At 65.4% G+C, this 55,672-nt stretch carries 54 protein-coding genes (2 of these 54 cut by a window edge); 27 read left to right on the forward strand and 27 right to left on the reverse strand.

What is annotated here, in order from left to right; translation table 11 throughout:
• Both CS1BSM3_RS21400 and moaA read right to left on the reverse strand, forming a co-directional pair.
• Positions 1–150 carry the 5' portion of a DMT family transporter gene (locus CS1BSM3_RS21400; protein WP_083528793.1) on the reverse strand. 789 nt of this gene lie to the left of the window's left edge, so only the first 150 of its 939 coding nucleotides appear in the window; its start codon is at positions 148–150; its stop codon lies beyond the left edge, outside the window.
• A gap of 144 nt (positions 151–294) precedes the next feature.
• Positions 295–1,323, reverse strand: coding sequence for a GTP 3',8-cyclase MoaA (moaA, locus tag CS1BSM3_RS21405; RefSeq protein ID WP_072390658.1), 1,029 nt, complete (start codon positions 1,321–1,323; stop codon positions 295–297).
• A gap of 249 nt (positions 1,324–1,572) precedes the next feature.
• On the opposite strand from moaA, the gene CS1BSM3_RS21410 reads away from it, so the two are divergent.
• The 4 genes from CS1BSM3_RS21410 to ilvC all read left to right on the forward strand — a co-directional run bounded on the left by CS1BSM3_RS21410 (position 1,573) and on the right by ilvC (position 6,595).
• The gene (locus tag CS1BSM3_RS21410; protein ID WP_072390661.1) at positions 1,573–2,379 is read left to right on the forward strand and encodes a sensor histidine kinase; all 807 of its coding nucleotides are present in this window, start codon (positions 1,573–1,575) and stop codon (positions 2,377–2,379) included.
• Positions 2,380–2,438: 59 nt separating this feature from the next.
• On the forward strand, positions 2,439–4,388 hold the full coding sequence (locus CS1BSM3_RS21415) for an ATP-binding protein (protein ID WP_244540583.1): 1,950 nt from the start codon (positions 2,439–2,441) through the stop codon (positions 4,386–4,388).
• 639 nt (positions 4,389–5,027) lie between these two features.
• Positions 5,028–5,390, forward strand: a complete 363-nt coding sequence (locus CS1BSM3_RS21420) for a hypothetical protein (protein ID WP_072390663.1) — start codon at positions 5,028–5,030, stop codon at positions 5,388–5,390.
• 185 nt (positions 5,391–5,575) lie between these two features.
• The gene (gene ilvC, locus CS1BSM3_RS21425; RefSeq protein ID WP_072390666.1) at positions 5,576–6,595 is read left to right on the forward strand and encodes a ketol-acid reductoisomerase; all 1,020 of its coding nucleotides are present in this window, start codon (positions 5,576–5,578) and stop codon (positions 6,593–6,595) included.
• Between the two features lie 231 nt (positions 6,596–6,826).
• Here the strand turns inward: ilvC and glcF are convergent, their stop codons facing one another.
• The 3 genes from glcF to CS1BSM3_RS21440 form a co-directional block, all read right to left on the reverse strand.
• Positions 6,827–8,170, reverse strand: a complete 1,344-nt coding sequence (glcF, locus tag CS1BSM3_RS21430; RefSeq protein ID WP_072390669.1) for a glycolate oxidase subunit GlcF — start codon at positions 8,168–8,170, stop codon at positions 6,827–6,829.
• A gap of 12 nt (positions 8,171–8,182) precedes the next feature.
• Positions 8,183–9,400 (reverse strand): FAD-binding protein, encoded by a 1,218-nt coding sequence (locus CS1BSM3_RS21435; RefSeq protein ID WP_072390672.1) that lies wholly within the window; start codon positions 9,398–9,400, stop codon positions 8,183–8,185.
• A gap of 165 nt (positions 9,401–9,565) precedes the next feature.
• Positions 9,566–11,020 (reverse strand): FAD-binding oxidoreductase, encoded by a 1,455-nt coding sequence (locus CS1BSM3_RS21440; protein WP_072390674.1) that lies wholly within the window; start codon positions 11,018–11,020, stop codon positions 9,566–9,568.
• 386 nt (positions 11,021–11,406) lie between these two features.
• On the opposite strand from CS1BSM3_RS21440, the gene CS1BSM3_RS21445 reads away from it, so the two are divergent.
• Positions 11,407–12,423 (forward strand): LysR family transcriptional regulator, encoded by a 1,017-nt coding sequence (locus CS1BSM3_RS21445; protein ID WP_072390677.1) that lies wholly within the window; start codon positions 11,407–11,409, stop codon positions 12,421–12,423.
• A 139-nt stretch (positions 12,424–12,562) separates the two neighbouring features.
• Positions 12,563–12,949, forward strand: a complete 387-nt coding sequence (locus CS1BSM3_RS21450; RefSeq protein WP_072390680.1) for a c-type cytochrome — start codon at positions 12,563–12,565, stop codon at positions 12,947–12,949.
• On the opposite strand, the gene CS1BSM3_RS21455 is transcribed toward CS1BSM3_RS21450, so the two are convergent.
• The 5 genes from CS1BSM3_RS21455 to CS1BSM3_RS21475 all read right to left on the reverse strand — a co-directional run bounded on the left by CS1BSM3_RS21455 (position 12,925) and on the right by CS1BSM3_RS21475 (position 19,968).
• A complete protein-coding gene (locus CS1BSM3_RS21455; protein ID WP_072390683.1) occupies positions 12,925–13,827 on the reverse strand; it encodes an HpcH/HpaI aldolase/citrate lyase family protein in 903 nt (300 codons plus the stop codon). The two genes, CS1BSM3_RS21450 and CS1BSM3_RS21455, sit on opposite strands and share 25 nt — an antisense overlap.
• 10 nt (positions 13,828–13,837) lie before the next feature.
• Positions 13,838–15,130: a nicotinate phosphoribosyltransferase gene (pncB, locus tag CS1BSM3_RS21460; protein WP_072390686.1), complete on the reverse strand. Its 1,293-nt coding sequence runs from the start codon at positions 15,128–15,130 to the stop codon at positions 13,838–13,840.
• Positions 15,131–15,512: 382 nt separating this feature from the next.
• On the reverse strand, positions 15,513–17,147 hold the full coding sequence (locus CS1BSM3_RS21465) for a LysM peptidoglycan-binding domain-containing M23 family metallopeptidase (protein ID WP_174263748.1): 1,635 nt from the start codon (positions 17,145–17,147) through the stop codon (positions 15,513–15,515).
• A 558-nt stretch (positions 17,148–17,705) separates the two neighbouring features.
• Complete coding sequence (locus CS1BSM3_RS21470; protein WP_072390692.1) at positions 17,706–18,977, reverse strand: CinA family nicotinamide mononucleotide deamidase-related protein; 1,272 nt, start codon at positions 18,975–18,977, stop codon at positions 17,706–17,708.
• A 37-nt stretch (positions 18,978–19,014) separates the two neighbouring features.
• On the reverse strand, positions 19,015–19,968 hold the full coding sequence (locus tag CS1BSM3_RS21475; RefSeq protein ID WP_072390695.1) for a D-2-hydroxyacid dehydrogenase family protein: 954 nt from the start codon (positions 19,966–19,968) through the stop codon (positions 19,015–19,017).
• A 163-nt stretch (positions 19,969–20,131) separates the two neighbouring features.
• Here CS1BSM3_RS21475 and CS1BSM3_RS21480 point away from each other — a divergent pair, with 163 nt between their 5' ends.
• Together CS1BSM3_RS21480 and CS1BSM3_RS21485 are read left to right on the forward strand one after the other, a co-directional pair.
• Positions 20,132–20,674 (forward strand): dihydrofolate reductase family protein, encoded by a 543-nt coding sequence (locus CS1BSM3_RS21480; protein WP_072390697.1) that lies wholly within the window; start codon positions 20,132–20,134, stop codon positions 20,672–20,674.
• A 58-nt stretch (positions 20,675–20,732) separates the two neighbouring features.
• Positions 20,733–21,419, forward strand: coding sequence for a zinc metallopeptidase (locus CS1BSM3_RS21485; RefSeq protein WP_072390700.1), 687 nt, complete (start codon positions 20,733–20,735; stop codon positions 21,417–21,419).
• Here CS1BSM3_RS21485 and CS1BSM3_RS21490 read toward each other — a convergent pair.
• On the reverse strand, positions 21,416–21,931 hold the full coding sequence (locus CS1BSM3_RS21490; protein ID WP_348532912.1) for a YcgN family cysteine cluster protein: 516 nt from the start codon (positions 21,929–21,931) through the stop codon (positions 21,416–21,418). The two genes, CS1BSM3_RS21485 and CS1BSM3_RS21490, sit on opposite strands and share 4 nt — an antisense overlap.
• Before the next feature lie 148 nt (positions 21,932–22,079).
• Between CS1BSM3_RS21490 and CS1BSM3_RS21495 the strand changes: the two genes are divergently transcribed.
• Genes CS1BSM3_RS21495 through CS1BSM3_RS21505 form a run of 3 tightly spaced genes read left to right on the forward strand, consistent with a single transcriptional unit; the run spans position 22,080 to position 25,559 of the window.
• Positions 22,080–24,374 (forward strand): transglycosylase domain-containing protein, encoded by a 2,295-nt coding sequence (locus CS1BSM3_RS21495; protein WP_083528972.1) that lies wholly within the window; start codon positions 22,080–22,082, stop codon positions 24,372–24,374.
• 10 nt (positions 24,375–24,384) lie between these two features.
• The gene (locus CS1BSM3_RS21500) at positions 24,385–24,966 is read left to right on the forward strand and encodes a DUF1214 domain-containing protein (protein ID WP_072390706.1); all 582 of its coding nucleotides are present in this window, start codon (positions 24,385–24,387) and stop codon (positions 24,964–24,966) included.
• Complete coding sequence (locus CS1BSM3_RS21505) at positions 24,960–25,559, forward strand: DUF1254 domain-containing protein (protein ID WP_072390708.1); 600 nt, start codon at positions 24,960–24,962, stop codon at positions 25,557–25,559. Before CS1BSM3_RS21500 ends, CS1BSM3_RS21505 begins: the two co-directional genes overlap by 7 nt.
• Positions 25,560–25,561: 2 nt before the next feature.
• Here CS1BSM3_RS21505 and CS1BSM3_RS21510 read toward each other — a convergent pair whose 3' ends face one another.
• The 5 genes from CS1BSM3_RS21510 to CS1BSM3_RS21530 all read right to left on the reverse strand — a co-directional run bounded on the left by CS1BSM3_RS21510 (position 25,562) and on the right by CS1BSM3_RS21530 (position 29,719).
• On the reverse strand, positions 25,562–26,503 hold the full coding sequence (locus CS1BSM3_RS21510) for an alpha/beta hydrolase (RefSeq protein ID WP_072390711.1): 942 nt from the start codon (positions 26,501–26,503) through the stop codon (positions 25,562–25,564).
• A 6-nt stretch (positions 26,504–26,509) separates the two neighbouring features.
• Positions 26,510–27,598, reverse strand: coding sequence for a class I SAM-dependent methyltransferase (locus CS1BSM3_RS21515; protein ID WP_072390714.1), 1,089 nt, complete (start codon positions 27,596–27,598; stop codon positions 26,510–26,512).
• A complete protein-coding gene (gene lgt / locus CS1BSM3_RS21520; protein ID WP_072390718.1) occupies positions 27,595–28,428 on the reverse strand; it encodes a prolipoprotein diacylglyceryl transferase in 834 nt (277 codons plus the stop codon). The genes CS1BSM3_RS21515 and lgt overlap by 4 nt, the downstream gene beginning before the upstream one ends.
• Positions 28,429–28,565: 137 nt before the next feature.
• Complete coding sequence (locus CS1BSM3_RS21525) at positions 28,566–29,246, reverse strand: glutathione S-transferase family protein (protein WP_083528796.1); 681 nt, start codon at positions 29,244–29,246, stop codon at positions 28,566–28,568.
• Positions 29,247–29,287: 41 nt separating this feature from the next.
• A complete protein-coding gene (locus CS1BSM3_RS21530) occupies positions 29,288–29,719 on the reverse strand; it encodes a YciI family protein (RefSeq protein WP_072390725.1) in 432 nt (143 codons plus the stop codon).
• A 211-nt stretch (positions 29,720–29,930) separates the two neighbouring features.
• Here CS1BSM3_RS21530 and CS1BSM3_RS21535 point away from each other — a divergent pair, with 211 nt between their 5' ends.
• The 4 genes from CS1BSM3_RS21535 (at position 29,931) to CS1BSM3_RS21550 (ending at position 31,994) form a co-directional block, all read left to right on the forward strand.
• Positions 29,931–30,185 (forward strand): accessory factor UbiK family protein, encoded by a 255-nt coding sequence (locus CS1BSM3_RS21535; RefSeq protein ID WP_072390728.1) that lies wholly within the window; start codon positions 29,931–29,933, stop codon positions 30,183–30,185.
• A 298-nt stretch (positions 30,186–30,483) separates the two neighbouring features.
• On the forward strand, positions 30,484–30,981 hold the full coding sequence (locus CS1BSM3_RS21540) for a type III secretion system chaperone family protein (protein ID WP_072390730.1): 498 nt from the start codon (positions 30,484–30,486) through the stop codon (positions 30,979–30,981).
• Positions 30,982–31,021: 40 nt separating this feature from the next.
• Positions 31,022–31,240, forward strand: a complete 219-nt coding sequence (locus CS1BSM3_RS21545; RefSeq protein WP_072390733.1) for a hypothetical protein — start codon at positions 31,022–31,024, stop codon at positions 31,238–31,240.
• Positions 31,241–31,451: 211 nt separating this feature from the next.
• On the forward strand, positions 31,452–31,994 hold the full coding sequence (locus CS1BSM3_RS21550; protein WP_072390735.1) for a hypothetical protein: 543 nt from the start codon (positions 31,452–31,454) through the stop codon (positions 31,992–31,994).
• A gap of 9 nt (positions 31,995–32,003) precedes the next feature.
• Here CS1BSM3_RS21550 and serB read toward each other — a convergent pair whose 3' ends face one another.
• The gene (serB, locus tag CS1BSM3_RS21555) at positions 32,004–32,906 is read right to left on the reverse strand and encodes a phosphoserine phosphatase SerB (RefSeq protein ID WP_083528797.1); all 903 of its coding nucleotides are present in this window, start codon (positions 32,904–32,906) and stop codon (positions 32,004–32,006) included.
• Positions 32,907–33,099: 193 nt separating this feature from the next.
• Between serB and CS1BSM3_RS21560 the strand changes: the two genes are divergently transcribed.
• Complete coding sequence (locus CS1BSM3_RS21560; RefSeq protein ID WP_072390738.1) at positions 33,100–34,428, forward strand: omega-aminotransferase AptA; 1,329 nt, start codon at positions 33,100–33,102, stop codon at positions 34,426–34,428.
• Positions 34,429–34,921: 493 nt separating this feature from the next.
• Here CS1BSM3_RS21560 and CS1BSM3_RS21565 read toward each other — a convergent pair whose 3' ends face one another.
• From CS1BSM3_RS21565 to CS1BSM3_RS21575, 3 genes are all read right to left on the reverse strand, one after another.
• A complete protein-coding gene (locus CS1BSM3_RS21565; protein WP_072390741.1) occupies positions 34,922–35,872 on the reverse strand; it encodes an ornithine cyclodeaminase family protein in 951 nt (316 codons plus the stop codon).
• A 108-nt stretch (positions 35,873–35,980) separates the two neighbouring features.
• The gene (locus tag CS1BSM3_RS21570) at positions 35,981–36,520 is read right to left on the reverse strand and encodes a DUF1465 family protein (RefSeq protein ID WP_072390743.1); all 540 of its coding nucleotides are present in this window, start codon (positions 36,518–36,520) and stop codon (positions 35,981–35,983) included.
• 174 nt (positions 36,521–36,694) lie between these two features.
• On the reverse strand, positions 36,695–37,123 hold the full coding sequence (locus CS1BSM3_RS21575) for a hypothetical protein (protein ID WP_072390745.1): 429 nt from the start codon (positions 37,121–37,123) through the stop codon (positions 36,695–36,697).
• A gap of 240 nt (positions 37,124–37,363) precedes the next feature.
• Between CS1BSM3_RS21575 and CS1BSM3_RS21580 the strand changes: the two genes are divergently transcribed.
• Positions 37,364–37,795, forward strand: coding sequence for a PaaI family thioesterase (locus CS1BSM3_RS21580; protein WP_072390748.1), 432 nt, complete (start codon positions 37,364–37,366; stop codon positions 37,793–37,795).
• Between the two features lie 122 nt (positions 37,796–37,917).
• Here CS1BSM3_RS21580 and CS1BSM3_RS21585 read toward each other — a convergent pair whose 3' ends face one another.
• The 4 genes from CS1BSM3_RS21585 to CS1BSM3_RS21600 all read right to left on the reverse strand — a co-directional run bounded on the left by CS1BSM3_RS21585 (position 37,918) and on the right by CS1BSM3_RS21600 (position 40,897).
• Positions 37,918–38,418: a GNAT family N-acetyltransferase gene (locus tag CS1BSM3_RS21585; protein WP_210188818.1), complete on the reverse strand. Its 501-nt coding sequence runs from the start codon at positions 38,416–38,418 to the stop codon at positions 37,918–37,920.
• Positions 38,419–38,435: 17 nt separating this feature from the next.
• The gene (locus CS1BSM3_RS21590) at positions 38,436–39,650 is read right to left on the reverse strand and encodes a saccharopine dehydrogenase family protein (RefSeq protein ID WP_072390754.1); all 1,215 of its coding nucleotides are present in this window, start codon (positions 39,648–39,650) and stop codon (positions 38,436–38,438) included.
• Between the two features lie 101 nt (positions 39,651–39,751).
• Entirely contained in the window at positions 39,752–40,183 is a 432-nt protein-coding gene (locus CS1BSM3_RS21595) for a hypothetical protein (protein WP_072390757.1), read from the reverse strand.
• A gap of 21 nt (positions 40,184–40,204) precedes the next feature.
• Complete coding sequence (locus CS1BSM3_RS21600; RefSeq protein WP_244540584.1) at positions 40,205–40,897, reverse strand: YggS family pyridoxal phosphate-dependent enzyme; 693 nt, start codon at positions 40,895–40,897, stop codon at positions 40,205–40,207.
• A 67-nt stretch (positions 40,898–40,964) separates the two neighbouring features.
• Here CS1BSM3_RS21600 and leuS point away from each other — a divergent pair, with 67 nt between their 5' ends.
• The 6 genes from leuS (at position 40,965) to CS1BSM3_RS21630 (ending at position 48,201) form a co-directional block, all read left to right on the forward strand.
• Complete coding sequence (gene leuS / locus CS1BSM3_RS21605; RefSeq protein WP_072390760.1) at positions 40,965–43,592, forward strand: leucine--tRNA ligase; 2,628 nt, start codon at positions 40,965–40,967, stop codon at positions 43,590–43,592.
• On the forward strand, positions 43,579–44,142 hold the full coding sequence (locus CS1BSM3_RS21610) for an LPS assembly lipoprotein LptE (protein ID WP_072390763.1): 564 nt from the start codon (positions 43,579–43,581) through the stop codon (positions 44,140–44,142). The genes leuS and CS1BSM3_RS21610 overlap by 14 nt, the downstream gene beginning before the upstream one ends.
• A 67-nt stretch (positions 44,143–44,209) precedes the next feature.
• Positions 44,210–45,187, forward strand: coding sequence for a glycosyltransferase family 2 protein (locus CS1BSM3_RS21615; RefSeq protein WP_083528798.1), 978 nt, complete (start codon positions 44,210–44,212; stop codon positions 45,185–45,187).
• A gap of 105 nt (positions 45,188–45,292) precedes the next feature.
• A complete protein-coding gene (holA, locus tag CS1BSM3_RS21620) occupies positions 45,293–46,339 on the forward strand; it encodes a DNA polymerase III subunit delta (RefSeq protein ID WP_072390769.1) in 1,047 nt (348 codons plus the stop codon).
• 109 nt (positions 46,340–46,448) lie between these two features.
• Positions 46,449–47,441: an adenosine kinase gene (locus CS1BSM3_RS21625; protein ID WP_072390772.1), complete on the forward strand. Its 993-nt coding sequence runs from the start codon at positions 46,449–46,451 to the stop codon at positions 47,439–47,441.
• A gap of 148 nt (positions 47,442–47,589) precedes the next feature.
• Complete coding sequence (locus CS1BSM3_RS21630; protein ID WP_143149310.1) at positions 47,590–48,201, forward strand: hypothetical protein; 612 nt, start codon at positions 47,590–47,592, stop codon at positions 48,199–48,201.
• Positions 48,202–48,215: 14 nt separating this feature from the next.
• Here the strand turns inward: CS1BSM3_RS21630 and coaA are convergent, their stop codons facing one another.
• Together coaA and CS1BSM3_RS21640 are read right to left on the reverse strand one after the other, a co-directional pair.
• The gene (gene coaA / locus CS1BSM3_RS21635) at positions 48,216–49,196 is read right to left on the reverse strand and encodes a type I pantothenate kinase (protein WP_072390778.1); all 981 of its coding nucleotides are present in this window, start codon (positions 49,194–49,196) and stop codon (positions 48,216–48,218) included.
• Positions 49,197–49,363: 167 nt separating this feature from the next.
• The gene (locus CS1BSM3_RS21640) at positions 49,364–49,726 is read right to left on the reverse strand and encodes a phosphoribosyl-ATP diphosphatase (protein WP_072390781.1); all 363 of its coding nucleotides are present in this window, start codon (positions 49,724–49,726) and stop codon (positions 49,364–49,366) included.
• A 274-nt stretch (positions 49,727–50,000) separates the two neighbouring features.
• Here CS1BSM3_RS21640 and CS1BSM3_RS21645 point away from each other — a divergent pair, with 274 nt between their 5' ends.
• The 4 genes from CS1BSM3_RS21645 to pstB all read left to right on the forward strand — a co-directional run bounded on the left by CS1BSM3_RS21645 (position 50,001) and on the right by pstB (position 55,156).
• Positions 50,001–51,056 carry a PstS family phosphate ABC transporter substrate-binding protein gene (locus tag CS1BSM3_RS21645; RefSeq protein ID WP_072394261.1) on the forward strand — a complete coding sequence of 352 codons (1,056 nt, stop codon included), beginning with the start codon at positions 50,001–50,003 and terminating at the stop codon, positions 51,054–51,056.
• A gap of 128 nt (positions 51,057–51,184) precedes the next feature.
• Positions 51,185–52,576, forward strand: coding sequence for a phosphate ABC transporter permease subunit PstC (gene pstC / locus CS1BSM3_RS21650; RefSeq protein ID WP_072390784.1), 1,392 nt, complete (start codon positions 51,185–51,187; stop codon positions 52,574–52,576).
• Positions 52,569–54,308, forward strand: coding sequence for a phosphate ABC transporter permease PstA (gene pstA / locus CS1BSM3_RS21655; protein WP_072390787.1), 1,740 nt, complete (start codon positions 52,569–52,571; stop codon positions 54,306–54,308). Before pstC ends, pstA begins: the two co-directional genes overlap by 8 nt.
• 35 nt (positions 54,309–54,343) lie before the next feature.
• Positions 54,344–55,156: a phosphate ABC transporter ATP-binding protein PstB gene (gene pstB, locus CS1BSM3_RS21660; RefSeq protein WP_143149404.1), complete on the forward strand. Its 813-nt coding sequence runs from the start codon at positions 54,344–54,346 to the stop codon at positions 55,154–55,156.
• Positions 55,157–55,223: 67 nt separating this feature from the next.
• Here the strand turns inward: pstB and CS1BSM3_RS21665 are convergent, their stop codons facing one another.
• Positions 55,224–55,672, reverse strand: the 3' portion of a protein-coding gene (locus CS1BSM3_RS21665; RefSeq protein ID WP_072390790.1) for a transcriptional regulator LdtR. Its footprint extends 61 nt past the window's final position; 449 of the gene's 510 nt are visible here — the last part of the coding sequence; its start codon lies off the right edge, out of view; the stop codon is at positions 55,224–55,226.

Genomic DNA, 55,672 nt, shown 5'->3' on the forward strand with positions numbered 1-55,672 from the left:
CGTCGACGCGAGCTTCATGAGCGTGTCGCCGCAGGCAAAAGAGCCCATGGCGAGCGACATCGCCACGATGGCCCTGAGGTTGGCTGCTGCAACCGTCGCCCCGCCGTCGTCCACAGCCGGACGCAGACTGCGCCCCTCGGGCTCGTTCACCCCCTCGGCCTCCCCAGCCGCATTCCTTGGCGCCGCCAGTCCCAGCTACCACCCAGTCTCAGAAAAACGGGGGTTCGGGGGTGTCCCCCGAGCGGGGTGAAGGGGCGGCAGCCCCTCTCGTGCCGGAGGCACGAACTGCTTGTCTTAGCCCCCAGTCACGCTCATGTGCCGCTGGACGGCCGGGCGCTTGCTGCGCCGATCGATCACGAAGTCGTGACCTTTAGGCTTGCGTGAGATGGCCTCGTCGATCGCGGTTTGCAGGAGCGCATCGTCGGATGAGGCCCGGAGCGGTGTCCTCAGGTCGGCCGCATCCTCCTGGCCGAGGCACATGTAGAGCGTACCCGTGCAGGTAAGGCGCACACGATTGCAGCTCTCGCAGAAGTTGTGGGTCATCGGCGTGATGAAGCCTAGCCGGCCACCCGTCTCCTGCACCTCAACATAGCGGGCCGGCCCGCCGGTCCGATAGGGAATGTCGCGCAGGGTGAAGGTATCCATCAGCCGGGCGCGAACGATCGAAAGCGGCAGGTACTGATCCGTGCGATCGCCGTCGATGTCACCGAGCGGCATGGTCTCGATCAAGGTCAGGTCGGCGCCGCGGCCATGGGCGAAGCGCACGAGATTTGCGATTTCGTGCTCGTTGACGTCCTTGAGCGCCACGGCATTGATCTTGACCTGGAGCCCCGCCTTCTCCGCCGCCTCGATGCCCTGCATGACATTGGCGAAATCGCCCCAGCGGGTGATCCGGCGGAATGTTTCGGGATCGAGCGTATCGAGCGAAACGTTAATGCGACGGACGCCGCAATCGGCCAGCGCCTGAGCATATTTCGGAAGCTGACTGCCGTTGGTGGTCAGTGTCAGCTCCTCGAGGGCCCCGCTCTTGAGATGGCGCGAGAGAGCTTCGAACAGCCAGAGGATATTCTTGCGTACAAGCGGCTCACCGCCCGTGATGCGGAGCTTGCGCACGCCACGGTCCACGAAGGCCGAGCACAGGCGATCGAGCTCCTCGAGCGTCAGAAGATCCCGCTTGGGCAGGAACGTCATGTGCTCGGACATACAGTACACGCATCTGAAGTCGCAGCGGTCTGTCACGGACACGCGAAGGTAGCTGACGTGGCGCCCGAAGGGGTCGATCAGTTCGCCCGCCGGCATGTGCAGCGCTTGGTCGGTAGCCATTGCAGTTCCTGAGCCCGCACTGGCGGGCCTTGTGTTGCAGACGCCGCCATACAGCCGGCGCCCGATCTGCCCGAATACTTAGCACATATAGTGTACGTGCACGAGCCGCCGAACCTTGCGTAGACGGAGCGTCGCGGATTAACCGATGCTTATGCTCTCGCCCCTATTCTCTACTCATTCATTCATGAGTGAGAGGGCGTGTCCGCGATGCTGAACGCGGTTATCGGAGCAGGTCAGGGCAGTTCCCTCATGGGATCCTACGCCATCAGCCTCAGCGAGGCTGTGCTGCGTCAGCGCACCCGGGAGGCAGAGCGGGCGGCCAAACTCGAAGCCCAGCTCGCGAACAAGATCAAGTCCGAGTTCATTGCGAACATGAGCCACGAGTTGCGCACCCCGCTCAACTCCGTGCTCGGCTTCTCGAAGCTGCTCACCGAGCACGAGCATCGCAAGCTCACCGATGAAGACATCGTCGAGTACGCGCGTCTCGTCCAGGACGCGGCAACGCACCTCCTCACGGTCATCAACAACATCCTCGACATTTCGAAGCTGCACAGCGGCAGCTTCATGCTCGATCCTGCCGAGGTCCAGGTTGCCGATGCGCTCGACGACTGTCTCATGAGCTTCGGGAAATCGATCAGCGACCACGGGCTGAACCTCGTCTGCAACATCGCCTCGAACCTGCCGATCATCCAGGGTGACGAGCAGAAGCTCCGCCAGACGTTCTCCAATCTCGTCGGCAACGCGATCAAGTTCACGCCGCCCGGCGGCAGCATCAACGTCGAAGCGGCAAACGCGCCCAACGGCGACATCGTGGTCACGATCCGCGACACGGGCGTCGGCATGAGCGAGGAAGAAATCCGCATCGCGCTTGCCCCATTCGGCCAGGCCGATGCCAGCCGTACGCGCTGGCGGGAAGGCTCCGGCCTCGGCCTGCCGATCGCAAAGGCCCTCGTAGACCTTCATGGCGGCACGATCGAAATCCGAAGCACCAAGGGCCAAGGAACAGAGGTGACCGTCAAGCTGCCGACTGTCCCACTCGAGCTTTCCACCTACTGACGCCGACACGACCACACCGCGACCGAACCGACACCACTGCACGAGCCGAGGCAAATCCGATGGCGCTGATGTCCCCCACCACCGAACAGACCGCACCTGCCGCGGACGTCTCCATCGGCCGCATCGTCTCGGTTACCGGTGCAAAGGCGATCGTCCTCCTGGACAACGACGGACGCGGACCGCGCGAGACGGCGAGCCGCCCCGACATGGGCACGCTGCTCGCGATCGAAACGAGCGAAACGATCGTGCTCGCGATCATCTCCGCCCTCAGCGTGCCGGTACCGGCACAGCGCGAGAGCGACAGCGAGATCTGGATTGCCGAGCTCGGCCTCGTCGGCGAGCTCCGGCTCGGCAGCGGCGGCTCTCCCGGATATTTCAATCGCGGCGTCACGATCTATCCCGGTCTCGGCGACCGCGTGCGCGTCGCCTCGAAGATGGAACTCAATCAGGCCTTCTGCGGCGATATCGAGCGCTCCGTCCGTGTCGGCTGCCTGCGCCAGGACAACACCATTCCGGCAATGGTCCGGGTCGACGACCTGCTCGGCAAGCACTTCGCCGTGCTCGGCACCACGGGCACCGGCAAGTCCTGCACGACCGCGCTGCTGCTGCGCTCCATTCTCGAAAAGAATCCGCAGGCGCACATCGTGCTGCTCGATCCGCACAACGAGTACGCGACGGCATTCCCCGAGTGGGGCGAGGTCATCTCGCCGCGCAATATGCAGCTCCCGTTCTGGCTCCTCACGTTCGACGAGCTCATCGAGGTGCTGATCGGCGACCCCGCCGAAAGGAAGCAGGAGATCGAAATTCTCCAGGAGCTGATCCCGGTCGCCAAGGGTCGCTATAGCGCCGGACGCAGCAAAGAGAGCCAGGGCGTGCGCACGCGCGACTCGGGCCGCTTCACCGTCGACACGCCCGTTCCCTATCGCCTCTCGGACCTCACCTCGCTCATCGACGAGCGCATGGGCAAGCTCGAGAACAAGCGCGATATTGCGCCCTACCGCAATCTCAAGACCCGCATCGAGACGCTGTCGCTCGATCCGCGCTACGCCTTCATGTTCGGCTCGCTCACCGTCTATGACGGCATGGCGCAGATCCTCGGTCGCATCTTCCGCGTCCCGGTCGAGGGCAAGCCGATCACCATCCTCGAGCTGACGGGCCTGCCGACGGAGATCGTCAACGTCGTCGTGTCGGTGCTCTGCCGCATGACCTTCGACTTCGCGCTCTGGGGCGAGGGCAAGGTGCCGGTCACCATCGTGTGCGAGGAGGCGCACCGCTACGTGCCCGCCAACCCCGCGCTCGGCTTCGAGCCCTGCAAGCGCGCGATCGCCAAGATCGCCAAGGAAGGCCGCAAGTACGGCGCATCGCTCGCCATCGTGACCCAGCGCCCGGCCGAGATCGATCCGACGATCCTCTCCCAGTGCAATACCGTCTTCGCGCTGCGCATGTCGAACGATCGCGACCAGGAGATCGTCAAGTCGGCCATCTCCGACACGGGCTCGGGCCTCCTCGAGTTCCTCTCCGCGCTCGGCCAGCGCGAGGCCATCGCTTTCGGCGACGGCGTGACGCTGCCGGTCCGCATCCGCTTCGACGACCTGCCGAAGCACGCCATGCCGAGAAGCTCCTCGGCCATGTTCACGACCATGTGGCAGCAGCCGAGCACCGATACGGGCTTCCTGGAGCAGATCGTCGAGAAGTGGCGCCTCTCGGTCAGCGGATCGGCGGCGACCGAGACCAGCCAGACGGCCCTCTTCGCCGATGCCATGGGTCTGACGAATTCCGCCGAGCCCGCGCAAGCGCCACGCCCGGCAGCGCCTGCGACCCCAGCAGACCCCGCAGCGCGACGCTATCCGACGCCGGCGGGAGCAGAGGGCGCGAGCCAGCGGCCGCGCGTTCCCGAGCCGGCGGGCTACAGCCAGGCGGCTCCGGCCGGCGCATCGCCGCAGCAGCCTGCGCAGGCGTCGAACGCGCTCAGGAACCTTCGCGATCGGCTGAACCGCAGCGGGCGGTGAGCTTTCCGGCACGCGCCGCACTGAGATCGTGACAAGCTGAACGCCCACGGATTATGAACAAGTAGTGCTGCGTGTGATTCTGCCGTCGCGCAATCCACCAGGGTGGCCACTGCAACGTGGCCTGCCCGAATTGTGCGTCGTGTAGCGGCGTGCGTGTCTTTGCCCTCTGCTCCGGACGGTCCAACCGACCGGCATTCCGGGGCGAGCTGCAGTGCACGCCGGACAACGCTGCAGGACGTGCGAGCGGCTCCGCTGCTCGGGTCCGTGGCTCGGGCTCGCGAGAGGAACTTCTCGAGAGCTTATGAGCCGTAGTGAACAGACTGTTCTGCGTTCCAGGATGCGTCGGTCATCGAGCCGGTCGAGCGATTGAGCACCGTTCCTCCGTTCTCATGTCTGTATCCACACACCCGACGGAAAGGCTGGAGCAGCCGCTTGCTCCAGCCTTTCTGCTTTTTGCAATCCGCTCGCCGCCCCCCGAAGCTCGAATCGCGCTTCCGCGGCCACACCTTCCTGCTGATCGTCCGAGCCTACTCGCGCCCTCGTCGCTGGGCTGCTAGACAGTCCACCTGAGCGACCGGCCGCCCGAGGCGCCGCGCGGCGGCGGCCGAGGCGGGAGGCCGAAATCAGGGGAATAGCGGCATGCTCGGATACATCATCCTCATCATTCTTCAGATGGGCGGCGCCTGGGTCATTGCGCCTCACATCAAACGCTACCTTCCCGCCATCCCGCAGTTCGGCGGCTACAACGTCGAGATCTTCGTCTGGGCGGTACTTTTCGCCATCATCGTCTTCGTGATCGGCTTCGTCGGATCGATCGTCCTCAAGGGTGTCCGCACGCCCGGCCCCGGGACGCTGACGGTATCGCTCATCGTGGCGCTCATATTCGCTGCGCTGACGTTCGTTCCGCCGATCACCCAGGCCGTGGCTCAGATCGTTCCGCGCCTCGAGATCCTCCTCTGGCCCTTGATCGGTGCCGCGATCGGCTATTTCATCAAGCGCTGAGCGGCGCTCAGAACGCGTACGGATCGACCCCTTTCTGGTAAATTGCGGAATGCGGGCCCGCCCCGCGTGCCGGGCGGTGCCTTTTCGCTTGCAACAGGGGCGCTTTAGCCGCTAGGCGTTCGGGCCATCGAATTCCATCATTCGAACCGAACCCGGAAAGCCCAGTCTCGACGAGGGGAACACCCATGCGCGTCTATTACGATCGTGATGCCGACATCAACCTGATCAAGAGCAAGAAGGTCGCCATCATCGGCTACGGCAGCCAGGGCCATGCCCACACGCTCAACCTCCGCGACTCCGGCGTCAAGAACGTGGCCGTAGGCCTTCGCAAGGGCTCGGCGAGCGCGAAGAAGGCCGAGGCCGAGAAGCTCAAGGTGATGGAAGTCGCCGAGGCCGCCAAGTGGGCCGACATCATCATGATGCTGACGCCCGACGAGCTCCAGGCCGACATCTACCGCGAGCACCTGCACAAGAACATGAAGGACGGCGCCGCGATCATGTTCGCGCACGGCCTCAACGTGCACTTCAACCTCATCGAGGCGCGCGATGACCTCGACGTCGGCATGGTGGCGCCGAAAGGCCCCGGCCACACCGTGCGCTCGGAGTACCTGCGCGGCGGCGGCGTGCCCTGCCTCATTGCCATCGACAAGGACCGCAGCGGTAACGCACACGACCTCTTCCTCTCGTACGCTTCGGCGATCGGCGGCGGCAAGGCCGGCATCATCGAGACGACCTTCAAGGAGGAATGCGAGACCGATCTCTTCGGCGAGCAGGCCGTGCTCTGCGGCGGCCTCGTCGAGCTGATCCGCGCCGGTTTCGAGACGCTGGTCGAGGCGGGTTACGCGCCGGAGATGGCCTACTTCGAGTGCCTCCACGAAGTGAAGCTGATCGTCGACCTCATCTACGAGGGCGGCATCGCGAACATGAACTATTCGATCTCCAACACTGCGGAGTGGGGCGAGTACATGAGCGGTCCGCGCGTGATCACGGCCGAAACGAAGGCCGAGATGAAGCGCATTCTCGCCGACATCCAGAAGGGCAAGTTCACGTCCGAATGGATGCAGGAATGCAAGGCCGGGCAGGCTCGCTTCAAAGGCACCCGTCGCTTGAACGACGCTCATCAGATCGAGGAAGTGGGCGCCAAGCTGCGTGCCATGATGCCCTGGATCAAGGCCGGCGCGCTCGTCGACAAGAGCAAGAACTAAAAGCTTGCCATCCCCTCTCCCCGCTTGCGGGGAGAGGGCTAGGGTGAGGGGCGGCGGCATACGCCGACGTTGCGCAAGCTCCCGCCCCTCATCCCGACCTTCTCCCCGTAAGCACGGGGAGAAGGGGAAGTGGGTGCCCCACGCTGACGCTGTCCGTATGGCGGACGCGGGCATGGCACTACCGCAGAAGGCGATAGCACCTCTTCCCAGCAGCCCGCGGCAACAAAAGAATCAGGCCGCCACGTGCCCGGGCACGTCCGACACGAAACCCTTGAAGTTCTCGAGACCGCGCGGGACGGGGCCGCCATAGGCCCAGTCGAGGAGCTCGACCGTGTGCACGATCGGCAGGTGCGTGCCGAGGCCGATCTGAGTGATGCAGCCGAGATTGCCTGCCGCAACAATATCCGGTCGCACGCTCTCGATATTGGCGACCTTGCGCGTGCGCAGCTCGCCGGCAAGCTCGGGCTGGAGAATGTTGTAGACGCCCGCCGAGCCGCAGCAGATGTGCCCCTCCGGCGGCTCGAGCACCGTGAAGCCCGCCTTCTTCAGCAGCGTCTTCGGCTCGCTCGTGATGCGCTGGCCGTGCTGCATGGAGCAGGCGGAATGATAGGCGACGCGCAGGCTCGACCAGCGATGCGGCGCGCCGAGATCGAAGCGGGTCAGGAACTCGGTGATGTCGAGGGCGAGCGCGGCAAGCTTGGCCGCTTTCTCGGCATACTCCGGCTCGTGGCGCAGGAGGTGGCCGTAGTCCTTGACGGTGGTCCCACAGCCCGAGGCATTGATGATGATCGCGTCGATGGGCTCGCGCTCCGTCACCTTCCACCAGGCATCGACGTTTTTCTTGGCCTGCGCGACGGCCTCGCTCTCGCGGCCCATATGATGGACGAGCGCGCCGCAGCAGCCGGCGCCCGCCGGCACGATGACATCGACGCCATTGCGCGCGAGCAGACGGATGGTCGCGTCGTTGATCTCGGGCCGGAGAACCTGCTGCGCGCATCCGGCCAGCAGCAGCACGCGCTTCATGCGCTTGTCGCTCGTCACGGCGGTGCCAGGGCCCCTGAAACGCCCCTCCGGTACGCGCTCGCGCGGCGCCAGCGCCAGCATGGCAGCAAGCTCCGGGAAGCCCGCACGCTTCATCAATCCAGCAAAGGGGCGGCCGAGCGGCGCCAGTGCGAGCACCTTGCGGAAGCGCTCGGGATAGGGGATCAGGCGCGCGAGCAGCCCGCGCACGAAGCGTTCTTTTGCCGTGCGCTTGCCGGTTTCCTCGATATGTGAGCGCGCCAGGTCGACGAGGTGCATGTAGTCGACGCCGCCGGGGCAGGTCGTCATGCAGGAGAGACAGGACAGGCAGCGGTCGACGTGGAACTGCACCTCGGGGCTCGCGTCGCGGTCGCGCTCGAACATGTCCTTCATGAGGTAGATGCGCCCGCGCGGGGAATCGCGCTCATCCCCGAGCAGGACATAGGTCGAGCAGGTCGCTGTGCAGAGACCGCAGTGCACGCAGCGCTTGAGGATGCTGTCCGCTTCCGCAAGGCGCGGGTCCTGGAGCTGCTCCGGTGTGAAATTGGTTTGCATCGGGATCTGCGTCTACAGGTTGGCGAGCAGGCGCCCGCGATTGAGAATGTCGGCTGGATCGAAGACCGCCTTGATGCCGCGCGTGATCGCATCGAGATCGGGCTCGAGCGGCTGAAAGACGTCGATGCCGGCTCGCACCGCCGGCGCCGCACGAACAAGCGTGGCATGACCGCCGTGGCTCGCGATCACACGGCGGACATCGCCGGCGCCGGCATCGGCCGTATCGAGCACCTCGGCCCAAATGAGCCCGCCCGACCAGTCATAGAAGGCGCGACATTCCATGTAGCGCGCAATGGCGGCGACGACAGTGGGACCCGAACGCGGCGCCGTCGAAATACGCCAGAGCGGCGCGGCATTGCCCTGCAAGACCGAGAGCTGGCGAAGCTCCTTCCAGAAGGCCAGCGAGCTGGCATCATCGAGCTCGTGGATCTCGCCGAATGCGCGGAGCGCTTCCTTGAGACGGTCGAGGCGGTAGCGCAGCGAGCTCTCGAAAGTCTCGATGCGCACAGCGGTGACGGCCTTCTGCGTGGCAGCGAGCCCCGCGTGCTTCAGCCGTGCGGCGAGCGGCGCCTGCAGATGGATCGCACCCGAAACCTCGAAGGGCGTGCCGAGTGCGGCACAAAGCGCCTCGATGGCCGAGGTATCATCGAGGCCGAGGAAGATGAGCGTGCCCGTGCGCTCGGGCCGCGGCAGCACTTTGAAGATAACGCTCGTCATAACTGCGAGCGTGCCCCAGCTCCCGCACACGGCGCGGCAGAGGTCATAGCCCGTGACGTTCTTCATGACGCGTCCGCCACCGCGGAAAGCCTGCCCCGCGCCGGTGATCGCTTCGATGCCGAGCAGGTGATCGCGTGCGCCACCCGACATGACGCGACGGCTGCCCGAGAGGTTCGTCGCAAAGACCGCGCCGATCGTGCCGCTGCCCGCCGCGCCGCCGAGCACGGGCCCGAGATCGATCGGCTCGAATGCGAGCATCTGGCCCTTGACGGCGAGGCGCTCCTCGATATCGGCGAGCGGCGTGCCGGCGCGGGCCCCCATGACGAGCTCGGTCGGCTCATAGAGCGTGACACCGCGCAGCGAGGCCGTCGTGATGGCGAGGCCCGCATTGACCGGACGCCCGATATTGCGCTTCGTGCCGGCACCGAGCACTTCGACGGGCATCTCGGCGCGCACCGCATCTATGATCAGACGCTGAAGCTCGCGCTCACTCCCAGGGCGGGCGCTCTTCACGGCTAGTGTCCCGCTTCCGAAGTTCGCCGGTATCCGATGCTAGTGTCCCAAGCGAACTTCGGAAGCAGAAGGGACACTAGAATCACAATCTCGCTAGTGTGATTCAGATCGAGAAATTCGCTCGATACCGTGCCGCGACATGTGGCGAATTTCTCGATCATCACACTAGTGCTCCCAGGCCTGATGCTCGATCTCGCGCCCTTCGAGCGGAAAGACCTTGTGCGGGTTGAGCAGCCACTGCGGGTCGAACACGGTCTTGATGCGCATCTGCAGAGCAAGCTCACCGGACGTGAACTGGCTCGGCATGAGGTCGCGCTTCTCGACGCCGACGCCATGCTCGCCGGTGAGACAGCCGCCGACCTCAACGCACAGCTTCAGGATGTCGGCACCAGCCTGCTCCGCGCGGCGAAGCTGATCGGCGTCATTGGCATTGAACAGGATCAGCGGATGCAGGTTGCCGTCGCCGGCATGGAAGATGTTCGCGACCTTGAGGCCATGTCCCGTGCAGATCTCGCCAATACGGACCAGCACCTCCGGCAGTCGTCCGAGCGGGATCGTGCCGTCCATGCAGAAATAATCGGAGATGCGGCCGAGCGCGCCGAAGGCCGACTTGCGCCCGCGCCAGATGGCGGCGCTTTCCTCCGCGCTTTGGCTGACGCGCACGCCCCTTGGCTTGAAGGGCTTGGCGATGTCGACGATGCGCGCGAGCAGCGTCGAGATCTCCTCCTCCGAGCCCTCGACCTCGACGATGAGCAGGGCCTCGACGTCAAGGGGATAGCCCGCCTTGGCAAAGGCCTCGCAGACGTGGATCGCCGGCTTGTCCATGAACTCGATGGCGACGGGAATGATGCCCGACGCAATGATCGCCGAGACGCAGCGCCCGGCGATCTCGCTCGAGTCGAAGCCGAGCAGCATGGGACGCGCCGCTTCGGCCGCGCGCAGGATGCGGACCGTCGCCTCGGTCACGATGCCGAATTGCCCCTCCGAGCCTATGATCAATCCGAGCAGGTCATAGCCGGAGGCGTCCAGATGCGCGCCGCCGATCTCGACGACGCGGCCGTCGACGAGCACCATCTTGATGCCGAGCACGTTGTTGGTCGTGACGCCGTATTTGAGGCAGTGGGCGCCGCCCGAGTTCATGGCGATGTTGCCGGCGAGCGTGCAGGCGAGCTGGCTCGAGGGATCGGGCGCATAGAAGAAGCCGTGCGGTTGCACAGCCCCGGAAATGCCGAGGTTGGTGATGCCGGTCTCGACGCGCGCCGTGCGGTTCTCGAGATCGACATCGAGGACGCGGTTCATGCGCGAGACGCCGATCACGATTGCATCCTCCGCCGGCAGAGCACCGCCGCAGAGCGACGTGCCGGCTCCTCGCGGGATGACCGTGATGCCGTTCTCATGGGCGTACTTGAGCACGCGCGAGACCTCCTCGGTCGAGCGCGGCAGCACGACGGCGAGGGGCATGCAACGATATGCCGACAGACCATCGGTCTCGAAAGCGCGCCGGCCGTCCTCGTCAGCGATGACGCCGCCGGGTGCGACGAGGCGCGCCAAATCCTTGGCGATCGCATCGCGGCGGGAGACGACCGCACGGTCGGGCGGGGGCAATACATTCACCAGCATCGGAACCTTTGCCTTTCGGCCGGAGGCAGGCGGCGCACCAGGAGCGAACTCCAATCGAAGCGGGACGCACGCCGAGGTAGCAGGATTCGAGCGGCCCCATCATAGCACTGGCAGCGGCTATCCCCGCAACGCGCCCGCGCAGGCAGCAGGTCCGCTCTGCAAACTACCGGCGGCAGTATGCCAGCAAAAGCTGCCAGCATCGGCGCCAGGCACGTAAACGTAAGACCGGGAACGTCTGTCTGCGCTGATTTTCAATGCTGGGGAACAATACTCATCCTGGCGGGTTACCTTCGACGACACACTTTGGTCATTGCCGGCCTCAATGAACTCTCTTCTGTGTGGAGAGCATTTTTCTGGCTCGGACGCGCGTTTGAGGGAACAACGCTGTGACAGCCATCACCGACCTCGAAATTTTTGCTCGGGTTGCGCGTACCGGCAACATGTCGGCGGCCGGGCGGGAGATGGGCCTGTCGCCGGCCGTCGTTTCGAAGCGCGTGAGCCTGCTCGAGGAGCGGCTCGGAACCCGCCTCTTCCAGCGCACGACCCGCCAGCTCACCTTGACCGAGACCGGCGAGGGCTACTTCAAGCGCGTCGTCGACATCCTGAGCCTCATCGCGGAGGCCGAGGATTTCGTCAGCCGGCGCAACACCAAGCCGCGCGGCGTGCTCAAGGTCACGGCGCCCACCGCCTTCAGCCGGCTTCACATCGCGCCGTACCTGCCGCAGTTCCTCGCCAAGTACCCCGAGATCGAGCTCGACTTCCATCTGACCGACAGCTTCGTCGACATCATTCGCGAAGGCTTCGATCTTGCCGTGCGGATCGGCGAGCTCCGCGACAGCTCTCTCGTCCAGCGCAAGCTCGCGAGCGATCATCGCGTCATCTGCGCCGCGCCGAAGTACATCGAGACCTACGGCGCACCGTCGAGCCTCGCCGATCTCGATTTTCACAACTGCCTCTCGGCCGGCGCTCAGGACCACTGGCGCCTGCAGGGACCGGACGGCGAGCATCATCTCAAGGTCAAAGGAAACATCCGCTCGAACTCGCTCGAGTTCGTGCGCGAGGCCTTGCTCGCGGGCCTTGGCATCGGGCTGCGCTCCACGTGGGATATCGGGCCGGAGCTCGAAAGCGGTGCCCTCAAGGTGCTGCTGCCGCAGTACTGCGGCTCGGACAGCGTGGCGATCCACGCGGTATACCCGTGCCGCGACTTCATGCCCGAGAAGGTGAATGTCTTCATCGAATTCCTGAGCGAGACGTATGGCCCCGAGCCCTACTGGAATCAGCGGCTGGATCTCCAGAAGTTGTTGAAGTCCGGCCGGACGATTGATGCCGCGGCGAAGAAGGACTCCGCATCTGAGTCGCCCCGCCCAAAGCGCAAGTCCACCCCCGCAGTTGCACCCACCTGACGGCCACGCCTGACGCCTTCAATTCATCAGTGCAACATTTGGTCGCGCGAACGGCACGGGCGATCCTCTTCTTTGGCGTATAAGATGCGGTCAGTCGCACGCATCAAGGCCGCGATGACGGCCGCCATGGGAGTGAAAGATGAATCGGGCCGTACTGTTCTCCGCCATCGCCGCGACCGTTTTTCTCGGCACGACTTTGGTCTCGGCTCAGGATGTTGAGAACGGTGCCGACATCTTCAAGCGCTGCCGCGCCTGCCATGACGTCGGCGACAATGCGAAGAACAAAGTCGGGCCGATCCTCAATGGGATCGTCGGGCGCAAGGCGGGCACCATCGAGGGCTTCAAGTACTCCGATGCCAACCTCAAGGCCGGCGCGGACGGCTGGGTGTGGACCGAGGAGAAGATGATGGAGTACCTCCTCAATCCGCGCGCCGCGATGCCCGGCAACAAGATGGCTTTCGCAGGCCTCAAGGACGAGCAGGATCGCAAGGATCTGATCGCCTACCTCAAGCAGTTCTCGAAGTAGCCGCGCGCCTTCAGCGCCGCCGCGCGCTGGAGCAAAGCCAGCGCATTGCGCCATGTCGGCACCTCGACGAGATGATCGTCGACATGCGCGCGATCGAGGCCCTGGCGGCGCGCTTCATCGAATGCCGCGACAATGCGCTCAGCCAACGCAATCTCCGCATCGCTCGGCGTGAAGGCGGCATTGACGAGCGCCGCGTGCGCTGGAGCCACAAGCGACTTCGCGGTCATGCCGAGCGCCTTGGCACCCGCACAGCTCGCGCGGAGCCCGTCCTCATCGGCGTAGGTGTAGGGATAATCGATCGAGAGCACGCCCGCGGCAACGCACGCTGCATGGAAGTAGGCGCGCGCGAACGCGATCTCGCCGCCTTCCTTGGTGCGCGGTGCGCCAAGATCGGCCGTCAGATCCTCGCTTGCCAGAAGGCAGGCCACCACGCGCTCGTCGGCCCGGGCAATGGCACGCGTCTCGAAGAGGGCTCCTGCGCTTTCGATATTGGGGACCAAACGCGTGCTGCCTTCAGCGAGGCCATAGTGCCGCTCGTGCGCCGTCACAGCAGCGGCGAGGTCCACGATATCAGCGGGTCCGCGCACCTTGGGCAGCATGATGATCTCGGGCGCGCCCGCCATCACCGCGGCCAGGTCCGCGGCCCCATCACCGGCAAGCGGATTGACGCGCACGGCTGACACCGAACCTGCTGCACGCCACGCCGCGAGCAGGCCCGGCGCAGCGGCACGCGCTGCGGGCCGCGCTTCCGGCGGGGTGAAATCCTCGAGCTCCAGGATGACGACATCGGCGACGCTCTCTCGCGCGGTGCCTTCGTGCGCATTTGGTCCGCCAACGAAGAGCCAGGACCGGAGCAGCGGGATCGTGCTCTCGATCATGGCGCTCCACCTATACGAGGACCGGCGTCGCGACCTGAGTGCCGACGTGGAACACGCGGCGATAGCGCTCGATCTCCTCGGGCGGCCCGACGGCCTTGGTGGGATTGTCGGAGATTTTCACGGCGGGGCGGCCATTGGCGGAAATGACCTTGCAGACGATGGAGAAAGGATCGAGGCCGCCATTGGGACCGAGGCCACGGAAATCATTCGTAAGCAGCGTGCCCCAGCCGTAGCTGATCCGGATCCGGCCGTGGAAGTGCCGATGGATCTTGTGCATGAGATCGACATCGAGACCGTCGGAGAAGATCGCGAGCTTCTTCGTCGGGTCCTGGCCGTGCTTCTTCCACCAGGCGATGGCGAGCTCGCCGCCTTCGATCGGATCACCGGAATCGACGCGCACACCTGTCCATTTCGCCACCCAGGCCGGCGCCCGCTCGAAGAAGTGTTCCGTTCCATAGGTGTCGGGCAGGACTACGCGCAGATTGCCGTCATAGGCATCCTGCCAGTCCGCGAGCACGGCATAGGGGGCTTCCGCGAGCGCGCGATCGTTCGGGGCAAGGGCGGCATAGACCATCGGCAGCTCGTGCGCGTTGGTGCCGATGGCCTCCACTTCGCGGCGCATGGCGATGAGGCAGTTCGACGTACCGAGAAAGGCCTTGCCCAAGCCTTCCATGATCGCCTGTACGCACCAGTCCTGCCAGAGAAAGCCGTGCCGCCGGCGCGTGCCGAAATCGGCAATGCTGAGATTGGGGAGCGTACTCAAGCGCTGCACGTTCTCCCAAAGGCGCGTCATGGCACGGGCATAGAGCACCTGGAGCTCGAATTTGCCGAGCCCCCTCGTCACCGCGCGGCTATGAAGCTCCATGATGACGGCGAGCGCCGGGATCTCCCACATGGTGGTCTCGATCCACGGACCCTCGAACGTCAGCTCGTACTGATCGCCGCGCCTTTCGAGGTGGTAGGCGGGAAAGCGGAAGTCCTCGAGCCACTCGATGAAATCGGGCGAGAACATCTGCCGCGTGCCGTAGAACATGTTGCCGCGCAGCCAGGTCGATTCTCCGCGGCTCAGCGAGAGCGAGCGGATGTGGTCGAGGTGCTCGCGCAGCTCCCCCTCGTCGATGAGCTTGGCAAGCGGCACGGACGCGGTGCGGTTGATGATCCCGAAGGTCACGCGCGTGTCGCGGTGACGCCGGAAGATCATTTGCGCCATCAGGAGCTTGTAGAAATCGGTGTCGAGCACCGAGCGGACGATCGGATCGATCTTCCAGGCGTGGTTGTAGACCCGGGTCGCGATGTCGGTCATGGACCCCAGCGTCCTTCAAGTTCGGGCCCGAAGCCCGCATTCCGTGTTCAGCCCTACAACCGTCGCAAATCGATGCCGCTGGCGCAACCCGCCGACCCTTGCACCAGCGGCGGCTCAGACCGCGCCTGGAGCATGATCGGGTTGCAGAAGCCCTCCCAAAATGCATTCGGGGCAGGACCGGCGATGGTCCTACCCCGAAGCTGGCACTCGAGAGCCCGTCCGCGCTGCGCCCCGAGTGCGAAATTCGCCAAACCCCGCGCGCCCGAGCGAATTTCGCACTCAATTGGGCGCTGCAAGTCTAGGTTTTCTAGCGTGATTCAGATCAAGAAATTCGCTCGTCTCGTGCAGCAGGCTTTGGCGAATTTCTCGAGCATCGCGCTAGTTAGCGCTCGAGGTGCTGAATAGGATCCACCGCCTTCACGCCCTGCCGGACCTCGAAGTGGAGCTGAGGCGTGTCGACGCTGCCGGTGGCACCGGCCTTGGCAATGACCTGCCCGCGCCGCACGGTCTCGCCGGCCTTCACCGCGAGCGTGTCGTTGTGAGCATAGGCCGTGACCCAGCCACCCTCATGACGGATGAGCAGCAGGTTGCCATAGCCCTGCACGCCATCGCCGGCATAGGTGACGATACCGGCCTCGGCGGCGTAGACGTCCGCCCCGCGCGGCAGCGCGATGTTGATGCCTTCGTTATGGCCGCCAGCCTGCGGGCCGAAGCCCGAGATGATCTTGCCGCGCGCCGGCCAGCGGAGCTTGCTCGCCGGTGCCGCTGCCGACGGCTTGGGCGCGGCAACGGCAGCGTCCCGCACGGGCGGCTCGGCCGCTGCAATCGGCGCCTGCGTCGGCGGCGCATCCACGGTAGCGCCCGCCGGCGGGTTGTTCGCATCGGGCCCCAGCGCGGCGACGGGCGTGCGTGCATTGATGATCGTCGGCTCGACGGACGGTGCGCCGGCCGTCTCGGACTTGGCGGGCGGTGCCGTGACCGGAGCAGACGGCGCAGCGGCGACGCCCGCGCCCGGCACCTTCAGTACTGTGCCTGGCTTCACGCGGCGCGGATCGCTGATCTTGTTGACGCGCTCGAGCTCGTTGAGACGGACATTGTGCTTGCGCGCGATCGCAAAGAGGCTGTCGCCGCGCTCGACGGTATAAGTACCCGTCCAGCCGGATTCGTCGGCCGGCGCAGGGGGACGAGGCGCCGGCGTAGACGTTGCCGTTGGAGCGGGTGCCGGCGTGGCAGCCGGTGTTGCAGGATCGGTCTCGACGAGCGGCGGCACGATCGGCCCCGCCTCGTGGTGCGGAAGCCTCGGCTCAGGCCGCTCGCGCGCAGGGGGCGTTGCCGCCGGTGCGGGAGCCGGCTCGGCCATCGGCGCGGTCGGCAGCGACGCAACCTGACGCGTACGCGGGCCGCTCGACGGCACGACGAGCTGCTGGCCGACGCGAAGCTGCGGTCCCTTGAGATTGTTGGCGCGCATCAGCTCGTTGACTGAGACGTTGTGCTTCTTGGAAAGCGCAAAGAGCGTATCGCCCGCGCGCACCTCAATCGTCTCGCCATCAGCGGCCGCCGCGGAGGACGCAGGCGTGGGCTCAAAGGCCGCGCGCGGCGGAGCCGGCGGCATGGGCAGGGCAGGCTCGGTGCTTCTGTAAGAAGCGGGTGCGGATGTCTGACGCGGCGCCGTCATGTCGGTGCGCGAGCCGCGATCGTACGGCTCCGGCAGGCCGGCCACGCGCACGCCGCGCTCGCCTTCCTGCGAAATGGGCACGCCGCGATTGCTCTCGCGCCATTCCTGGCGCGGCGCCTGGCGCTCATAGGGCGGCGTATAGGGACGCTCGTAGCCGCCATCGCTCGGCGGGCTGTACGGCTGACTGTAAGGCTGGCTGTAGGACGGGTTGGCGGGTGGGCTGTAAGATTCGCCGCCCTGCGAGCGTCCGTCGCCGAGCAACTGCGGGCCGCGGTTCTGGTAGACCGGCTCACGCGGGATGGGGACGGAATTCGTCGCGGACGGACCCCCGTTGTAGCTCAACGTGGGCATCTCGAAACCGGCGCTGCATCCGCCGGCGGCCATCGCCAATACGAGAACGGCCGCGCCCCGGGATGCGGCGGCGGGCCTCGGCAAACGCTCACACAAACGTACAAAACGCAACATGCGGTACACCCCTCTACGCGCTCTCAGTTAACCCTAAAGTGGTTAACTGGCCGTTAAGGAGCGCACGCCCTTGCCTGCCTCTTCTCTTTCTCGACTGACGAAGGAGATGGAGGGTTGGACACGGGTCGCACTCCTGGTGCTGCAGGGTGAACGACATCGTCCTCGGCCGAGGGCCAAGGCGTGATGCCTTCGAGAAGGCTCTCCGTGATGAAACGAGATACAGGACGCGGAGAACGAGCCCTCTCCGTGTAGCGCGCGATTGTGCGAGGCGGTGGGCCGGACGGCGGCTCTTCCGCGGCTTTTGGCTGAATGTAGGACAACGGCATATTGCTTGTATCAGCGCCGTTTCATGCACAAGCGCTGCATGGCTGCCGCGGGCATAGCACTAGTCGAGAGCCCGGCGGCGCCTCTTCCCAGCAGCCCGCGGCAACAAAATCATCTCCGCTCGAAGTCGATGCGCTCGTCGACCTGCAGTCCGAGCAAACGACGACGCAACGCATCGAGCGCGAGCTCGATCGCGCCAATGCGCACCCACTCACGCCCGCCGAGCATCCGCGCCGGACGCGCGAGCGCGCCGTTCGGATCGGCAAGCCCGATGCAGATGTTGCCGCCGAGCTCGAGACGGTCCTCGCCTTCGTCGAGCTCCATGAGCACCGCGAGCGCATGCGAGGCGCCGCTCACTTGACGCAATCCTTGCGCGACCGCGACGGCTGCATCTTCCGTGATGCCTGCTGCGGCCAATCCGGTATCGAGACCGACCGAGCTCATGACCTGCGCGACGTCGCGTCCGACAATGCCGCGGCGGAAAACGGCCCGCGCCGCAAGCTGCGGTGCAATGCGGGCCGCAACACCGCCGCCGGTCACCATCTCGGCTATGGCGAGCGTGTGCCCGCCTGCCGCGAGGCGATCGATGATCACGCCTTCGAGGCGCTGGTCGTCCTCGGCAATGACGAAGTTGCCGAGCCGGCGGCGCACCTCGGCCTCGACGGGATCGAGGAGACGTGCGAGCGCGGCCTCATCATCGGCACGGATCGCGAGCTTCGTTTCGAGTTGCGGATAGTGCGATTGAAAGCCGAGCTTGACGCTGCCGCCATCTTCGAGACCGGGAATGCCGGCCAGCATTTCATCGGCGCGCGACTCGCCAATGCCGAAGGAGTGAAAGCGCTTGAGACGCGTCACGCCCTTGAGGCCGCTCATGGCAAGGAGGCGCGGAATGAGTTGCTCGTCGAGCATCCGCCGCATCTCGCGCGGCACGCCCGGCGTGAAGAAGAAGCGCGCCTTGCCGATGGTCGCCGCAAAGCCGCACGCCGTGCCGATCGGATTGTCGATCAGCTCGGCGCCCGCCGGCAGGAGTGCCTGCTTCTTATTGTTCGGCGGCATGATGCGATTGCGCCGGGCATAGAAGCTCTCAATGCGCGCGAGCCATTCCTCGCTCATCACCAGCTCGACGCCCGCCGCCTTGGCCGCGATCTCCTGCGAGAGATCGTCGACAGTCGGCCCGAGACCGCCATTGACGATCACCGCATCGGCGCGCGAGGCGGCGAGGCGGAAGGCCTCCATGAGCGTCTCGCGGTCGTCGCCGACCGTTGTGCCCCAGCGCACGGAGAGCCCGAGCTCGGTGAGCCGTGCCGAGATGTGGCCGAAGTTGGTGTTGATGGTCTTGCCGGTGAGGATCTCGTCGCCCGTGCAGAGGATTTCGATGATCATCCGCGTTTGCCCCCCAACTCTACGATGTCGATCTGGCTCAGCCGGCGATGACGCGCACGGGCTTGCCGGCGAGCCAGGCCTCGATCACTTCGACCATGCCGGGATAGAAGAGCTGGTAGGTCTCTTCCGTCACATAGCCGATGTGCGGGGTGAGGACCGCGCGCGGCTCCTTCCGGAGCGCGTCGGCCGCCGGCACCGGCTCGACCTCGTAGACATCGAGTGCCGCGCCGGCAATGCGGCCCGCCGAGAGTGCCGCGGCCAGTGCCGCATTATCGACGAGCGGCGCCCGCGACGTATTCACGAAGAAGGCCGTCGGCTTCATGAGCGCGATGTCGGCGGCCGTGACAATGCCGCGGCTCCGCGCCGAGAGCACCATGTGCACGGAGATGACGTCCGCCTCGCGGAAGAGCTGATCCTTCGGAACGCGCGTCGCGCCATGCTCCTTGGCGCGCTCGTCGGTGAGGTTCGGGCTCCAGGCAATGATCTTCATGCCAAAGGCCTGGGCCATGCGCGCGACGTGCCCACCGAGCCGGCCGAGACCGACCACGCCGAGCGTGCGGCCCCGCAGATCGCGCCCGACGGTCGTCTGCCAGCGCCCCTCGCGCATGTTGGCGAACTCGATGTGGAAGTTGCGTGCGAGCGCCACGATGAGACCCATGGTCAGCTCGGCCGTGGCGTGGCCGCCGCTGTCCGTACCGCAGACCTTGATGCCGCGCTGGGCCGCGGCCTCCATATCGATCGCGGCATTGCGCATCCCGGCCGTCACGATCAGCTTAAGATTGGGAAGTCCCTCGATGAGCGAGCGCGGGAAGGGCGTACGTTCGCGCATGCAGCATACGACGTCGAAGCCCTGCAGCTCGCGCCGCGCGGCCTCCTCGCTCGCGAAGGCATAGTCGAAGACCTTGACCTGATGCGCCGCCTCGAGGCGGGACCAGTCTGCTAATGAATGGGCCACATTCTGGTAGTCGTCCAGGATCGCGATTGCGACCATGCGGTTTTCTCCCGGAATTTCTATCTCTGATGGACAGTGCGGAGGGGTGTGGCGGCAACGCCAGCCGACACCGCCGGTCGCCCATCATTCCCCGGCGCACGTACCGAGCGCAAGCGCCGCGATGTGATAGAAGACGCAGACCAGCCACGCCGCCTCCGAGCCCATGCCGACCTGCCACGTCTATATCGCCGCCAGCCTGGACGGCTTCATCGCCCGCCCGGACGGGGACATCGAATGGCTGCACCAGTGGCCCGATGCCGGGCACGACTACGGCTACAGCGCCTTCATGCGCTCCGTCGATGGCATGATCATCGGCCGCGGCACCTTCGAGAAGGTTCTGGCCTTCGGCCGGTGGCCCTACGACAAGCCCGTAGTGGTCCTGAGCCGGACGCTCGATCCAGATGCCATCCCGCCCGACCGCGCCGACCGTGTGCGGATCGTCAATCTCGCGCCGGAGGATTTGCTGGAGAGGCTCGCGGCAGACGGCTGGAACCGTGCCTATGTCGACGGCGGGCGCCTCATACAGTCCTTTCTGCGTGCCGGCCTCATCGCGGACATAACGATCACGCACATCCCGATCCTGCTCGGGGCGGGGCGCCCGCTCTTCGGCGCCCTTCCGCAGGATGTGGGCCTCACGCACATCGAGACGACGTCCTATCCCTCGGGCTTCGTGCAATCGCACTATGTTGTCGGGCGCATGGGCTGAACGGGCAGCCGCGAGCCATGCATGATATGCTGTAACCACCCGCATTGAGGAGCCCCGATTGACCCTCGCCCTGATCGTCCTCGCCCTTGCTTTCGGCCTCGCTTTCCTGCCGCAACTGTGGATCAGGGGCGTCATCGCACGCCATTCCGACGAGCGGGCCGACATCGCGGGCACCGGCGGCGAGTTCGCACGTCACGTACTCGATGGCATGGGCCTGCACCATGTCGTCGTCGAGGAAACTCAGAGCGGCGACCATTATGACCCCGATGCCAAGGCCGTGCGCCTCCTGCCCCAGCATTTCGGGAAGCGCTCGCTCGCGGCGATCGTGATCGCGGCCCACGAGGTTGGCCACGCCATGCAGGATGCCACGGCCTACGGGCCGCTCATCGCGCGCACGCGCATGGCGCGGCAGGCGCAGAAGGTCGAGAAGGTCGGCTCGGTCATCATGCTCGCCGCGCCTGTCATGATGATCCTCTCGAAGTCACCGCACATCATGTTCATGCAGTTGGCCATCGGCGTGCTCATCCTGGGCTCGACGATCTTCATGCACGCCGTGACGCTGCCCGTCGAGTTCGACGCGAGCTTCCGCCGCGCGCTCCCTCTGCTCAAGACCGGCAACTACATTTCGAACAGGGATATGCGCTCGGCCCGCCAGCTCTTGCGCGCGGCCGCCTTCACGTACGTCGCCGCGGCCGCCGTCAGCCTGCTCGACGTCATGCGCTGGTTCAGGGTGCTGCGGTTTTAGGCGCTGGCCTTTGCCCGCCGCTTGCGCGGTGCGGGCGCCGGCTTGGCCGGCACGGGGTCATCCACGAAGTCGTCGATGATGTAGTGCGGGATCCAGCCCGGCTTGATGCCGACCTCGCTGCGGGCGAGCTTCTTCACCGAGATGCCGGCCTGGTGCACGGTATCCGGCGAACCGGAGACGAGCGGGTGCCACCAGAGCAGATCTTTTCCCTCCTCGACCCGGCGGTAGGCACAGGTCGGCGGCAGCCAGCCGAGTGTGCGCACCTTGTCGGGCGTGATCGAGATGCAATCGGGCATCTTCTCGTGCCGGGCGGCGTAGTCGCGGCACCGGCAGGTCTTGAGGTCGAGCAAGCCGCAGGCGAGGCGCGTGAGGTAGATCTCGCTCGTATCCTCGTCCTCGAGCTTGACGAGGCAGCAGCGCCCGCAGCCGTCGCACAGCCGCTCCCACTCGCTCTGCGACATCTCGTCGAGAGTCTTGGTGCGCCAGAAGGGCTGGGGCTGTCGGGAAGGCACGCGGAGCTCCTGAATCGGTTACTGTACGACTATCATATTTGCCGGGCTTGATCGATTCAGCATATCAACGCCAGAATCGGGCCGAATGTTCAAGGTTTGAGCGGCGCCCGGCCGGTATCCGGGCACGCGGGTCATCTTGGGGGTTGCGTTGAGCGACTGGCTCAGCAGGCAGTGGAAGGGGCGGCGGGGCCGCATCGACTGGCTGCGTCTCGACAGTTGGATCGACTCGAGCCTCTCGAATACCTGGGAATCCTTCCAGGATCGCTGGAACGCCGCGTCGAGCTTCTTCGCGCGTTTCCGCCTCTATGGATGGCGCAAGGTCGCCAATGAGCTGATGTCGGAGGGACTGACGCTCGCCTGCGGCGGCTTCGTCCTCATGTACGCGCTCGCCATTCCCGCCTTCGAGGAAATGGACGAGGGCAAGATCTTCTCGACGGGCCGCTACAGTGTGAAGTTCCTCGATCGCGAGGGGCGCGAGATCGGCCAGCGCGGCATCCTGCATAACGACGCCGTGCCGCTCGAGGAAATCCCCGACTACATGATCAAGGCGACCCTCGCCACCGAGGACCGGCGCTTCTTCGAGCATTTCGGCATCGACTTCCTCGGCACGGCGCGCGCCTTTATGGAGAACGTCAGGGCGGGCGAAACCGTGCAGGGTGGCTCGACGCTCACCCAGCAGCTCGCCAAGAACCTCTTTCTCTCCTTCGAGCGCTCTTTCGACCGCAAGCTCAAGGAGCTCTTTCTCGCCTTCTGGCTCGAAGCGCGCTTCTCCAAGCGGGACATCCTGAAGCTCTACTTCGACCGCGCCTACATGGGCGGCGGCGCGTTCGGCGTGGAAGCTGCATCCCATTTCTACTTCGGCAAGTCCGTCCGCGAGGTCACGCTCGCCGAGGCTGCCATGCTGGCCGGCCTCTTCAAGGCGCCGACGAAGTTCGCCCCCCATATCGATCTTCCGGCGTCGCGCGCCCGCGCCAACGTCGTGCTGACGAACCTCGTCGATGCCGGGTTCATGACAGCCGGGCAGGTGCACGGCGCGCGCCTCAATCCCGCCCGCCCGATCGAGACGCGCGCGACCTACAGCCCCGACTGGTATCTGGACTGGGCTTTCGAGGAGATCCAGCGCGTCGCCGAAGGACGCGGCCATTTCGTGCTGACCGCGCGCACGACCATCGACGTCGGCCTCCAGCAGGCCGCCGACCAGGCCCTCGTCTCGACCATCCAGCAGCACGGCCGGGGGCGCAACGCCACCTCCGGCGCCCTCGTCGCCATGGACCCGGACGGCGCCGTGCGCGCGCTCGTCGGCGGCATTGACTACGGCGAGAGCCAGTTCAACCGTGCGAGCGCCGCCCGCCGCCAGCCCGGCTCGTCCTTCAAGCTCTACGTCTACGCAAATGCCATCGAGCACGGCAATCTCACAGCAACCTCGATCGTGCGCGATGCCTCCCCGGGCTGCGGCAACTGGGCGCCCAAGAACTACGACGGCGGCTCAGGCAGCGGCGCCCGCATCACCATGACGAGCGCCTTTGCCCGCTCGCTCAACACGACCGCGGTCGATCTCTCCTTCCGCTACGAGCGCGACAACGTCATCGAGATGACGCGCCGTCTTGGCGTGCAGGGCATCAAGAAGACCTGCTCCATGGCGCTCGGCGACCAGGGCATCACGCCGCTCGAGCACACCGCCGCCTATGCCCACTTCGCCAATAAGGGCAAGGCGGTGAAGCCCTATGCCATCCTCGAGATCATGAACTCGCGCGGCGATGTCATCTATTCGCGCGAGAAGGACGAGCCGCCGCCCCAGCAGGTGCTCGACATGCGCGTCGTCGAGAACATGAACCGCATGATGCACGCGGTCGTCACCGAGGGCACGGGCCGACGCGCCTTGCTCGACAACGCGCACGCCGTCGGCAAGACCGGAACGAGCTCCAGCTATCGCGATGCCTGGTTCATCGGCTTCACGGGGCAGTACGTGACGGGCGTGTGGATCGGCAATGACGACTTCCGGCCGATGCGCGACGTGACCGGCGGCAATCTGCCGGCCACGGCGTGGCACAGCTTCATGGCCATCGCGACCAGCAATCCCGACATCCCGACGATCGCCGGGCTCGAGCCCCATCCTGCCCAGATCCAGGAGCGGAACCGTCTCGCCGCACTCCGGCAGCTCGAACCGCAGACCGGCGCAGCCGCCGCACCGGCGGAGACCACGACCGCACGCAGCTCCATGTCGGATCGCACGCGCCGGACCCTCCGCCAGCTCGGCGAGGACATGCGCCTCGCCGCCGACCGACCGGACGGCATCGGCGCCACGCAGCCTGCCGGCTCCACACCGGCGGGAAGTCCAAAATCTCCGGCTACACCCGGCCGACGCGCCGAGCCCGCCGCGCCTGCTGAGCGCATGTTCGAGCCGGCCAGCGCCGTGCGCCCATCACCTGCCCGCGAGCGCTGAGGCATCGCTCATGCTCAATATGCTGCTCTTCCTTCTGATCGCGGTCGGCGGCGGGCTCAGCGCCACCTGGATCATGATCGAGCGCGGATCGGCCCTGACGACGGAGATCAACGGTCCCTGGACGCACTGGACGGCAGCAGGCCGTCTCGATGCCGATCCCTACACGCGCGCGCACTTCGCACGCCACGCCCTGCTGCCGGTCTCGACAGCGCTTATCGGCAGCTATCAGGCGACGCTGGACAGCGAGGGTAGGCCGCTGCACTCGTCCTGCGAGTACGTGCTCGAAGGGCCGGAGCCGTCACGCGGCTGGTGGAGCCTTGCGGTGTTCGATGCCGGCGGCAAGCTCATTCGCAATGATGCGGGACGCCACTCGTTCAGCTCCGATACGGCCATGCGCGCACCATCAGGCCGCGTCGCCATTCACCTGGCCCGCTCGGCGCGGCCGGGCAACTGGCTGCCGACGGGTGGCGCCGGCCGCCTGGTCCTCGTCCTGCAGGTCGAGGATCCGCACGATGCGGCCATGGGCGGCGCCGCCAACTCAGGCGACGAGCCGAATGTGCAGCTCCCAAGCGTGCGGAGGATCGCATGCTGAAGCCCAGCCAGCCCCGCCCCGCCAAGCGCTGGCTCCCGCGGCTGAGCCTTCACGTGCTCCTCGTGGCGCTCGTCACGGGCGGCATCGTGCATATCACGTCCACGCTCGCGATCCCCTATATGGGCGCCTCCACGGCCTTTGATCGCGTGAGCGCAGGTCTGACGCTCAACGCCATGCGCGTCCTGCCGCCAGCCGCCCCGGGCAGCGAGCTGCTGCCCTTCAGCGATCCCGTGCATCAGCTCGCGATCTGCCCCTTCGACCTCAATGACGGGCTGCTGACCGTGACGGCGACGCTCCCCGATCCTGGCTGGAGCCTCGCGATCTATACGCAGCATGGGGACAACTTCTATGCCGTGGCCGCCGCGGGCCTCCGCCAGCCCGATGTGACGCTCGTGCTCGAGCCGTCGCGGGCGACGTTGCTCAATCTCTTCGGCATCGGCACGGCGCCGAACTTCGATCCTTCGCGCATTCAGGCGCCGGAGCATCGCGGCCTCGTCGTCGTGCGCGCCCCGCGGCACGGCCAGGCTTTCGAGGAGCGCACGGCCGCCATGCTGGCGCGCGCGCGCTGCACGAGCGGCCCGGCATCCGGCTGAAGTTACAATCCTTGGATGAACTCGACGACGGCCGGAAGCAGCCCCGGCGCAAGCGGCAAATCGGTCCTGATGTACGTAGCGAGGTTCGCGCGGCGCTCCAGCGGCGCTTCCTTCAGCACGTGGTTCATGCCGTCGATCAGGACGAGCTTCGTCCCCGGACGCGCCGCGGCCAGGCGTTGCGCATCCTCCGGCAGAATTTGCACATCCGTCGTCCCCTGCACGATCAGCGCAGGCGCCTGCGTCTTGGCGAGCTCGGCTGCAGGATCGAGCGGCAGCCAGGACATGAGGTAGTTCTGCACGCTCGGCCGGTAGAGTGCGAGCAGCTCCGTCGGCACGTCCGCCACTGGCTGGCCCTTGCGCAGGCTTTCGGAGATGCGCTTGGAGGCCGCCTGGAGCTGATCCGGGACGCCGCCGGCCGCGAGCTGGCGCGCAATGATGCGGTCGGCGCTCTCGCCTGCGCCTGCAACGAGGACCAAGCCGGCGACCTCGGTCCGGCGCGCCGCGAGCGTCGCGATCAGCGCGCCTTCGCTGTGTCCGAGGAGGAGCACGCGCGACTGGGGCAGCTCCCCGCGCAGAAAATCGAGCCATGCGACCGCATCCGTCACATAGGTCTCGATGCGCAGATCGTCCTCGCTGAGGCCAGCACCGGCACTTGCGGCAATGCCGCGCTTGTCGACGCGCAGTGATGCGATGCCTTCGGCCGCAAGCCCGTGCGCGAGCAGCTTCAGGCTGTCGTTCGCCCCGGCGGGATTATTGCCGTTGCGATCGGTCGGACCGGAGCCCGAAAGAATGAGCACGGCGCGAACGGGGTTCGGGCCTTCGGGCAGCACGAGCGTCCCGTAGAGACCGGATCGGTTGACGTCGCGCTCCATCCAGGCACCGGCACTCGCCATCGGCAACACGCTCATGGCCATACCCAGCATCCAGGTCGCGAATATCTTCATCGCGCTTCAAAGCCCCGGCAGCCGCGGAACTCCCTCGGAGCGCACGCCGATCGCCTTGAAAAGCGTGCCCATGCCTGTCGGCGCCGTGAGACGCGCGGTCGCCGCTTCGAGCCCCGCCGCATTCGTCGGATTGGCCGCCATCAGCCGCGAGGTCCGCTCCACAATGCCGAGGCTCCCGAGAAATGTCGCCTGCGGCACGGGCCCATCGACGGCGAGCCCCTGCGCGCGCGCATCCGCCGCAAAAGCCGTGAAGTCGACATGGGCCGTGAGATCGGCCACACCCGGCGAGGCGAGCGGATCCTCGTAGTGTTGCGCGCGCACAGCCTGAAGCGTGTCGCCGACTGCGGGCCCTTCGTAGCCATAGTCAATGAAGAGGGCGGCGAGCGGTCCGGCCGCAGCGAGCTGCGCGAGCTTGCCCGCGATCTCGGCCGTGCTCCGTCGCTCGACAATATCGCCGAGCCGCGCAGAGCCCGCATCCGACGGTGCCGCAATTCCGTGCGCTGCGACGCCGAAGACAAGCCGACCGGCATCGTTGACGCCGACACCGCGCTCCACCCAGCCGCTCTCGGTGCGCTGGAGCTGCGTGATTGGGAGAACGTCCAGAACCTCGTTGGCGATGACGATCGTGGCGCCGCCCGGCACGGCCTCCAATGCCGCGAGTTCCCCAACCCAGCGCACGGGCACACTCTGCTCGGCGAGGGTCTTGCGCTGCACGGCCTCGAGCTCGGCATTCGGCTCGACGAGCACGATCTCGGCCGCAGCCAGAAAGGCTGGCACCTTTTGCGCCGCGCGCAGGGCATCTGCCATCAGCGTGCCGCGCCCCGGACCCAGCTCCACGAGGCGCACGCGCGCGGGCGAGCCCATCTGCTGCCAGACGACGGCCGCCCAGAGCCCGATCAGCTCGCCGAAGACCTGCGAGATCTCGGGCGCCGTGACGAAATCCTCTTTGGCACCGATGGCGCGGCGCGTGCGGTAGTAGCCGTGCTCCGGATCATTGAGGCAGGCGTCCATGTACGCGCGGACCGAGATCGGCCCGTCGCGGGAGATGCGGGCGGCAAGTGCGCGTGCAAGAGGTGTCGGCTCGGTTGTGTTCATGCCGTCTTCGGGCGCCAGAGCACGATGAAGGCGACCACGCCGAAAAGGGCCATCGGGATCGAGTAGATCATGCCCGTGGTGAGCCAGCCCTCCGAGACGATGGTGCGATACTCATCGTACTTGAAGAATTCGCAGATGATGCGGAATCCGCCATAGCCGGCGAGAAACGCCGCGCCGATCACGCCCGGCGATGCGAGCGCCCGGTACCGGTAGATAAGATAGCGCAGGATGAGGAAGAGCAGGAGCCCCTCGAGTGCTGCCTCATAGAGCTGGACGGGATGGCGTGGGACGTCTCCCCAGCCCGGAAAGATGATGCCCCAGGGCACATTCGTCTGGGTTCCAACGATCTCGGCGTTGATGAAGTTGGCGATGCGGCCAAAGAAGAGACCGATCGGCACTGCGGCAGAGACGGCATCCATGACGCTCAGCGCCGGGATGCGGTGCCGGCGCGCGAACAGCCACATGGCGAGGATCGTGCCGAGCATGCCGCCGTGGAAGGCCATGCCTCCCTGCCAGACATAGAGGATCTGCAGCGGATTGGAGAGATAGTAGCCGGGCTCGTAGAGCAGGACATGCCCGAGCCGCCCGCCGACGATGACGCCGACCGCGACCCACAGGAAGAGATCATCGACCAGCGTCGGCGCGAAGGGCTCCTTCTCGTCGCGCCACAGGCGTGGCGTCGAGACCAGTTGCTTCAGATAGAGCCAGCCGAGAAGCAGGCCTGCGACATAGGCGAGGCCGTACCATCGGATGGAGATGGGGCCAAGCTGCAGCGCGACGGGATCGATCGCCGGAAAAGGGATGGCGAGAAGGCTGGCAAAGGGGCTCATGAGCGGCCGGACGGCTCCTGAAGAGGCTTTTCGGACCTTTCAGCGAGCCGGATGGCGCTGTCAAGGCAAGGACAGGCGTGGTCGTGCTTCAAACGGACCTCGGCCGCCGCTCTGCTTCTGCCGAAGCCCTGAACGAGCTAGCGATCCGGCTCGGTCGCTCGGAAAGCTGGCTCCACAGCCAGCCGTCGCGTCAATGCACGCAAGCTTGGCATCTGCAGATCCGTGTCTATCCCAAGCCCCACACGCGCCAATCGCTCTGCGACGAAAGCACACACGTCAGCTTGGGTAAGTCTCCCGAGGATAAGGTAGTTCTTCTGTGACCGGGCAATGACGTCGAGAGCCGCAAGCGCCGTCGTTGCCTGCGCCAGACAATCATCTCTCCAGGGCTGATGTATCTTCTCCGGTGGGCGATGATTGCGCTCGTAAGCGGCCTGCAGAAACTTGTCGCAAGCTCCCATTGCCATGGCGACAATTCTAAGCACGGCGCGGCGGTCGGCGCCGGAGGCTGGCGTCAGCGCTCGTTCGCGACCATAGACCTCGTCCAGGTGATCGATAATCGCGCCGCTGTCTATGAGGGCTTCACCGTTCTCGAGGACCATCGCTGGAATGCGGCCAAGCGGGTTAAACGCTCGCACATCGGCCCTATGATCGAAGCCGGTGAATGCGCGTTGCTCGTACGGGATGCCGTAAACCTCCAGAACAATCGCAACGCGGCGTGTGTACGGCGAGCGGTTCACCCCAATTAAAAGCATGGGATCTCCATCGGTCGTGCGAAGGGTACCGTCATTGTAGACGCTACCCCTCACCTCGTCGCACATCGGTACGGTGCTGCCAGGTCCGCGGAGCCAGCAGCGTAGCGTCAACCCCCGGCGTTCTTCTTCACTTCCGCTATGAGCCGCTCTTCCTGGGCGCGCAGCTCCGGCGTCATAGCCTCGCCGAAGTCCTCCATCTCGAATACGGGTCGGATCTCGACCTCGGATTCCTCATAGTGGGGGTTCGGGCACTTCTTGAGCCACGCCACGGCCTCGTCCATGTCCTTGACCTTCCAGATCCAGTAGCCCGCGATCTGCTCCTTGATCTCGGCGAACGGGCCATCGATGACCATGCGGTCCTTGCCGGAAAAGCGCACACGCTTGCCTTTGCTCGTCGGGTGCAGGCCATCGCCCGCGAGCATGATGCCCGCCTTGACCAGCTCTTCGTTGTAGTTGCCCATTTCCGTGAGCAGCTCCTCGGTCGGCATCTCGCCGGCTTCCGATGCCTTGCTCGCCTTGACGATGACCATGACCTTCATCGGGTGTCTCCTGTTCGCTGTCGACCTCACGGGCCTGTACCCTGAAGACGATGGCCAAGTCGCCGTTCCGACAAAACCGCCGAAAATTCTCCTCGGGCGTCCGATCGCCGCACCACGGGTCCGCTGGCGCGGGCCCCCGGGAATGGCCGTCGCAGCCGCAACGTGATAGCAGAACCTCAAGTGGCCGCCCATGAGGCGCGGAGGAATTGCCATGACCCAGACGAACAACCGCCTGCTCGACGAGTTGGCCAAGCTCATGACCGACGCGGCCGGCGCCGCCCAGGGCGTCCAGCGCGAGGCCGCAAACCTCTTCAAGGCGCAGGGCGAGCGGATCGTGCGCGAGATGGATCTCGTCTCGCGCGAGGAGTTCGAGGCCGTGAAGGCCATGGCGCAGAAAGCGCGCGAGGAGAACGACGCGCTCGCAGCACGCCTCGCCGCGCTGGAGGCGCGCCTGCCGTCCGAATAAGCGCTGAGCGCGCCGACCGCCCGCGTCTCGATCGCACTGCGGAATCGCGTGCACGCGAACGGCCAGTCCTCGGCCGCCACATTCCCCGGGTTTCTCGCGGCGCCCACAGTTTCTCCACGAACTCCGTGCGCAAACTGCCCTCCGCCCTTCATTTTGCCACCCTCGTTTACTTTGATCGTGGAGAAGGCGGAGGGCGTCTTGCGGGCACGGGGCGGCTTCGATTAGCTCCGTCCTGCACACGGTTCGCCGTGCGCTTCGTCGCGCTCAGGGGGATGGCGACGCCAAACGAGGAAACTGCATGGCCATGGCAGAGACGGGCTTCACGAGTGCCAGAAACCCGGTTGATCTGATCGAACAGGTCGCCGGCGCACACGATTGGGCCTGCGATCGGACGCACGAGGACGAACTCACGCTCGTCGTCGCCGGAAACTGGACCGACTATCAGCTCTCGCTCAATTGGCGCGAGGATCTGGAATCGTTGCATATCGCCTGCGCCTTCGACTTCAAGGTGCCCGACAATCGGCTGTCGGAGGTCTACCGCCTCGTCGCCCAGATCAACGAGCAGCTCTGGCTCGGCCATTTCGACATCTGGACCCGCGAAGGGCTGATCATGTTCCGCCAGGGGCTCATGCTCAACGGCGCCGTCGCCACGCAGAGCCAGTGCGAGGCGTTGCTGCGCGCCGCGCTCGAAGCCTGCGAGCGCTACTATCAGGCCTTCCAGTTCGTCGTCTGGGCGGGCAAGGACAGCCGCGAGGCCCTCGCCTCGACCATGTTCGAGACCGAAGGACAGGCCTGAGGCGCCATGCGCCTCAGGTGAGGCCGGACGCGAGGCATCCGTGACCTACGTTCTGGCCATCCTCTCCGCACTTGCCGGCTTGGTGCTCGGGTGGCTCGCCGCTGCATTCGGCACACTCGTGCTCGGCGGTGCTTTCGGGCTCAGCGACTTCGAGGGCGAGCGCGCCATGGTCGCCTTCTTCGCGATCGGGCCCGTGGGCGGCGCGATCGGCCTCGTGCTTGGTCTCTGGATGTGGCGCAAGCTCAGGGCCGGGCGCTGAGCCTCACGGCTCGATGCTGCAGACTGCGGCAAGTTCGCCGTCCCACCGGCCGGCATTGAAGCGCCCACACCACTTCTTAAGAGAAATATCACGGCCCTACAGGGTTTTGTCCGGTTGTTCTCGTGATGATGCTTGATTGCTGCCACCGCGAGGCTGCACTCTGGCGCCATGAGTGTCTGATCGAACATGCCCTGCCGTCTCTGGAACCGTGATGCCGCGCCGTCTCACCTCGTCCGTGCTTGCCTCTTTGCTGATGACCAGTCTCGCCATTGCGGCCGATGACTTGCCGAAACAGGCCACACCATCTCCAGGGACGTGCTTCAGCTACACGGTGAGCGACGAGACCGGCGTCGAGAAGGATCCAGCCTCGGCGTTCGTGAACAGGGTCGACGTGCAACCCCTTCAGTTCAAGGTCGAGAACAAGCCGCTCCCCGAGACCCGGCTGCGCATCGGTATACTTCTCAAGAACCAGCATGGAGAGGTTCCGAGTGACATCTCGGCGCCCTGCGTCGGCGAAGGCCTCGCCTTCAATTGCACGATGAAGTGCGCCGACAAGGTCGTCGGCAAATTTCGCGCCGAAGCACTCCCGACCAAGCCGTCCGATCCGAAGGCCAACTATCTGCGGCTGATCATCGAAGCTCCGACCGTCCTCAACCAATGCTCCGAGGGCAAAAAGCCCATCAGTGTACCCGCGGGCCTGACCGGTCTTCAGATCATCCTCAAGGGTGTGGAGCCCAAGTCCTGCTTCCAGTAGCAGCCGACTTCAGCCCGGCGTGAGGAATTCCGCGCGCCGGTAGCCCTGCAGAAAGAGCAGCGCCGTGAGATCGCCATGCGTGATCCCCGCATCGGCCTCGGCCGCCACGACCGGCTTTGCCCGATAGGCGACGCCGAGGCCTGCGGCGGTAATCATCGCCAGGTCGTTCGCGCCATCGCCCACGGCGAGCGTTGCCTCCGCATCCAGACCCCGCGCGTCGCGGTAGTGGAGAAGTGCCTCGAGCTTCGCCTCGCGCCCGAGAATGGGGCCGACGACGCCCCCCGTAAGCCGGTCATCCGCGATCTCGAGCTCGTTCGCGCGATTGACATCGAATCCGACAGCGGCCGCCACGCGCGAGGTGAAGAAGCTGAACCCGCCCGATACGAGCGCGGTGAAAGCGCCATTTGCCCGCATGGTCGCGACGAGCGTGCGCGCGCCCGGCATGAGCACGATGCGCTCGTCGAAGACGCGCTGCAGAGCACCGACCTCAAGCCCGGCCAGGAGGCCTAAGCGCTCGCGCAGCGCCGCCTCGAAGGGTAGCTCGCCACGCATGGCACGCTCGGTGATGGCCGCGATCCGCGGCTTGAGCCCGAGCATGTCGGCCATTTCGTCGATGCACTCCTGCTGGATGATCGTCGAATCCATATCGGCAATCAGCAGCGACTTCCGCCGCCCCGCGACCGGCAGCGCGCAGACGTCGAGCGGCAGGCCCTCGAGCCGCACGGCCACCCGGTCGCGGATACTGCGCGCCTCCTCGAGATCCCCGGCCTCGAATGTCAGCTCGCAGGCCTCGCCCGGCGAGAGCCAGAGCGGAGCTGCGCCACCGACCTCGCGCGCGGCCTGGTCGGCCGCCTCGCCGACTGGGGCGGTACCGCCGGCCGGACCAATGAGCACGAGCACGAAAGCTGACATGTCAGTGTGTTCTCGGTGGATCGGGGCCAATTGCGTTGCTGCGTCGCAGCGTAGAGCTGGGCGGCGTCCCTTATTGCAGGGGACGTATGCCGCCGCAAGCGGTGCACGCCTTTCAAATATTCAAGCCCCCTGATATCGTCCTACGGAACTGATTGTTCCGCCGATCGTGAGCCTTTTCAGCCAGGAGGACCGCATGGCCCCGCTCGACATGAAGCCCAATGAGCTCGAGCCTTATTGGATGCCCTTTACGCCCAACCGGGCCTTCAAGAAGAAGCCGCGCCTCTTTGCCGGCGCCAAGGACATGCACTTCATCACGCCCGATGGCCGCAAGATCATCGACGCCTCCTCCGGCCTCTTCTGCGTCAACGCCGGCCACACGCGCGCGCCGATCGTCAAGGCGATCCAGGATGCCGCCGCGAACATGGACTATGCGCCGCCCTTCCAGTACGGCCACCCGCAGCAGTTCCAGCTCTCCTCCCAGCTCACGCTCATGGCGCCGGGTGATCTCGACTACGTGCTCTATGCCAACTCGGGCAGCGAAGCCGTCGACACCGCGCTCAAGGTAGCGCTTGCCTATCACCGCTCGCGCGGCGAAGGCAGCCGCATCCGTTTCATCGGCCGCGAGCGCGGCTATCACGGCGTCGGCTTTGGCGGCATCTCGGTCGGCGGCATGGTCGCCAACCGCAAGATGTTCGGCAACATGCTCGCCGGCGTCGACCACCTGCCCACGACGTACAACCGCGCCAAGCAGGCCTTCACCAAGGGCGAGCCCGAGTGGGGCACGGAGACGCTCGACGAGCTGAACCGCCTCATCGGCCTGCACGATGCCTCGACCATCGCCGCAGTCATCGTCGAGCCGGTCGCCGGCTCGACGGGCACGCTGCCGCCGCCCAAGGGCTATCTCGAGAAGCTTCGCCAGATCACCGAGCAGCACGGCATCCTGCTCATCTTCGACGAGGTCATCACCGGCTTCGGCCGTCTCGGCACCCCCTTCGCGGCCGATCGCTATGGCGTCGTCCCCGACATGATCACGTTCGCGAAGGGCGTGACCAACGGCGCCGTGCCGATGTCCGGCGTGTTCGTGCGCAAGGGCGTGTACGAGACGCACATGACGGGCGCCGAGCATCTGCCGGAGCTCTTCCACGGCTATACGTACTCGGGCCATCCGCTTGCGGTCGCCGCCGGCCTTGCGACGCTCAAGCTCTACAAGGATGAAGGTCTCTTCGAGCGCGCCAAGGCCCTCGAGCCGGTCTTCGCCGATGCCATGATGAGCCTCAAGGGTCTGCCGCACGTCGCGGACATCCGCACCATCGGCCTGCTCGCCGGCATCGACCTCGATCCGATCCCGGGCAAGGTCGGCGTGCGCGGCTACGACGCCATCGAGCGCATGTACGCCGATCACGACCTCTACTGCCGTGTGACCGCCGACACGCTGATCCCCTCGCCGCCGTTCATCGTCAGCGAGAGCCAGATCGGCGAGATCCGCGACAAGATCGCGGCCGTGCTGAAGGCAGTTGCGTAACAGCAGCGCCGGTTTGTCAGATGACAGCGGGCCCGGAGCAATCCGGGCCCGTTTTCTTTTGTGCTGCGTCGATGATCACATGCGTCGTGGCTTCGCCACGAGTGGGGCCGCGGGCCCCACGCCCCGCGCGGGGGACACCCCCGCGCCCCCGTCTTTTATGGACTTGGAGCGAGCCGCGAGCGCGCCAGGTCCCTTCTCCCCGTTCTTCACGGGGAGAAGGCTAGGATGAGGGGCGGAAACTTGCGCTGACGTTTGCGTATGCCGCCGCCCCTCACCCCGACCCTCTCCCCATTGAAGTCAATGGGGAGAGGGGGAAGTGGGGCGCATCATACGCCGCGCTGTCGCTCTGGCCGCCGCGGGCATAGCACCACGACCGAAGGCGAAGCACCCCTTCCCAGCAGCCCGCGGCCAGTAAATAAAAAGGAGGGGGTCCGGGGTCTCTCCGGTGGAGCGCGAGGCTAGCCTCGCTCGCGCCGCAGGCGCGAAGCACTCGCTATCGTGGGAGCTCAACACCGACGCCGAGCGACAGTGCCGTCTCGTACACCAGATTGGCGACGACCATGTCCTCCATGGCATTACCCATGGACTTGTAGAGCGTCACCTCCGTATCGCTCGTGCGCCCGGGCTTCGCGCCAGCGAGCACTTCGCCAAGCTCCACGGCCGACGATGGATCCCGTCCCGCCAGTTCCGCGCACCCGACCGGCGCCGGACTGAAGGCATTACGCGTCTCGACGCAGATGCGCGCGCGTTCGATCAGTGCCGTCGGCACCTCGCTCCCGGGCGGCGCGAAGCCGACGGACGTGACATGCGTGCCCGGCTTGATCCACGCGTCCTCGATGACCGGCGTCGTCGATGAGGTCGTGAGGCACACGATGTCGGACTCGCGCACGGAGGCTTCGAGATCATTCGTCGCCTTCGCCAGCGGGCTGAGCCCTGCAATGGCATTGGCAACGTCGTGCCGCCGCGCAAACACGCGAATGTCCTCGATGTTCAGCAAGGTGACGAGCAGACGGACGTGCTCCCGCGCCTGCACGCCCCCGCCGATCACCGTCGCGATCTTCGCATCCTTGCGCGCGAGTGGATCGATGGAAAGGACCGCTCCGCCCGCCGTGCGGATACCTGTGATGGCGGCGGCGTCCATGACGGCGAGCGGTGCACCGGTCTCGCGGTCGAAGAGGCTGATGAGCCCCATATGGCTCGGCAGGTGGTGCGCGTGATTGCCCTCGAAGACATTCACCGTCTTGAGTGCGATGTGGCGGGCCGGCATCCAGGCCAGCATCGCAAGCGCGAAGCCCTTGCCCGGTACATCGATCTTCGGCCGCGGCGGGGCCTGAACCGTCCCCGCGCTCAATGCCTTGAAACCCTCGGCCAGCGTGGCAAGGACGGCGCCCGGCTCGATGAGCGACGTCACATCGGCCGTCGAGAGATAGCGTATGGATGTCAAAGCCCGGGCCCTCGCCTGCGCGCGATCAAAAAGTAAACCGGCGGACGTGCCTCGCACGCCGCCGGCTCACAAGAGAACGCGGAATGGCCGAGCCTGCAAGCGGCCCGATCAGTGCGGGAAAGCGGGATTGCCGAAGGCGGCCTCGATCGAGGCGATCTGCTGGCCGACCGGATTATCCTGGGTATCGATCTTTCCGGCGCGCGCTGCCTCGAGCGCGCGGTCGATGCGCACGACGCGATCCTGCAGCGCGAAGCTTTCCTCGATGAGGGCGCGGATCGCGCGCGGCAGTCCGCCGTAGTCCTTCACGTGCTGCGGGCGCGCAACGCCGAGCCGGATGCGGCGGCGCTTCACGTGCGCTTCCTCCGCCGTGATCTCGCCGAGCTTGAGCGCGCGGCGCATCAGCAGCCATGAAGCAAGCTCGAGAAGCCGCGTCGTCAGACGCATGCTCTCGGTTGCATAAACGACGTTGAGGGAAGCGGAAAGTGCCTTGGCTTCCTGTCGCCCGGCGCCATCAAGGTAGGCCGCGGTGCGCTCGACGAGCGCCATGCCATCCTTGAAAATCCGATCGAATTGCTCAGACGCGGTGAAATGCTCGGCAAACGAAACCGTTTCACCATTGCTGGCATTCGAAGCGACGCTACGCACCATGGGACCCACCGACACGACAGAACTCGACACGGCTTTCAACCTATCAGCAACCTTGTTCGCTGTGAACATCGCAGCTGCTGGTTAACAAAGCTCTCCTGAGATTGTCGCTAATATGTGGCCCTCGCGCGGCACCTCGCGGCGCTTGTGGATAACGCCAATGGACAACGTCGACGCTTAACGATTGAGGCTGAACTGCGCGGTCCCGCCACCGCCCGACAGCGAAGCGGTCAGCTTGTTGTGGCTGTGCACTCGGATGCGGATCGATCCCTGAATGCCGTACTCGGAGTTGTAGAACTCGCCGGCGTAGGTGCTGCCCGTCAGATGCGAGAGCGCCGCATTCTGGATGACGCGCGCCGAGGCCGTCGCGCACACGGCGTGCATGGCAACACCACCACCGCCAGAGTTGCGGAACGTCACGCGGCAGCGCGCGCGCTCCCTCTCGCCGGACGGGAAGGTGATCATGCCGCCGCCAGCCCACGAACCGGCAAGCGACTGGGCCTGGGCATAGATCGCCCCGGCCGTGAAAACTCCCAGCGCACCGGAAAAAACAAGGGCCGCGCCGAGACCGACAGCGAATGTGCGCTTCGTGCGAACGAGTGTCATGAGCGTGCTCCTCTCCCCATGATCGAAAGTTAGGATCGCCCCCTCCACGCGACAACGGCACGCCGCATTGCACGCAGAGGGAAAAGCTCTGGATAGCGCGTCATCAACGTCGATGACTGTGGACATCCGTCTAAGAAAGTCCGCGCAAATGGCGCTTTCACGCAGTGGACAGGGCGAGAGTTCGGCGACAAGGTGCGAATCGATAAACCTTCGTTGAAAAAGTAGTGATCGGTACACCGCATGTCCGCAGCACCGCCAACCGCATCGCCATCGGCCGTTCCGCCGGGCTTCAAGCTCATGCTCCCGAACGACGGCTTCATGAGCAACAACGGGCCCTACTATCTGCGCCGCATCACGGAAGGCGGATACGCGTACGGCTTCCAGAGTGACGAACGGCACAGGAATCCGAACAACGTCCTGCACGGCGGCGCCGTCATCGGATTTCTCGACACCATCATGGGGCACTTCGCGGCGAGCTCGGCGAAGCGTCCGACCGCGACGATCGGCTTCGATTGCCGCTTTCTGGCGAGCGCCCCGCCCGGCGCGTGGATCGAAGGCCGCGTGATCATGCGCCGGCTGGCGCGGACGCTCGCCTTCGTCGACGGCGAGGCTCTCGCCGACGGCAAGCTGCTCGTCGCGGCCTCGGGCATCTTCAAGGTGTTCGAGGGCTGATCAGCCGGCGCGCTCAGGGCCCGAGCTGCCGTTCGACGGCCCGCATCGGCAAGATGAGGCGCTGAGCATCGGGCAGGCGCCCATCCGCACGAAGCACCGATCGGCGGTCGCGCGCTGCGCGCCTAGCTGCGCGTCAAGCGGAAGATGGTGCCGCGCCAGCGCTCACCGTCCCCCTCGATTATTTCGACCGGACCCGAATGAACTGCGGGGATCGCACGGCGCCAGAATGCCAGTGCCGGCCAGTTATCGGCCAGCACCGCAATCTCCCACCTGCCGGGGCGCTCCGCGATCACCTGGCGCGCGATCTCTGTGCCGATACCGCGCCGGCGGTACTTCCGCGCGACGAAGAACTCGGCAATTGCGAAGTCGACCGGCCGGCCGAGCGCCGACCAGTCATTGACAAGGACGAAGCCCGCGAGGCGGCCTGCGATGTGAACGAGCAAGGGCTCGCGGTTCGGTTCAGACCAGTAAGCGTCCAGGTGCGGATAGGCGAAGATCCCGTCATGGCCCAGTTCGCCATGCGGGCTCTCGAACGGCGCGAACTCGGAGAAGTCGTGCAGGTAGAGCTGCATGAGCCGGGAGAGGGTGTGTACCTCGTCAGCCCGCGCCCGCGCGATCTGCACGACATCCGCCATCGGCTTTAAGTCTTGACCTTGAAGAGCTCCTTCTGGTCGCTCTTCTTCACGTCGATGAGATGCCAGGGCAGGCCCTGCTTGCCGATCTCGTCCATGAAGGGCTTGGACGGAAGCTGCTCGACGTTGAACACGCCCTTCCCCTTCCAGTGGCCCTGGAACATCATCATGGCACCGACCACGGGCGGCACGCCGGTCGTGTAGGACACCGCCTGCGCGCCGGTCTCCTTGTAGGACTTGGCGTGATCGCACACGTTGTAGATCATCGCGCGCTTCTCCTTGCCGTTCTTCTTGCCGACAAAGATCACGCCGATGGACGTCTTGCCCGTGTAGTTCTCGCCGAGCGATGACGGCGGCGGCAGCAGCTCCTTCAGGAACTCCATGGGGATGACGGGATTGCCCTTGTACATGACGGGGTCGATGCGCGTCATGCCGACGTTCTGGAGCACCTCGAGGTGCTTGATGTAGTTGTCCGAGAACGTCATCCAGAAGCGGATCTGCTCGAGCCCCTTGATATGCTTCACGAGGCTCTCCTCCTCCTCGTGATAGATGAGGTAGCTCTTGCGCTCGCCGACTTCCGGGTAGTCGATCATGGCCGAGATCGAGAGCGGATCGATGTCGATCCACTTGCCATTTTTCCAATACTTGCCGCGCTGGGTCACCTCGCGGAGATTGATCTCGGGATTGAAGTTCGTCGCGAACGCCTTGCCGTGGCTGCCGTCATTGCAGTCCACGATATCGATCTGGTTGATCTCGTCGAACAGGAACTCCTGCGCATAGGCGCAGTAGATGTTCGACTGGCCGGGATCGAAGCCGCAGCCGAGCACGGCCATGATGCCGGCGGCCTTATACTTGGAATGGTACGGCCACTGCCACTTGTAGGTGAACTTCGCTTCGTCGCGCGGCTCGTAGTTGGCCGTGTCCATGTAGTGCACGCCCGCTTCGAGGCACGCATCCATGATCGGCAGATCCTGGTACGGCAGGGCCATGTTGATGACGAGGTGCGGCTTGATCTTCTTCAGGAGCTTCACGGTCGCCTTGACGTCATCGGCATCGAGCTTGTGGATCTCGATCGGCGTCTTGCAGCGCTTTGCGACGGCCTCGCAGCTCTCGATGCGGCGCGAGGCCAGGTGGATCGTCTTGAACACGTCGCGGTTCATCGCGCACTTCTGCGCGGTGACGGAACCGGCAGCACCGGCGCCAATGATCAGAACGGTATCCACGGGGCGTCTCCTCGAATGCAGGGGGATGTCGCGCGAAGCCGGGAGGGTTGGGCTTTCGGCTCTACCTCCCATGGGCGGCGTCGATATTGCAGTTGTCTGTGTTATTCAATGGGGAATTGGGCACCGGGCCTTCCACCCATCGATCCTTCTTTGGCGAGCACCCAACCTGAAAGCCCGTAGGATGAGGACAGCACGAAGCCTTTTAGACCTCGGCCGGTCAGCTCCTCCGCCGCACATGAGAGATCAGCAGCCCAAGGGCCCGGAGCTCCCGCAATACGGTAAGACTCCATGATCTGCGGGGCATACGTCGACACAAGCTGTTCGACGGAAATCACCTCCAAAGCAAAGATGATGTTCCCAAAGGCATCATTCTCAAGGTGATATCCCTCAACGCCCGTGAATACGATTTCGCGGAGCTGGCCTTCGGCCATGGCCGTGCTTCGGCTGCGGAGCCGAATCTGGCGGGCTTCGCAGTTCACCTCATAGGAGACAAGAACATCGTCATGAAGCGAAGGCAGATTGTCTGCTGACATGATCCGGTCTCTGCACTCTCTTCACCCCCGACTGCCGAATATCGCGCTGCCGACGCGCACGTAGGTCGCGCCGAGTTCCACCGCGGCCTCGAAGTCGCCACTCATGCCCATGCTGAGCTCGGGGAGCCCATGCTCGCGGGCGAGCTTCGACAGGAAAGCGAAGTGCACCGCCGGCTCCTCGTCCACGGGCGGAATGCACATCAGGCCCTCGATCTCCATTTTCAGCTCATCCTGCACGAGCTTAAGGAAGTCGGGCAGATCCGCCGGGGCAACGCCCGCTTTCTGCTCCTCCTCGCCCGTATTGACCTGCACGAGCAGGCGCAGCGTCTTCCCGCGCGCGGCCATCTCGGCTTTCAGCGCGTGGGCGAGCTTCGGCCGGTCGAGCGTGTGGAGCACATCGAACAGCGCGACGGCGTCCCGCACCTTGTTGGTCTGCAGGGGACCGATCAGGTGTAGCTCCAGGTCCGGGTGCGCATTCTTGAGCGCCGGCCACTTGGCCTGGGCCTCCTGAACGCGATTTTCCCCAAAGAGTCGCTGCCCGGCCGCGATGACCGGCTTGATATCCACCTCGCCGAACGTCTTTGACACCACGATCAGCCGAACCGATGCGGGGTCCCGTCCGACCTCCCGCGCCGCCTTCTCGATCCGACCGCGGACGGCCTCGAGCCGCAATTCTGCCGTGTCCGTCATCGTCTCCGCCTTGACCCGCCCCATCCTTTGGGCTCATTACGCCCCGAGCTTATTCGCCCACAGTACGGCAAACACTTACCGAGGTCGCTCCATGGCCGCCGAACGCTATAACGCGCCCGAACGCGAGCAGCACTGGCAATCTGTCTGGGAATCGCGCGGGGCCTTCCGTACGACGACTGACCCGGCCAAGCCCAAGTGCTACGTGCTCGAGATGTTTCCGTACCCCTCCGGGCGCATCCATATGGGGCACGTCAGAAACTATACCATGGGCGATGTGCTCGCCCGCTACAAGCGTGCCCGCGGCTTCAATGTCCTGCACCCCATGGGCTGGGACGCCTTCGGCATGCCGGCCGAGAACGCCGCCATGGAGCGGCAGACCCACCCCGCCAAGTGGACCTACGCCAACATCGCCGCCATGAAGGCCCAGCTCAAATCCATGGGCCTCGCCATCGACTGGACGCGCGAATTCGCGACCTGCGATCCGAGCTACTACCGCCACCAGCAGCGCCTGTTCCTCGACATGTACGCGAAGGGCCTCGCCTACCGGCGTTCGAGCAAGGTGAACTGGGACCCCGTGGACCAGACCGTGCTCGCCAACGAGCAGGTCATCGACGGCCGTGGCTGGCGTTCAGGTGCGCTCGTCGAGCAGCGCGAGCGCCTGCAGTGGGCCTTCAAGATCACCGAGTTCGCCGATGACCTCATCGAGGCGCTCGGCACGCTCGACAAGTGGCCCGAGAAGGTCCGGGTCATGCAGGAGAACTGGATCGGACGATCCGAGGGCCTGCTGATCCGCTGGGCGCTGGATGGCGCCGCACCGAACGGCGCGACCGAGCTGGAAGTTTTCACGACGCGCCCGGACACTCTCTATGGCGCTTCCTTCCTGGCCATCGCGCCGGATCACCCGCTGGCGCTGGCCGCGGCGGAGGCCAATCCCGCGGTCGCGGCCTTCAGCGAGGAGTGCCGCCGCATGGGCACTTCGCTCGCCACCATCGAGAGCGCGGAGAAGAAGGGCATCGATACAGGCATCGTCGCCACGCACCCGCTCGACCCCAATTGGAAACTGCCGGTCTACGTCGCGAACTTCATTCTGATGGACTACGGCACGGGCGCCATCTTCGGCTGTCCGGCACACGACCAGCGCGACATCGAGTTCGCCCGCGCCTACGGCCTGCCGGTCGTCCCCGTCGTCGCGCCGACGGACGCCAAGGCGCGCGCCCGCGCGATCGCCGAGATCGAGGCCGGCACGGCCTACGTCGATGACGGCGTGATGATCAACTCGCAGTTCATGGACGGTCTCGACGTCAAGGCGGCCTTCAACGCCATTGCCGACCGCCTCGAGAAGGCGACGCTCGCCGGCAAGCCGGTCGCCAAGCGCAAGATCAACTATCGCCTGCGCGACTGGGGCATCTCGCGCCAGCGCTACTGGGGCTGCCCCATCCCGATCATTCACTGCGGCGACTGCGGCGAGGTGCCCGTCCCCGTCGACCAGCTCCCGGTGAAGCTCCCCGAGGATGCCTCTTTCTCCGAGCCCGGGAACCCGCTCGACCGCCACCCGACCTGGCGCCATGTCGACTGCCCGAAATGCGGGAAGCCGGCGACACGCGAGACGGACACCATGGACACGTTCGTCGACAGCTCCTGGTATTTCGTGCGCTTCACGGATCCCAATGCGGACACGCCCGTCGATCAGGCGGCGGCCGACTATTGGCTGCCGGTCGACCAGTACATCGGCGGCATCGAGCATGCGATCCTGCACCTCCTCTATTCGCGCTTCTTCACGCGCGCCATGGGCGTTGCCGGACACCTGAACCCGAAGCTGAAGGAGCCGTTCGCGGCGCTCTTCACGCAGGGCATGGTTGTGCACGAGACCTACAAGTCGGCCGACGGTGCCTGGCTGCTGCCGACCGAAGTACGCTTCGAAGGCGAGGGCGACACGCGGCGCGCGACGGAGATTTCGACGGGCAAGCCGGCGCAGATCGGCTCGATCGAGAAGATGTCGAAGTCGAAGAAGAACCTCGTCGACCCGGACGACATCATCCAGCACTACGGCGCCGACTGCGCCCGCTGGTTCATGCTTTCCGACAGCCCGCCCGAGCGCGATGTCATCTGGACCGAAGCCGGCGTGGCCGGTGCCGGCCGCTTCATCCAGCGCCTCTGGCGCCTGCTCGGCGAGATCGAGACCAAGGCTGCACCCAAGGGCACCGCGCGCCCGGCTGAGCTCGGCCCCGAGGCCATGGCGCTCAGGCGCGCGACTCAGAAGACGCTCGACACCGTCGGCCGCAACATCGAAGGCCTGCGCTTCAATGTGGCCGTCGCGCAACTCTACGAGCTGTCGAACGAGGTCTCGGCGGCGCTCGGCAAGGCCGATGCGGGCCTGGACTGGGCACTTCGCGAGGCCGTCGAGCATCTTGTTCAGATGATCGGCCCGATGATGCCGCATTTGGCTGAAGAATGCTGGGCGCGGCTCGGTTACAACACTCTTTTGGCGGATCAGCCGTGGCCGCAGGTCGAAGGGGCCTTGCTCGTTGACGATCACGTAACCATTGCCGTACAGGTGAACGGCAAACGTCGGGACGAGCTGACGGTGGCCCGATCGGCCGCGAAGGAAGAGATCGAGGCGGCAGCGCTCAAGCTGGAGTCTGTCGTGCGGGCTATCGAGGGACGGCCCGTGAGGAAGGTGATTGTGGTCCCACAGAGGATCGTGAATGTCGTCGCCTAGGGGGAAGAAGCCGGAAAACGTTCCGACGAGACGCGCGCTGTTGCGCGGTCTTGCGCTGACGTTTGCCGCGGCTCCCATTCTCGCAGCCTGTGGCCCCGGCGAGTTCCAGCCACTCTACGGCCCGACCGCCAGTGGCGAGCGTCTTCAGGACGTGCTCGCCAAGGTGGACATCGCGCCCATCCCGAGCCGCGTCGGCCAGCGCATCCGCAATGAGCTGATCTTCCACAATACCGGGGGCGGCGAGGCACCAAAGCCGGACTATCGCCTGGAGATCGTGCTCCGCGAGGGCATCAACTCGACGCTTGTCACCTCGACCGGCGAAGCTCACAGCCAGATCTACAATGTCGATGCTGCTTACCAGCTCATCAACATCCGGAAGAAAGAGGTCGTGCTGAAAGGCAGCTCGCACGCCCGCGCGGCTTTCGAGCGCTATCAGTCGATCTACTCCAACGTCCGCGCCCGTGACGACGCCGAAGTTCGCGTCGCCCGTACGATCGCAGACGAGCTGAAGGTGCGCCTGAGCGCCTTCCTGTCGCGTACGCCCGCCTGAGCGCGGGGTACAGTGAATTAGTCGGTCCGGTCCGTATTGCGTCCGATCGCCAGTCTGCGGCCTCGAGATGGCATCTGACGATTCCGCACGCGTTCATGGCGCAGCGCCCTGCTGGCGTTTCGAGCGCACGAGCACCGTTAAGCGCCCTTCGATAAGCGTGGTGATGCCGGTTTATAACCGCGCGGACACCGTCAAGGCGGCTGTAGAAAGTGTGCTGGCTCTCGATGAGACCGAATTCGAGCTTATCGTCGTCGATGATGGCTCACAGGACGAGACGCGCGAGATCCTCGGCGCCATCGATTGCCCCGTCCTGACACTGGTATTTCTCGACACCAACGCGGGCGCCAACGCGGCGCGCAACATTGGTGCGTCGCTCGCGCGAGCGCCCGTGCTCGCATTTCTCGATGCCGATGACACTTACTTGCCCGGCCGCCTCGCCCTGCCGCTCAAAGCGCTCGGCAAGAACCCGGACGTCGGCGTCGTATTGTCCTCGTTCACGGTGGCGAAGCGGGAGAAGTCGAACATCGTCCGGCTGCCTGACCGAGCCTATGGCAGCGAGGAGCTCGTCCGCCTCCTCGCCCGGCACGTCCTGCCCCCATCCACACCGGGAATTACGATGCGCAGGGAGCTGTTCCGCGCGGCCGGCGGGTTCGATCCGGAGGTAAGACGGATTCAGGATCGCGAGATGTTACTGCGTGCTGCCAGGCGCACGAGAGGTGTCTCCATCTCAGAACCTCTCTGGCACAAGAACTGGCAAGCCGATGGCATCTCGTCCAATCTGGCGACTTATTTTGCTGCGCTCATGGACTTGTTCGACCGCCATCCGCTCTACCACGGCGCCGAACGAGGCACGCGCGATTATCTCATCGCGCGCCACTTGGTCACCCTCCTATTATCGCTGCAGTTCGCCCAGGCTTGGCGCGACTACAAGTGCGCACGCGAGCGATTTGCATCCACGCCGGCAACCTTGCCGAGCTTGGTGCTATCGTACTTCGCAACACGCCGCGCGCGGCGGCGCTCGAAGCTGGAGCTGTTCGACAAATAGTCCTACAAGAACGGCTGTCTCTTCCGGCACGAACCGAGAGAGCGACGAAACCCTCGGTAGCGGTTCTGCGAGCCGCCTTCCGGCTCCTGCTTGTGGCGAGTAATCATGGTCGCGATCAAAGCCCAGCAAGCCAACGCCGTCCTGACGCGGCCGGACACGAGCCTGACCGCGTTCCTCATTTACGGAAGTGACACTGGCCTCGTCAGCGAGCGCGCTGTGAGGCTCGCCCAGTCGCTCGCCGCGCGCGACACGCCGCCCGGCGAGATCGTCCGCATCGATGATCCCGAGCTCGAGGACGACAGCGAGCGTCTCTCCGTCGAGCTGCTTACGCTACCGATGTTCGGTGGGCGCAAAATCGTGCGCACGACCATGGGCCGGCGCGTCAATGGCGCTCTCCTGCGCGGCATCCTGGAGGGGCCAACCCTCGCCGGCGTGCTCATCGTCGAGGGGGGCAACCTGCGTGCCGATGATACCGCGCGCCAGGTCTTCGAGAAATCTCCGCACGCCGCCGCCATTCCCTGCTTTGCCGATGATGCCCAGTCGCTCGATCTGATGATCAACGAGGTGCTCGGCACGCACCGCCTCTCGATCACGCCCGATGCGCGCGAGATGCTGCTCGCCCGCCTCGGCGCCGATCGCGGTCTCTCGCGCGGCGAAGTCGAGAAGCTCGCCCTCTATGCTGCAGGCCGCGGCACCATCGAGGCCGAGGCCGTCGAGGCTATTGTCGGCGACGCCTCGGAACTGGCCATGGAGCGCGTGATCGATGCCGCAGCCGCCGGAGACGGCACGCGCGCGATCGAGGGCTGCCAGCGCCTTCTTGCCTCGGGCGAAGGAGCACAATCGATCATCGCCGCCGTCCAGTGGCACTTCGCGCGCCTCCATCGCATTCGCGGCGCGATCGAGGGTGGCCGCAGCATGGATGAGGCCATGCGCCAGATCCGCCCGCCCTTGCACTTCAAGCGCCGCGCCGCCGTCGAAGCCCAGTGCCGCCGGTGGACGGCGCCGAAACTCGCGGCCGCTCTTGCCCGCATCCGCGCCAGCGCGCTCGCCGCGCGCACGGCATCGAGCCTGGAGGATGCGCACGCTGAACGCCTGCTCATGGAGCTTGCGCGGCTCGCCGCTGCCCGCGACACATCAGCCCTGCGCGCCTGATCGCGCCCCTCTAGCGGCCTCTTTCCGGGGGGCAAGGCCGCGTGCCGGCTTGCTCGCGCAACCCTGCGCACTATAGTGCGGCCGCACAGAAAACGCGGGGGACCTCGTCATGGCCAGGATCGAGCACGACGTCGTTGGCATCGGCAATGCCATCGTCGACATCATTGGCCGCTGCAAGAACGACTTCCTCATCAAACACAATCTGGCCAAGGGCCACATGACGCTGGTCGATGCCGACCGGGTCTCGCATCTGTATAGGGAAATGGGCCCGGCCGTGGAAATCTCGGGCGGCTCGGCGGCCAATACCATGGTCGGCATCGCCTCGCTCGGCGGCCGCTCGGCGTTCATCGGCAAGGTCTCGGAGGATGAGTTCGGCACCATCTTCCGCCACGACATCCGCGCCGCCGGCGTCGCCTTCGATACGCCCCCCTCGACCGGCGGTGTACCGACCGCGCGCTCGCTGATCCTCGTGACACCTGACGGTCAGCGGACCATGAACACCTTCCTCGGCGTGAGCCCGGAGCTCAGTCCCCGCGACGTCGATGCCGCGCTCATCGAGGCCTCCCGCATCGTCTATCTCGAAGGCTACCTCTTCGACCGGCCGGACGCGCAGGCCGCCTTCCGCCACGCCGCCGACATGGCCGAGCGCGCGGGCCGCGAGGTCGCGCTGACGCTCTCGGACGGCTTCTGCGTCGAGCGCCACCGCCTCGAATTCCTCGAGCTGATCCGCCACCGCGTCGACATCCTGTTCGCGAACGAGTCGGAGATCACGGCGCTCTACGGCGCCGCGACCTTCGAGGAGGCCGCACGCCAAGCCAAGGCCGATGCCAAGGTCGCCGTGCTCACGCGCAGTGCCAAGGGCTCGGTCATCTTCAAGGGCGACAAGGCCGTGAGCGTTCCGGCGGCCCCCATCCGCCAGGTCCTCGATACGACGGGCGCCGGCGACCTCTACGCCGCCGGTTTCCTCTACGGCTACACCAACGGCAAGTCCCTCGACGTTTGCGGGCATCTCGGCAGCCTCGCCGCGGGCGAGATCATCAGCCACATCGGCGCCCGGCCCGAGACCTCGCTTGCCGCACTCGCCGCCGCGCGTGGTCTTTAGAAACCCTGAGCCCGATATCGAAGTTAAAAAGAGGCGGCGTCCCGCACCGCCCATGATATATCTTTGTGCGTTGCATCAAAGTGCCGCCACATAGGCGTCGTCGACTGTCCGGCGTCTATGTCGTCAGTCTCGATTGCGGAGTACGCACATGGCCGGCAAGACCCCCGGAAGCCGACGAAGAGCCCAGCGCGCGGACAAGCCTTTGGACAAGGAGGCTCGGGCGCTCGAGCGCGCCGCAGCCCTCTTGAGCAAGGATCCGACGCTCTCGAAGAGCGCCGCCCTTCGTGGCGCCGGCATCACCGAAGCGCGCGAGGTACGCCGCCTCGTCGCCAGGCTCGCGGCACCAGCAAGCAAGGCCAAGGCGCCCGCGCCATCGCGCGTTGCTGCCGCTCAGGGCCGTCCCCAGGTAGCGATGCCGCTGCGCGCGAGCGTGCAGAAGAAGATCGGGCCGGCAACGCAATCGGCTAACCACGAGAAGCGCTCGGACAAGGCTGCCTACCATCCGAAGACCGAAGTGCCGCCCTTGCAGGAAGCTCCCCAAGCCGGCGTCACGCCGGTTCCAAATCTGCTCGCCATAGCGCGGCCATGGATGATGCTCGGGATTCAGATGACGATCACGGGCTTCACCCTCCAGGCCCGCATGGCCCGAGCGGCAATGCAGCTCACCCCCGCAGCCGCGGCCATGCGGCAGGGCGCGAAAGCGACCAATGCATGGCTCGCCGCGGTGTACGGATATCAGCCGAAAGCGGGCAAGAGCTGAAGCGGCTCAGCAGCTCATAGGCGGCGCAGGAGCACGCTCGCGACGGCGTGGTCGTTGCCCTTGCGCAGGATGCAGCGCGCGCGCTGGCGCGTCGGCAGAATGTTTTCGTCGAGATTGATCCGGTTGATGCCGTTCCAAATCTCAAGCGCCTTTGCGTGCGCCTGCTCGTCTGTCAGATGCGCATAGCGATGGAAGTAGGCGGCCGGATCGCGGAAGGCTGTCGTCCTCAGGCGCATGAAGCGCTTCACGTACCAGGCCTCGATCACGCCCGGATCCGCATCGATATAGATCGAGAAATCGAAGAAATCCGAGACGAACGGGATTGCCGCGCCGTCCTTCGGCAGACGCGCCGGCTGCAGCACATTGAGGCCCTCGACAATCAGAATGTCGGGGCGATCGACGATGATCTGCTGGCCCGGAATGATGTCGTAGTGGAAGTGCGAGTAGACCGGCGCCGCAACCTTCTCGCGGCCCGATTTCACGTCGCCGAGGAAATTGAGGAGGCGCGTCAGATCGAAGCTTTCGGGAAAGCCCTTGCGGTGCATGATCCCGCGCGCTTCGAGCTCGTGGTTCGGCCAGAGAAAACCATCGGTCGTCACGAGATCCACGCGCGGATGATCCGGCCAGCGCGCAAGCAGCGCCCTGAGCACGCGGGCCGTTGTGCTCTTGCCGACAGCAACCGAGCCCGCGACACCGATGATGAAGGGCACGCGCCGCCCTTGCCGGCCGAGAAACTTCGACGTGACGGCGTAGAGCTCCTGAGAGGCCGCAACATAGAGATTGAGCAGACGCGAGAGCGGCAGATAGATCTGCTCCACCTCCTCCATGGACAGCTCTTCAATGAGGCCGGAGAGCGTCGCGAGATCGCGCGGCACCAGCGTCATGGGCGTGTCGGCGCGCAGGCGCGCCCAATCCTCGCGACTGAAGGTGCGATAGGGTGAGTACAGCACGCCGGAACGCGCCGCGTAGTCTTCCTGCTGCAGGACGTCGCGCATGGCCCTAGTGTCCCGATGCCGAAGTTCTCTTGACCTCGATGCCAGTGTCCCGAGCGACTTTCGGGATCGAAAGGGACACTAGAAACATAGACTTGCTCGTGTGATTCAGATCGAGAAATTCGCTCGGTACGGTGCCGCGGGAGGCGGCGAATTTCTCGATCATCACACTAGCTCCCCTTGCGGCCCCGGCTCACCTTCTCGTCGAGGCCGGAAAGCCCCATGCGCTTCTCGAGCGTCGCGAGCACGTCCTCGATGGCGACCCCGCGCACTTCGAGCAGCACGAGCAGATGATAAACCAGATCGGCGGCCTCGCCTTTCAAAGCCTCGTCGCTCTCCTGGAGGCTCGCTATGACGACCTCGACGGCCTCCTCCCCGAGCTTCTTTGCGCACCGCGGCGCGCCGCCGTCCAGAAGCTGGCGGGTATAGGAGGTATCGGAAGCCGCCGAGCGGCGCGCCCGTATGGTCGCCGCGAGGCGCTCGAGAACACCCGCCGAGCCGTCCAAGCCGCCGCTATCTTGTTCAATTGCCATGGAGTTTATCCGCCATGCCCGAATGGGCCCTTCGCGCATCCATACTGCCTTGCGGCGCCAAAGTCATGGGCGCTCGCATGATGGCGTGAACGCCCTTCGGAAGGCTTGTGCTCACCCCCTATTTTCGGCCAAAATATCTGTTGTCATATCAATATATTAAACTGTCACAAAACGATTACGGCCGTCAGCTAGGAGTCTGGCCAGGGTCAAGGGACCCAGCGAGGCGCAATGCGGGAAAATGCGCGCCTGTCCTCAGATGCTCTGGGAGATTGCAATGAGCACCAAGATTATCACGACCGCGGCAGCGCTTGCTGCTGTGGGCTTCGTCGGTTTTGCCGATGTGGCATCGGCACGTGACCAGATCCGGGTTGTCGGATCGTCGACGGTCTATCCCTTCACCACGGCGGTCGCCGAGCAGATCGGCAAGACGGGCGGCCTCAAGACCCCGGTCGTCGAGTCGACCGGCACGGGCGGCGGCTTCAAGCTCTTCTGCGGCGGCGTCGGCGTCGGCCATCCCGACATCTCGAATGCCTCGCGCCCGATCCGCAAGAGCGAGTTCGAGGACTGCCAGAAGAACGGCGTCAAGGACATCGTCGAGATCAAGGTCGGCATCGACGGCATCACGATCGCTCAGTCCAAGGCCGGCCCGGCCCTGAAGCTCACGCTCTCGCAGGCTTTCCTCGCGGTCGCCGAGCAGGTCCCGGACAAGGACGGCAAGCTCGTCGCCAACCCCTACAAGAACTGGTCGGACATCGATCCTTCGCTGCCGAACGTGAAGATCGAGATCCTCGGCCCCCCGCCGACGTCCGGTACGCGCGACGCCTTCCATGAGCTGTTCATGGAGCCCGGCGCCGAGAAGATCCCCGCGCTCGCCGCTCTCCGGAAGTCGGACCGCAAGGCTTTCGACACGGTGTGGAAGTCGATCCGTAAGGACGGCGCCTACGTCGAGGCTGGCGAGAACGACAACGTCATCGTCCAGAAGCTCGAGGCCAACCGCAATGCCTTCGGCATCTTCGGTTATTCCTTCCTCGAGGAGAACACCGCGAAGCTGCGCGGCGTGCCGATCAACGGCATCGAGCCGGAGTATGATCCCATCGCTGCCGGCAAGTACGCTGGTTCGCGCCCGCTCTTCATCTACGTGAAGAAGCAGCACGTCGGCGTGATCCCCGGCCTCGACAAGTTCGTCGCCGAGTACGTCTCCCCGAAGGCCATGTCGAAGGACGGCTACCTTGCTCTCAAGGGCCTGATCTCGCTGCCCCCCGAGGAGGCCAAGAAGATCGCGGCTGACGCTACGGCGATGAAGACGCTGACCGCTGCCGACGTGAAGTAAGCAACGGGCGCTTGCGCTCAAGGTAGCCCGGGCTTTTCAGGCCCGGGCTACCCCGCGCCCCACGAATTGCAGTGCGCGGCGCGATCGCCGCAGCGATACAAGAAGCGAAACTCATTAGGACCTCGACGATGACGGCCGTATATTTCATCACGCTCGCCTGTCTGGTCATCGCCGGCTACTTCATCGCAGCCCAGCGCGCGAAATCGCTACGCGCCGCACCCGGCGCCGCCTTCCACTCCCTTCCGACCTACCACGGCATGCTGGCCGCCGTTTCACTGTTCGTGCCGATGGTTCTCGTGTTCGCGATCGGCACGCCGATCGTCAAACACCTCGCGACATCGAGCGTCTTCAGTTTCTTTCCGCCCGAGGTCGCGAACGATCCGCTGCAGCGCGGCGTGGTCCTGCGCGATGTCGGCAACATCCTCGACGGTCGCCACCAGGGTGAGCCTTCTGCCACCCTGCGCAGTGCCGCCACGAGCTTCGCTCATGTGCTCTCGACAGGCCGCCTGATTGTACTCGGTGCCGGCGTCGCCCTCGGCATTGCATCGCTGCTCCTCGTTCTGAGCCGCATCAGTGCCACCTTCCGCGCCCGCAATTTGTTCGAGCGCTTTGTCATCGCGGCGCTCGTGCTCTGCGCGCTCGTCGCCATTCTGACCACGATCGGCATCGTCTTCTCGGTGGTCTGGGAGACATATCGCTTCTTCTTCGATCCGACGCTCAAGGGCCGGCCGACCGTCACCGACTTCCTGTTCGGCACGGAGTGGAACCCGCAGGCTGCGCTTCGCGCCGACCAGGGCGACATCAAGACGGCCTACGGCTTCATTCCCCTGCTGACCGGCACGCTCCTCATCACCTTCATCGCCATCCTGGTGGCGGGGCCGCTCGGTCTCTTCTCGGCCATCTATCTCTCCGAGTACGCGACGCCGCGGTTCCGCGCCTGGGCCAAGCCCATTCTCGAGATCCTCGCGGGCATTCCGACGGTCGTGCTCGGCTTCTTCGCCGCCCTCACCGTCGCCCCGCTGATCCGCGGCTGGGGCGAGAGCTTCGGCCTCGACATCGCCTCGGAGTCGGCGCTCGCAGCCGGCCTCGTCATGGGCATGATGATCATCCCGTTCATCTCCTCGCTCTCCGATGACGTGATCAATGCGGTGCCGCAGTCGCTCCGCGACGGCGCTTACGCCCTCGGCGCCACCAAGTCCGAGACCATCAAGAAGGTCGTTCTGCCGGCAGCCCTTCCCGGTATCGTCTCGGCCTTCATGCTCGCGATCAGCCGTGCCATCGGCGAGACCATGATCGTCGTCATGGCGGCCGGCCTCGCAGCGAACCTGACACTCAATCCCCTCGACGCGGTCACGACCATCACCGTTCAGATCAAGACCATTCTCGTCGGCGACCAAGAGTTCGACAGCGCCAAGACGCTCGCCGCCTTCGCGCTGGGCTTCGTGCTCTTCTTCGTCACCCTCGTGCTGAACATCATCGCGCAGCAGATCGTACGCAGATACCGAGAGCAGTATGACTGATATCTCCGCACAACCCACCGCCGGTCCGCTTCGCCGCCGCGTCGATACGACGTCACCCGAGGCCCAGGCCGCCGTTCGCCGCCGCTATCGCTCCGAAGCTCGCTTCAGGACCTATGGGCTGCTGGCGATCCTGACCGCGGCCGTGTTCCTCGTCGTGCTGCTCATCGACATCGGGGCGAGGGCACTGCCCGCGTTCACCACGACCTCGTTGCAGCTCAATGTCGCGGTGCCGAGCGACCTCGTCCCGGCGGACCAGAAGAACAATCCGGCCGCGATCCGTGGGGCGGACTTCCTTCCCGTCATGCGCGAAGCACTGAAGACGGCCATCCCCGGCGTGCAAGGCCGCGGCCCCGAGCGTACGCTCCTGCGCCTGCTGAGCCCCGGCGCGCCGGATGATCTTCGCGAGCGCCTGGCGGCCAATCCTTCGCTCATCGGCACGACGCTCAAGGTGCCGCTGCTGCTTTCTGCGACAGCCGACCTCTACTTCAAAGGCGCCGGCACGCCGATCAACACGCGCTCGAGCCGCGGCGCGGCAACGCCGAGCGGCACGACGGGCACGATCACCGTCAGCGCACCGGGGAACGACTTCTCCGAAAACCTCGTCACGGTCAAACTCGCCGTTGCCGAGCGCGCCCAAGCACTCGCCGCCGAGGCCGAGCGCACTGCGCGCAGCTCTGCTCCCAATGCCGCCGAGCGCGCCAACGAATTGCGCGCCGAGGCCGCAGCCATGGCCGCGCGCGCCAAGGATACGGCAGCAGCGGAGACGCTCGACAGCCGCCTCCCCTCGCTGCTCGTCGAGATCAACGGCGGCCTCGTGAAAGTCAGCCAGCTCGCGGCCGACCGCATCGAGGGTGACGTCCTTCTGCCGCTCGCCTCGACGAACGAGGCAAAGGCCAGCGATTGGCGCATCGTCACCTACGTGACGCCGGAGAGCTCGCGCAAGATCGGCGACCAGGAAGTTGCCTTTCTCGAGCGCTTCAAGGCCAATGGGCAGGTCGAAAAGGGCTTCAACTGGCGCTTCTTCACGTCGGGTGACAGCCGCGAGCCGGAGCTCGCCGGCATCCGCGGCGCGATCGTAGGCACGGCGCTCACGCTCCTGGTGACCCTGGTCCTGTGCGTGCCCGTCGGCGTCGCGGCCGCGATCTACCTCGAGGAGTTCGCGCCGAAGAACCGCTTCACCGATATCATCGAGGTCAACATCAACAACCTCGCGGCGGTTCCCTCGATCGTGTTCGGCCTTCTGGGCCTCGCCATGTTCCTGAACTTCTTCGGGCTGCCGCGATCGGCACCGCTCGTCGGAGGTCTCGTGCTGGCGCTGCTCGTGCTACCGACGATCATCATTGCTTCGCGCGCGGCCTTGAAGGCCGTGCCTCCCTCGATCAAGGAGGCCGCGCTCGGCGTCGGCGCATCGCACCAGCAGGCCATCTTCCATCACGTGCTCCCGCTCGCCATGCCGGGCATCATGACCGGTACCATCATCGGCATGGCCCATGCTCTCGGCGAGACGGCACCGCTCCTCATGATCGGCATGGTTGCCTTCATCGTCGACGTGCCGACCAGCGTCACTGACGCGGCAACGGTGTTGCCGGTGCAGATCTTCCTCTGGTCTGATCTGCCCGAACTTGCCTTCAAGGCGAAGACAGCAGGGGCTATTGTCGTGCTTCTCGTCTTCCTGTTCGTCATGAACGGCACGGCCATCTGGCTGCGCAAGCGCTTCGAGCGCCGCTGGTAGCCCAAATTGCTTTCGGAGAGTACATGAAGATGGATATGACCACCCAAGGCATCCAGGCTGCACAACCGTACGTGGCCGCAAAGTCCTCCACGGCGTCGAAAGTCGTCGCGCGCGGCGTGAACGTCCACTATGGCGAGAAGCACGCGCTCAAGGACGTCTCAGTCGATGTCCCCGATCAGGCGGTCATGGCCTTCATCGGCCCGTCGGGTTGCGGCAAGTCGACGTTCCTGCGCTGCATCAACCGCATGAACGACACGATCCCCATCTGCCGCGTGACCGGCAAGATCGAGATCGACAGCAAGGACATCTACGATCCCTCGCTCGACGTCGTGCAATTGCGCGCGCGCGTGGGCATGGTCTTCCAGAAGCCGAACCCCTTCCCGAAGTCCATCTACGAGAACGTCGCTTACGGCCCGCGCATTCACGGCCTCGCCAAGAGCAAGACCGACCTCGACGAGATCGTCCAGACGAGCCTCGAGAAGGCCGGCCTTTTCAAGGAGGTCAAGGACCGTCTCAACGACTCTGGCACGGGCCTCTCGGGCGGTCAGCAGCAGCGCCTGTGCATCGCCCGCGCCATTGCCGTGAGCCCGGACGTCATCCTGATGGACGAGCCGTGCTCCGCCCTCGACCCGATTGCGACCGCCAAAATCGAGGAGCTCATCGACGAGCTGCGCTCGAACTTCTGCATCATCATCGTGACGCACTCGATGCAGCAGGCGGCGCGCGTCTCCCAGCGCACGGCCTTCTTCCATCTCGGCATTCTCGTCGAGGAAGGCGAGACGGAGACGATCTTCACGAACCCGCGTGACGAGCGCACGCGCGACTACATCACTGGCCGCTTCGGCTGATCCAAAAAGAAAGGCGGGAGCCGCAATTCGCGCCTCCCGCCGGAATTCCTGCGCATTTCCGTTGCGACTACAGCCGGTAGCGGATCTGGTCCGACCAGAAGCGCTCGAGCCGGATGAGGGCACGATTGAGGCCCTGGACGTCGCCCTGGTTGACCTCCCCGACCACCTCGAGCGAGCCGAGCTGGCGGTGATACAGCTTATCGACGACATCGCAGGCCGCCATGCCCTTGGGCGTCAGGCTGACCTTCACCGAGCGGCGGTCCACCTCGGAGCGCTTGTAGTGAAGATAGCCCATGTCGACGAGCTTCTTCAGGTTGTATGAGACGTTCGAGCCGAGGTAATAGCCGCGCGTCTTGAGCTCGCCGGCTGTGAGCTCACTCTCGCCGATATTGTAGAGAAGCAGCGCCTGTACGCTGTTGAGCTCGGCACCACCCTCGCGGTCGAACTCGTCCTTGATGACGTCGAGCAACAGGCGGTGGAGCCGCTCGATCAGGCGCAGGGCCTGCAGATACTCGC

The sequence above is a fragment of the Hyphomicrobium sp. CS1BSMeth3 genome (assembly GCF_900117415.1).
Classification (GTDB): Bacteria; Pseudomonadota; Alphaproteobacteria; order Rhizobiales; family Hyphomicrobiaceae.

What these genes read in the sequence shown, in the direction of transcription:
- CS1BSM3_RS21535 (WP_072390728.1), top strand. Translation starts at nt 29,931, where the DNA reads ATGACCCAGACGAACAACCGCCTGCTCGACGAGTTGGCCAAGCTCATG.
- CS1BSM3_RS21580 (WP_072390748.1), top strand. Translation starts at nt 37,364, where the DNA reads ATGTCCGCAGCACCGCCAACCGCATCGCCATCGGCCGTTCCGCCGGGC.
- CS1BSM3_RS21420 (WP_072390663.1), top strand. Translation starts at nt 5,028, where the DNA reads ATGCTCGGATACATCATCCTCATCATTCTTCAGATGGGCGGCGCCTGG.
- CS1BSM3_RS21540 (WP_072390730.1), top strand. Translation starts at nt 30,484, where the DNA reads ATGGCCATGGCAGAGACGGGCTTCACGAGTGCCAGAAACCCGGTTGAT.
- CS1BSM3_RS21510 (WP_072390711.1), bottom strand. Translation starts at nt 26,503, where the DNA reads ATGAAGATATTCGCGACCTGGATGCTGGGTATGGCCATGAGCGTGTTG.
- CS1BSM3_RS21505 (WP_072390708.1), top strand. Translation starts at nt 24,960, where the DNA reads ATGCTGAAGCCCAGCCAGCCCCGCCCCGCCAAGCGCTGGCTCCCGCGG.
- CS1BSM3_RS21480 (WP_072390697.1), top strand. Translation starts at nt 20,132, where the DNA reads ATGCCGACCTGCCACGTCTATATCGCCGCCAGCCTGGACGGCTTCATC.
- CS1BSM3_RS21595 (WP_072390757.1), bottom strand. Translation starts at nt 40,183, where the DNA reads ATGTCAGCAGACAATCTGCCTTCGCTTCATGACGATGTTCTTGTCTCC.
- leuS (WP_072390760.1), top strand. Translation starts at nt 40,965, where the DNA reads ATGGCCGCCGAACGCTATAACGCGCCCGAACGCGAGCAGCACTGGCAA.
- CS1BSM3_RS21630 (WP_143149310.1), top strand. Translation starts at nt 47,590, where the DNA reads ATGGCCGGCAAGACCCCCGGAAGCCGACGAAGAGCCCAGCGCGCGGAC.
- CS1BSM3_RS21470 (WP_072390692.1), bottom strand. Translation starts at nt 18,977, where the DNA reads ATGATCATCGAAATCCTCTGCACGGGCGACGAGATCCTCACCGGCAAG.
- CS1BSM3_RS21515 (WP_072390714.1), bottom strand. Translation starts at nt 27,598, where the DNA reads ATGAACACAACCGAGCCGACACCTCTTGCACGCGCACTTGCCGCCCGC.
- coaA (WP_072390778.1), bottom strand. Translation starts at nt 49,196, where the DNA reads ATGCGCGACGTCCTGCAGCAGGAAGACTACGCGGCGCGTTCCGGCGTG.
- moaA (WP_072390658.1), bottom strand. Translation starts at nt 1,323, where the DNA reads ATGGCTACCGACCAAGCGCTGCACATGCCGGCGGGCGAACTGATCGAC.
- pstB (WP_143149404.1), top strand. Translation starts at nt 54,344, where the DNA reads ATGACCACCCAAGGCATCCAGGCTGCACAACCGTACGTGGCCGCAAAG.
- lgt (WP_072390718.1), bottom strand. Translation starts at nt 28,428, where the DNA reads ATGAGCCCCTTTGCCAGCCTTCTCGCCATCCCTTTTCCGGCGATCGAT.
- CS1BSM3_RS21550 (WP_072390735.1), top strand. Translation starts at nt 31,452, where the DNA reads ATGCCGCGCCGTCTCACCTCGTCCGTGCTTGCCTCTTTGCTGATGACC.
- CS1BSM3_RS21455 (WP_072390683.1), bottom strand. Translation starts at nt 13,827, where the DNA reads ATGATCGAGAGCACGATCCCGCTGCTCCGGTCCTGGCTCTTCGTTGGC.
- pstC (WP_072390784.1), top strand. Translation starts at nt 51,185, where the DNA reads ATGACGGCCGTATATTTCATCACGCTCGCCTGTCTGGTCATCGCCGGC.
- CS1BSM3_RS21560 (WP_072390738.1), top strand. Translation starts at nt 33,100, where the DNA reads ATGGCCCCGCTCGACATGAAGCCCAATGAGCTCGAGCCTTATTGGATG.
- CS1BSM3_RS21570 (WP_072390743.1), bottom strand. Translation starts at nt 36,520, where the DNA reads ATGGTGCGTAGCGTCGCTTCGAATGCCAGCAATGGTGAAACGGTTTCG.
- pncB (WP_072390686.1), bottom strand. Translation starts at nt 15,130, where the DNA reads ATGACCGACATCGCGACCCGGGTCTACAACCACGCCTGGAAGATCGAT.
- CS1BSM3_RS21500 (WP_072390706.1), top strand. Translation starts at nt 24,385, where the DNA reads ATGCTCAATATGCTGCTCTTCCTTCTGATCGCGGTCGGCGGCGGGCTC.
- CS1BSM3_RS21450 (WP_072390680.1), top strand. Translation starts at nt 12,563, where the DNA reads ATGAATCGGGCCGTACTGTTCTCCGCCATCGCCGCGACCGTTTTTCTC.
- glcF (WP_072390669.1), bottom strand. Translation starts at nt 8,170, where the DNA reads ATGCAAACCAATTTCACACCGGAGCAGCTCCAGGACCCGCGCCTTGCG.
- CS1BSM3_RS21530 (WP_072390725.1), bottom strand. Translation starts at nt 29,719, where the DNA reads ATGAAGGTCATGGTCATCGTCAAGGCGAGCAAGGCATCGGAAGCCGGC.
- CS1BSM3_RS21415 (WP_244540583.1), top strand. Translation starts at nt 2,439, where the DNA reads ATGGCGCTGATGTCCCCCACCACCGAACAGACCGCACCTGCCGCGGAC.
- CS1BSM3_RS21625 (WP_072390772.1), top strand. Translation starts at nt 46,449, where the DNA reads ATGGCCAGGATCGAGCACGACGTCGTTGGCATCGGCAATGCCATCGTC.
- serB (WP_083528797.1), bottom strand. Translation starts at nt 32,906, where the DNA reads ATGTCAGCTTTCGTGCTCGTGCTCATTGGTCCGGCCGGCGGTACCGCC.
- CS1BSM3_RS21645 (WP_072394261.1), top strand. Translation starts at nt 50,001, where the DNA reads ATGAGCACCAAGATTATCACGACCGCGGCAGCGCTTGCTGCTGTGGGC.
- ilvC (WP_072390666.1), top strand. Translation starts at nt 5,576, where the DNA reads ATGCGCGTCTATTACGATCGTGATGCCGACATCAACCTGATCAAGAGC.
- CS1BSM3_RS21525 (WP_083528796.1), bottom strand. Translation starts at nt 29,246, where the DNA reads ATGTGCGACGAGGTGAGGGGTAGCGTCTACAATGACGGTACCCTTCGC.
- holA (WP_072390769.1), top strand. Translation starts at nt 45,293, where the DNA reads ATGGTCGCGATCAAAGCCCAGCAAGCCAACGCCGTCCTGACGCGGCCG.
- pstA (WP_072390787.1), top strand. Translation starts at nt 52,569, where the DNA reads ATGACTGATATCTCCGCACAACCCACCGCCGGTCCGCTTCGCCGCCGC.
- CS1BSM3_RS21640 (WP_072390781.1), bottom strand. Translation starts at nt 49,726, where the DNA reads ATGGCAATTGAACAAGATAGCGGCGGCTTGGACGGCTCGGCGGGTGTT.
- CS1BSM3_RS21575 (WP_072390745.1), bottom strand. Translation starts at nt 37,123, where the DNA reads ATGACACTCGTTCGCACGAAGCGCACATTCGCTGTCGGTCTCGGCGCG.
- CS1BSM3_RS21410 (WP_072390661.1), top strand. Translation starts at nt 1,573, where the DNA reads ATGGGATCCTACGCCATCAGCCTCAGCGAGGCTGTGCTGCGTCAGCGC.
- CS1BSM3_RS21440 (WP_072390674.1), bottom strand. Translation starts at nt 11,020, where the DNA reads ATGCTGGTGAATGTATTGCCCCCGCCCGACCGTGCGGTCGTCTCCCGC.
- CS1BSM3_RS21475 (WP_072390695.1), bottom strand. Translation starts at nt 19,968, where the DNA reads ATGGTCGCAATCGCGATCCTGGACGACTACCAGAATGTGGCCCATTCA.
- CS1BSM3_RS21615 (WP_083528798.1), top strand. Translation starts at nt 44,210, where the DNA reads ATGGCATCTGACGATTCCGCACGCGTTCATGGCGCAGCGCCCTGCTGG.
- CS1BSM3_RS21600 (WP_244540584.1), bottom strand. Translation starts at nt 40,897, where the DNA reads ATGGGGCGGGTCAAGGCGGAGACGATGACGGACACGGCAGAATTGCGG.
- CS1BSM3_RS21610 (WP_072390763.1), top strand. Translation starts at nt 43,579, where the DNA reads ATGTCGTCGCCTAGGGGGAAGAAGCCGGAAAACGTTCCGACGAGACGC.